Here is a 56831-nt window from a genome sequence, read left to right as displayed (position 1 = left end):
AACCTGGCTGGACCAGATTGGTCGGACGTTACATACCCAACTGATGGCACCACTGTTGATCCGGACCCTGTCGCGCCGCCGGACCCAGGTGAATCCACCCAAGAGGCTGTGAACGCAGGTACAGTCGGAGATGCATCGGATAATTGGTTTATTCTGAAATCTGGCCAGGCTGGCGCACTTAGCGGTGGTGATGGGGACGACATTCTTGGCGGAGGAAACGGCAGCGACACGCTGATGGGCGATACAGGCGATGACACCCTGAGCGGCTACGGTGGGAACGATACCCTTCTGGGCGGTCAGGGGGCCGATCTGCTGAAAGGTTCAACCGGAAATGACTGGCTGCAATCAGGCATGGGTGCCGACCGGTTGCAGGGCGGCACGGGCGATGACATGCTGCGGGGCGGCCGTGGCCAAGATGAATTGATCGGAGGCGAGGGCAACGACACGCTCGTCGGAGCGCGCGGCATCGACACTATGACCGGAGGTTCCGGTGCGGACACGTTTGTTTTCACCATCGGACCAGATACCGTCACGGATTTCACCAGCGAGGATTTCATCGACCTCCGATATACGGCTGAGATTTCCAGTTATGACGACCTGTTGAACAACCACATTTCGCAATCCGGCAGCGATGTGATTATTGATGACGGCTTGGGCAATACGCTGACTCTGGAAGATACGACGTTGTCAGATCTGACACAGAACCATTTCCTCGTCTGACTTTCCCAGCACTCCAAAATGAGAACGCCCCTGAGTTCGGGGGCGTTTTTAGTTGTCAGTAAATCTTGGACACTTGCCGCTCTTCCAACCCACGGGTCATGCAGATGTCAGACAGCGAACGATCCACAACTGTACCTTGGTCAAACCACTTCATTTGGTGATGAATATTTGGTTCGTAGACCAAACAGGTTTAAAGCACAGGGTGATTGCCGAGAGGAAGACCTTCGGGCATCTGCGCGTCGCGATGCGCCGCCATTCCTTGCAGTCGACCGAACATGATTTCGATGCGGTTGCGGCGTTTACATCAACGCTTGTTACTCCATCGCTTCCGGCTGTTATACAAGTTCTTGTGAGGGCTAAGAACTCGCCATGAGGCTTCGGGAAATAGGGTTCAAGACGTGCCATCTGGGCGTCGGATAACCAGAAAATTTCAGACATGTTCACCGCCCGCGTTCGAGCCGTGAAGCACGCAACCGCTCGGAAATCAATGAAGCCTGAGCTTGGGCTGTTGAACTTTTATTTGATCCCAGCCCCCTAATATAGGTTACATAACTCCATGGATATTCAGTTTGTTAGCAAGTACCCTATTAAGCCCCACGGCACGACACAACTGCGGTGTTTACAACCGGCAGAAGCGCTGCGTACTGCAGGATATAGCGTCTCAGTGGATACAATCTACCATACCCGGCCGCTTGCTGAAAAAGCGATCATTCTGCATCGGGTTCCATACGATGATTATACGCGGGCCTTCATTAAAGCTGCGCGCGCGCGTGGGAAAACATTAATTTATGATACAGATGATTTAATATTTAGCGAGGAAGGCAGCGATTATTTAGCGCAGGGGCAAAAAGCCAAACAATATCGCGCTGGTTCTCAACCATTTTCAATGGCAATGAGTGCCTGTGACCATGTTAGCGTGTCCACGCAATTTCTGGCTGATAAAGCTGCTTTGCTTCATCCGCAAACAAAAGTTGTCAAAAATACATTGAGCGAGGCGTATTTGCAGCTTAGCTCAAAGGTCGTGACGAAAAGACAAAAAAGAAAGAGCGCAAGTGTAACCCTTGCGTATTTGCCGGGCTCCAAAAGCCACGACGCTAATTTTGCTGTTATCAAGAACGCACTTTTGCAGGTATTGAAAAAACTTTCACAGACAAAGTTGCTCATTGTCGGGCCACTTGAAATATCAGCAGAATTCGAAGTGTTTGGTGAAAGAGTGATCCGTGAGGAGCTCAAGCCATACGCGCAATACCCACGTATCTTTGAAGGTATAGATATTAATTTAATACCACTTGAGATAGAGCAGGCGTTTTGCCAAGCTAAAAGTGAGTTAAAATTTATTGAAGCAGGAGCGTGTGAGGTGGTCAGTGTCGCTACTCCAACGTCGCCGCACAAGTCTGTTATACGCCATTCCGAAAACGGACTATTGGCGGACGCGGACAAATGGGAAACGTCACTTATTCAACTGATACAGAATAAATCTATGCGTGAGGTCTTAGGAAAAGCCGCGCGCAAGACGGTCTTATCGCATTATACGCCGCAACATTCCTTATCATCTTGGGTCGAATTGATTGAATCCGTGACGCCAAAGGGTTTTTCCGTGCCAGTCACTCGAGTAGATCGTATTTCCAACTCAGTCTCTTTGAATGCTCAGTATTGGAAATTAAGACTAAGACGGGCGCTATCCGAAATTGCGAACAGATGAATTTGGCCGACCGCACGCTTCAGGACCTAAACTATGAGTAATTTGACGTAAGCGGTTTCCCGACACAATCTTTCTGTTGGCTACGCGCTTCACGGTTCTGAAATACATGCTGGTGGAGCGCGGATATGATGCAGGCCAGTATCGTGAAGACCTTAAAGACAGCGGGCAACCTGCACCCCTTCAAGCAGAAGCCGTAAAGCTCTGACCCCGAATGACGAAAAACGTCACTGCAGGCGCCACAAATCAAAACAGCTTCAATCAACTCAGAGAGTGGCTGAGCGTCGCGACCCTTTACGACAGGTGCTCGAAGGCCTTTCTGCGCAGCATACACCTTGGCCGCTGTTGTCATGACCTGGTTATGAATGTTGCCCCCAGATGGACAAAATTTGCTTGAATGTTCTGATGTCGTATCATTGGCTTCTTGCCTCCAACGTAAATATGTCATGCATAAGATAAGAAATTTGTATATAATGTGGAATCGACATGGATAAAAAACTCCAATATCTATTGACAATACTGGCCATACTTTTCTTGTCTGTAACGACATTTGCTTCGGCTGCTTATCTGTATGAAAAAAGAAATAAGATTAAGGGTTTTTTCAAGCCGAAAACTAACAGCAATAACTCTGAAAATGTCAATTATGAATCCTCAGAGGCTGATATTTACTGGGCCAAAGAAATTTTAAATGGAGGTTACATTTTGCATTTTCGTCACGCTGAGCGTGATAAATGGATAGACGTGCAGATGTATGACGCTTTAGAAAGTGATATGCATCAAAACGGTCTGGACGAGAGCCGGTACGCCGAAAATGATTATTTTGGCAAGGCTGTTTGTTTGAACGAGCGTGGTAAAGTGCAAGCAAAAGCTATTGGCGAGCACATTGATTATATTGGTTTACCAATAGGCAATGTTGTTTCATCAGTCTCGTGTCGAGCAAGGCAAACAGCAGAGTTGGCATTCGGGGGATTTGATTCTCAGCATAGAAGACTCCTCCACAAAGGCCCCTATACTGAAAAATCTGATATCAGAACACAGCAACTTACCGATTTTTACCAAAACTTGGATGTAGAAACTGGAACTAATACGATTGTATCAGGTCATAACAATGTAATCGAATGTGAGATGTTTATTAATGATAACTGCCCCAACGCGCCCCGGTTAGAAGAGGGGGGGTTTTACATATTGAGTAAATCCGACGAAGGCCTCAGATTTGAATATGAGTTTCATAACTATCACCACTTTAGTCGGGTGTTTTTTGAACGCTAAGCGCCAGACGTAACGGCAGATCGTTCGGTTTTGCGGCAGTTGAGAAGGGAAGGTAAGTTTCCCGCTCCTTATCTTTCAGGTGCAGGGTTTGTGCCGGTTTTGATCGAGCCGATTACCCCGGTTCGCCCTCCGGGACTGGGCATTTCCTCGTAGGGTTTCGAGCACTGGCGGCGCCTCACCCGGATCAAGTTAATTCGTAACTGCATAGATGATTTTTGATTTCATCGATCGACTGGTTCATCATCAAATCTATTACTGACAGGGCGGGAACAAACTCTTTGGAGTAAGCCTGCTCATAAGGAATGAAATTCGGCTTTATGAATTTCAGATCTACGCCATGTGCCTTGAAGTGCTCTTTATCATACAAAAGAACTCCACCTGCGGGGTTCACATATGAATCACAATTCAATCTTCCAGCGATAGAAATTATTCTTTCGCTACGCTCCATTCCTTTAGTGTCAGAAAAGCTTTTTGATGACTCATGTATATTGCAATCAATCCCCAACATGTCAGCGGCGCAAGTAATCGATAACTTTGCTATCTCACTTATTGTTTCTTTTTCGCCGTTGAGAACTTTATCAACATACTCCATGCCGACATCAAAATACTTTGCCTTAGCATAAGAGTGCTCTAACGTCCTCCGAAATTTTCTTTTAAAGTGCTCTAAATCCGCAACTCTCACTTCTCTTATGATTGAATTTTGGCTGCTTTTTGACAGCGGAATGGAAAAGGTAACAGGGCTGCCGTTACTCAGTATCCTGTTCCGATTCACCCAGCCTCGCATAATGAAGTTAACGTCATCGTACAGGACAAAATGCGAAGAACATTTCATTAAATTGAAATAGCCAATATAAGGAAAAACATATGGCTGCATCACGGCGAGAATATCATTATTCAAATTAGGAGTTCCTCATATCAACTAACGAATCTATCAGCATGCCAGCTGTCCGCCACCCATTGATGGAGATCTATAGCGCGTGACAAATACAGGGCGATCTGAACCTCTGTGTTTCAATCTATGCTGCGTTCTACCGATGCAGCAAGCGGTGTCTCTAGATTGCTTGTGCTCTTATTTCCGTTCTGCGTCTGAGGTTGGATTCTGCCTGACCGATGTAAACGGCGATGGTTCAAGGTTGGCCGGGGTCGTGTGGTAACGGTTGCTGCGAACGTTGACTGACCAAGAACAATGCAATGGTGTATCCACAATTGACTGCTGGAGCTGCAGGAATGCCGGGACGCTTCGATACACTCTGTACTAAAACTTGACGGTCTCAGCTTGCTTGGATACCGGACTCTTCAGATTTTTTTTGCAAGTGTTGGCTCAATGGATACTAATCGATCTACGGTATTTGTAGGCGACGAGAGTGCCTCGAAGGTTTCTACATACAAGTATTTCGGAGTGAGCCAATGACATCCGCGGACCGGCGAGAAAGCATCAGACCCGATGGGTGCTTGAAGAAAGACACGAAACAGATTCATTCCACACCAGTGGCCGAGATTGACACTGTCTCCGCCCAGGAACCGAAGCCGAAAGTATCGTTCATAGAAAGCAAGACGCCGGATCTCGAGCGCATTTCCGTGCTGCTGGCGAGTTGCCAAGAAAGAAACCAGTGGGCCAACGAGGGTCCGTTATTCCATCAGTTGATTGAAGCATACCGACAACACATGAACCTGCCGTCGGATCGCGCGCTCTTCCCATGCAGCAATGGTGGAATTGCGTTAGAAGCGATGGCACGACTTCATGAATTGAAGAATGGGCGTCGACTTCGTTGGTTGGTGTCGTCGTTCAGTTTCAGCAATTTGGCTCGGGGGTATTTTTCTGATGTCGCCTTTCTCGACTGTGATGAAACTGGGCTGCTCGACCTGACGGCTTTGGAGAACGTCGATGTCAACTCCTATGATGGCGTGATCGTTACAAATCCACATGGTATCTGCCGCAACTTTCAGCCGTACATCGATTTTGCAAAGCAATCGGGAAAGGCGCTCTTACTCGATAATGCTGCGGGAATGAATGCGCAGGTTCCTGACTGGCCGTGGCAGTGCTTCAGTCTTCATCACACCAAACCCTACGGGGTCGGAGAGGGCGGCCTGGCTCTTGTCCCGCTGCACGAATATGAGGAGTTACGCTCACTTCTCGTCTATGGCTCAGCGCCATCTCAACCCGCCTGCTGGCTCAATAATGGCAAACTTTCGGACATTTCCTGTGCTTTCCACCTCGACCGCCTCGAGCGCTTTCACGATTGGGCGCCGCTTTACCAGGAACAGGCCCAACGGGTAATCGAGATTGCCGGAAGCGTGGGACTCAGCCCCCTCCTTCCGTTCGATGGCTGGGCGATCGCAACGAGTTGGCCTTTTCTGGCAAAACAAGAGATTGCGCCGGAAAGAACCGACAATTCGCAGTCAATCGTATTAGCGAAGTACTACAAACCGCTCGCCGCGAAACCACGGTCCCGAGATATCTACAACCGATTGGTCAACTTTCCAACTCACGCAGACGTCGCACAAATAACTGACGAGCAAATCCGAAACGAAATGCAAAAGTTACTCTTGCATGGGGGAAACTAAGCAAAGATTCGCGTCGCTCTCTCAAAAACAGACAACCTTGAGTGACACAGTAAATCATTAAGTCTCTAGAATTTACGCGAGACAATCAATGCTTCGCACGCGAGCTTGGTTGCCGATGCTCCACTGGCGAGAGAGAATTAGGATTGAATTCCACATGAATTACGGACCCCTGATCATCGGTATATGGACGGTTTGCGCTCGCGAGAAGAGTGTTTAGTTTTGACTACATGATACAGTTCCCAGCAACCGAAGTCAGAAACAATCTGGATGGTCTTTCAATCGATATTGCCATCATTTCAAGCCGCCCAGCCAACTGTAAGAGACGCACAAGATGAGCAGAATTGAACGCCCGATCGTCGTCTATGCAAACGCCTTCAGCGAAACAAGGGGTGGGCCTATTGTGCTTCATAGGCTTGTGGATCGCCTCAACCACATGGGCGAAGACGCTTACGTCTACCCTAAAGCAATGCAGCATCAGTATCCCCCGTTTCCCAAATTCGAGATCCGCACCAGATGGAAGACATGGCGTCGCAACAAGATGGCACCGGTCAGGGCTCAGGGAAACTTTCGCGTCAATCCCGATTTTGTGACCCCAATAGCCGACAAGAAAATACTTAGAGAGGCAATCGTCGTTTATTCCGAAACTGTTGATGGCAACCCACTGAGAAGCAAGCGTGTCGTGCGCTGGCTCCTCCACAAACCAGGGTTCTTTCGTCCAGAGATTCGCTTCGGTTCTAATGAACTTACGTATTTCTATAATCCTGGGTTCGCAGAAGGTGTAGCTGGAATTGACCAAGAGAACCATCTCAGGGTCACTTGGCTCCGGAGTGACGTGTACTTTGATCGTAAGCTTTCTAACCGTTCCGGTACCTGCCGGCTGATCCGGAAGGGTCGACACACTGGCCTCTCGGAAGTTCCTGAAGACGATGATGCTATTCTCGTTGATGACTTGACTCATGAAGAAAAGGCCGAAGTTTTCAACAAAACAAAGGTTCTCTACAGTCATGATCCATTTACGCAATACCTGACATACGCGGCGATGTGTGGTTGCATTCCGGTTGTGGTTCCGCAGCCGGACAAAGCATTACACAGCGAATTTACCAACAGACCAACCAGCAATCGTTGGGGAATAGCGTACGGCGAAGAGGAAATCGGCTGGGCGCTCGAAACACGGGGCATGCTATTCGAGCAGCTCTCCAAGGAGCAGGAAAGTGAGGATGAAATGCTTGAAGCGTTTGTCGAACGACTCCGGAAACGTTTCTCGGACTGAAAGGTCTTATCAGAATAACTTGGCTGGAGTGGGGCAGGCGCAATTGTGATGATCGGTTCTTAGCGCCCCGCTAGAGGAAACCTAGTTCAGCGGCCTAGAAAAATAGAGCTAGACAGCCTTAAAAAAGTCCTAATACTGTCGGGTCGGCGCCACAAGAGAAGTCCAATTTTCCGAGTGTGACTGTAGCGAGTGAGCCGTACATTTCGGCATAGTAATTTGAGGCTGCATTGAATTCACAACCGGCAGGCAATTGCTCTGATTTCCGGCGTTTTTATAGGGAGTTACAATGCGCTATTTGGTTGCGGGTAATGGAATTCTAGGCCTGTCCACGGCCTTCAGGCTCACCCAACAGATGGGTTCCAACGACAGCATTGTCATCGTTGGTCCGGAAGCCCGGCAATATTCGGCTACTCTGCCCGCAGCTGCGATGCAGAATTCGTTCGCCGAGATAGAGGTCGGTGCGCTGGAGTCCGAAAAGGACCTGTATCGATTTGAACTCAGCCATTGGGCGACACGCATGTGGCCCGAGTTCGAGAGAGAACTGATCGATGCGGCGGGCGATGACATCCCGTATGGCTGCTCGAAGTGTGAAGTTTTCAGAGGTGGCTGTTTCGGCCAAGGCACTTATGTTGTCAACAACACCGCAATGAGCGAGGTTGATGATCTGAATTTTGCCGCCATGATCTCGGCGCTCGATGACTTCAATGAGCAGTATGAATACGTCGATCCGAAGTCGATCCCGAATTATCACCCTGAGGAACGCTTTCGTGCGACCCAGGCGATCCTGATTCATAACGAGGGCTGGTTCAATCCACGCCTGATGCTGGAGAAACTGGAAGCTATCCTGAACAGGCATCCCCGCGTCGAGTTCATCAACTCAACGGTGGAGCAGCTTGTCGGCGACAGGACATCTGTAGTCGACGCAAAGCTCGGCAACGGCGATACGTTACCCGCAGACTACTTTGTCCTCGCGGTAGGAGCTACCACTTCGGATATTCTGGGAGCCAGCACCAACGTCCCGATAAACGTTCAGCCGGTGTTCCACAATGTTGGCTCGTCGGTGGAGATCAAGAGCAGCGATTACCCTCACTCCAAGTGCATTCGAACGGTGAATAGAGGGTTCGCATGCGGTATTTATACGGTCCCCTACTTCCTCGGGCCGAATGAGCCCAAGGACCACATCATTATCGGCGCGACCAGTATTATGATGCCAAAACCGCACAACACGGTCCGTTTGTACGCATTGGAAGGCTTGATGCGCAGTGCGATGGAACAGATCAATCGTCACTTCTACCGGGCGGAGGTGGTCCGGACGAACGTGGGCTCTCGCCCCATCGCACAGGACACGTACCCGCTTCTTGGCAAGACGCAGATTCCCAACCTGTCCATCATCAGCGGCACCAACCGCGATGGCTTCCACATGGCCCCGGTCATCTCGCAACTCGTTGTCGACCAGATGCTTGAAAATGAAGTCGACGAGCGGTTCGAGTGGTTCGCCCCTGATCGCGACGTAATTAAGGAAATGGACCGTGAGGCCGCCATTTCAAGGAACGTTATGAACCAACTGGGCGCCATGTACCAACACGATTTCGTTCCGCCCAAAGGCAGATTCCCTGAAAGAATTGAAGACATCCTCCGGGCTGATGTAGAAGAGATCCACGATAAGGTTGGCGCGCACGATTGGGGGATCCCACCGATCATGATCGATATGTACAAATATGGCCATACGATCTGACATTTGGCAGGTGCCAATCAATAAGGTGAGGTATCGTGCTGTGCTCTCTACAAGTTTATCATGAAACCATTTTCAGACAGTCAGCTGAATGCACTTCAACTGGAGCAGAGCATTTATGATTTCCTGGGGAAGCCGCTAATAAGTTCCCGGAAACATCGATCGCGTGCCCCTATATTTTGGAAAAGTAGATGGAGCTTTTAACAAAACGATCCGATTGTGAGGCCGCGTTATCTGGTTTGAGTAACTCCATCCTTGATAACTATCTCTATAAAGCGATTTTAAACAAGCATTATCAGCCAGAGGAATACCTGTTCTTCCGTGACAACAATGATCTCATCCCATTGGTATTGAAGGATAATTTGGTGACCTTCTACGGGGGCACTCGACACAATTGGAGCAACACCTTACCCGACAATCCAGCATTGATAAATGAAGTACTGAGTTATCTCAATAAAAGGGACTACGCATTTCGATTATTACCAATAAATCGGGATTACTTCACAGATTTGAATGTTGAACATAGAGTTTTCGATGTTCCTTTTGAGCCGGAGTGGCATTTAAGTAATGTGCAAAACTACGATCAGGAAACGTTCTTAGCTTCCCTCTCCGGAAAGAAGCGTTGGTCTCACAGGCGAGTTCTCAGACACATGGAGAGCTACGAGTTCGAAACCGTTTCACATGAAGATTTCAAGCCAAAGTTTTTTGATGTAATGGAGGCACACTGCCGCTACTTCTCACAGCGTGGCAAGCTCTCGGCGTGGTACAACGCGGAGCACTTGTTAGGTGAGATTTTGGAGTACTTCTCTGAGCATGAGAACTTGCTTATTCGCCAAGTAACGCATGACGGAGCCATCGTGGCTGTCTATACGATTGTCTACAATTCCCAGGAGATGATCCACTACTTTGGCGGCTCTGTTAAAAAGGATGATAACTACATATCGAAGGCCGTTTATTTCGATATGCTCAGTATTGGAAAAGAACTGTCGTTGCAGCTAAATCTCTCGGAGCTGAACGGACTTAGAGGTGCTTTTACAAACAAGAAGTCTTTTGGCTACCAGCCGGTCCCCCTATATGCACTGGTGAGAGACGATGCCTGGATCGTGCGAAGAGACGCGGACATTAGCGAAGAGCAATATGATGAAATCTACGGAAGGCAATTTGGAATAGAGAGCCATAACGGAGGCGCTTGCGAATGAACCGGCTTAGGTTCTGGACTTCGGTAACGGGACCATCCCAGTCAAGCTGTTTTGCGCAGAATAATTGATCCGCCAAGGCGATGTGGCTTTTCTTTATTCGTGGCCGGCCTGCTTTCTGTCATGGCCTATGGGTGAGATCCTTCTGGTACATGCTTCGGTTCGTGGTCAGCGCGGTGGCTGACCAAGATGATGCTGGTCGATGTAATTCCGATGTACCCATCTCATAGGCGTGCTTGATCGACGGTAAGCGGTGTTCCAACCCCACCTTCCTGACGGCTTTCTGATCTGCGATTGCGCAGCGGAGTGTAGATTTGTCAGGAGGTTATTGTGGGAGTCCATCGGGAGCTACGTTTGGAGTCCGTTGCGGGCCATGAGGTTTTGATCGGACGGGATGGCAAGCGGCGCTGGCCGGAAGAGTACAAAGGGCAGCTTGTTGCAGAGACACTGGTTCCGGGGGTGACCGTAAACGAGGTCCCGCGGCGTGCTGGGATGCGGCCGAACCAGCTGTCTGAATGGGTCCTGACTCTAGAAGTCGTTTGCTTGCTCTAGCCTGATAAGTGGACTTAACCACGCCTCTTCGTCCACCTGCCTAGCGAAAAACCTAGCCCCTTCGACAGTGTGATGCCCGTAGTCATAAAAGAACTTGTTCAAGTTACTATCTATCGCAAAACACGATGAGTCGTCCAAGTCACAAACATAGTCCATTCTATCTAAGACTACTATCTCGCCTTTACCGCTCGCAATTTCCGAAAATAAGCCGAGTGTCTCAGAGTACATACTCTCTGCAGCGCCGCTCTGATAGTCTGTGAAAAAGTAACGATTTATTCTACGAACAAGTTGATCGGTTTCGCAGTTTATTCTCCTTAAACACTGCATAATCAATATGTCCGCAGCTGTGAATCTTTTGTTGTCTTTAAAACTGTATATCTGGGGAACAAGAACTAACTTTTTGCCATCTTTGACTATCTGCTGTGCAATTTTGGAAACTGCATTTAAATCAGCATCGCTATAAAGTGAAGCGATGACAACGATGTCCGCTTCAGTATAATTTGGTAGGTTGAAGAAATCGTCATCAATATCTCGAATCTGAACTCCAAAACGAGCCAACTCAAAGTGTTGATGCGCGAAGGATGAAAAGCTCAGCAAGTTGAATACGTCTTTTGAATGTGAGTTACCAACGACGAGAAGATTGTGTCTCTTATCATTCTCAGAAAACCACAACTCTCTTTCTACTTTATTGCCTTCTGTGCCAAGCCTCGGATCTTCTGTTAAGGCCCGCAATACTCCCCAGCTCTGCTTACGCAAAACGTTTCTATCCTCTTGATAATCTGCAAATTGATATCTTGGCGCTTTCTCTACAGAAGTGCCCAAAAGGCTCAGGGCAATGACCACCAAACTGCCAGAAAGAGAAGCGAAGAATACATAGCTCGGCTTCTTAAACGCGCGATATCTGAAAGGCTTCTCCACCAAGAAATATGAAACGAGCGCAGCGCCAATCGTTACCACGATCGCGGTAAGGATTTCGAAAGCTGTGAGTTCCAAAACACTGTATCGGGCGAATGCAAAGATTGGCTGATGCCAGAGATATAGGCTGTAAGAAATCAAGCCAATGCCGACGAACAACTTGCTCGAAAGAAGAGAGTTAACAAGTGTGCCAGGCAAAGCAAACACAATAATCAACACGGCGCCAATAGTTGGCGCAAGAGCAAAAAGACTGGGAAACGGCGTATATTCGTCAAACGTGAAGACAGCATATAAGATCGCAATCAATCCTAATGCGGACAATGCGTTATTCAGCCATTGCGGCGTGCGGACCTCGTTCTTATGCAGGAAGAAGGCTACAAATGAGCCTAAAAGTAGTTCCCATGCGCGTGTCGGCAGTAAAAAAAAAGTAGCTTCGGGGCTGTTGTAAGCTCCCCATTGCGCAGTCGCTAAACTGACAATAAATCCTAGTGCTAACAACGAAAGGGTTGCACGCTTCCCAAAACGCCAAGAAACCATCAAGAACAAAGGGAAGAGGATATAGAATTGTTCCTCTACTGCCAAACTCCAAGTGTGCAATAACGGCTGTAGTTCTGCGGCAGGAGCAAAATAACCACTCTGCTGCCAAAAGAAAAAATTGGACCAAAAGGTCGCAACCGCCAGCGCGCTAGCCGAAAAGTCAAAGAAGTCACTTGATAGAAACAAAAACCAAGCCGGTGGAAAACAAGCGACTACAACGAAAATCAACGCTGGCAAAATGCGCCGCGCCCTACGCTCATAGAACTTAGCAAGACTAAATTTACCGAGTTCTATCTCACCAATGATTATCGAAGTAATTAGATAGCCACTGATGACAAAAAAAACATCTACACCGACGTATCCGCCACCAAAAGCGGTTAGACCTGCGTGAAACAAAATTACTGGTATTACAGCTACTGCACGCAAACCATCAATTTCAGCACGATATTTCATAGAACTCCTACACGTATCTAATATCAGCTCTAATATCAGCCCTTTCTGTGTGCGGCGGATTGCTAAGTTGGTCAACCGCCGTATTCGCTTCAGCCGAAGGGATACCGCCAAAGCTGAACTTCAGCCATCCTTTTGAGCGTCTGAGAGACAATCCAACCAGAGTAGAGATAATCGCTTGGTCTTTATTGCATCGACTTTGCCTTCATCGGGATGGGCCATTGTGTGTCTGCCATCAACACCCATGGAACAGAATAGGTTGCTGCCGACCTCGCAGGATTGCAGGATCAAAAAATAGGCCCCGCTCTCAGGCAATGCCTGCTTTCACAAGGTTTTCAAAATACGCAATCGTCGGGACGAGGCCCTCGCGCAGGGAAACCTTTGGCTCCCAGTTCAGATGCTCTTTGGCCAGTGTAATGTCTGGCTGGCGCTGCTTGGGATCATCCTGCGGCAACGGTTTGTGCACGATCTTGGACTTGGTACCTGTAAGCTCAATCACTGTTTTTGCCAACTCCAGCATGGAGAACTCGCCCGGGTTCCCAGTGTTGATGGGCCCCGTTACATCGTCCGATGTTCCCATCAGGCGAATGAAGGCCTCTACCAATTCATCGCAATAGCAAAACGAGCGGGTCTGTTGACCGTCACCGAAGATGGTGATGTCCTCTTCCTTAAGTGCTTGCATGATAAAATTAGAGACCACGCGCCCGTCATGGGGATGCATGCGCGGCCCATAGGTATTGAAAATCCGGGCCACCTTGATCCGCAGCTTGTGCTGACGATGGTAGTCAAAGAACAGGGTCTCGGCGCAGCGCTTACCCTCATCATAGCACGAGCGCAGACCGATGGGATTCACATTGCCCCAGTAGGATTCTGGCTGGGGATGGATGTCAGGGTCGCCATAGATTTCTGATGTAGAGGCCTGCATGATCTTGGCATCCAGACGCTTGGCAAGACCCAGCATGTTGATCGCACCATGTACGGACGTCTTGGTCGTTTGTACCGGGTCGTGCTGGTAGTGGATGGGCGATGCAGGACAGGCCAGATTGTAAATTTCATCCACTTCCACATAGAGGGGAAAGGTAACATCATGGCGCATCAACTCGAAATTGGGCGCGTCAAGCAGGTGGCTAACGTTACCGCGCCGACCGGTAAAGTAGTTGTCGATGCAGAGGACATCATGCCCCGCTGCGACCAGACGATCGCATAGATGACTGCCCAGGAACCCTGCCCCTCCAGTAACCAGAACACGTTTGGATGTCGGGTTGATGATATCTGTGTCACTCATGCACTAGACCTCTGAAATTCATGAAGTTTAACCTAAACACAACTTCTCACCTGGTCACTCCACCGTTTGTGAGATGTGCCAAAAATCTTTGCTTATGATGTGCGTATCAATCTACTTGTATTGACCTGCTCCCCATAGGGTCCGCGTTTATAGGTTAGCTCTGTTCAGGTTTTGGTCTTCCTTTGATCGGTTAGCATATTCTTGTGACGTCAGACCAGCGAAGCTGGAGTGAGGCCGGTTGTAATTATAGTCGGTGCGCCATGCTGCAATCGTGCGGTCGGCATGGCGCAGAGACGGGAACAGGTGTCCATTCAGGCATTCCCCGCGCATTCTTCTGTTGAAGCTTTCCACCAAACCGTTCTGCATCGCCTTATTCATCCAGCGCACAACATCGAATTGGATTTTTTGCCTTCTAAACAGAAGATTTAAAAAAATCTTTTGCTATTTTCCCCCACCGATAGTCTGAAATGTTGTCCGGTACACATTTCGCAAGTTTCAGCGTCTGTGCAATTTTACTTTTCGCTTCAGAAGGGTTCTCGAAATCCACAAGTGTTCCGTGCAAAGAATCTGTTAGTGCCCGAAAGATATCGATGTCATTCGCGACAACCGGTAAGCCGCGTGATCGCGCTTCGATAAATGGAATTCCAAAACCCTCAAGTTTGGACGGGAACACAAAAACGCGCGACGCGTCATAGACTTCGACCAACTCGTCATCTGAGAGCTTCGACAAGAAACTGCACTGAAGGTTATTCTCGGCTGCGTAATCGATACAACTTTCTAAGGTACCCATATCAGACCCAACGAACGCAATCCGCCAATTAGAACCGACACAGGCTTTTAACAGGCCAAGATGGTTCTTATGAGGCGCAAAATTCGAAACATAGAGCAGATCATACTCCGGTTCCTTTTGAGGAAGCTTGCGAAACCATTCTTCGGATAAACCGTTTCTCGATACAACAATCTTCTTTGGATCAAGCTCAAGGACATCTGAGAGCCTCTTCTTTTCAGGCTCTGAAACGGTGATGACGTGGTGACAGATACGACTTGAAATCTTGTGAACAACTAAAGTGAGATTTCTCCCCTTCCGTCCAACATCGGTCGCGAACTTTGCATCGTGAATTACGTGAAGGATTTTGTTGGCATTGATTGGCAAGGGGGCGATGGGGTATTCAGACACAATATAGGCATTTCGAAAGCGCTTTAGCAGATACATAAGTTTGATGTATTTGAGCATTCGTGAAATTGGCCCTCCCTCAGCATTGAAGGATATGTGAGCAGTTGAATTGTCGATGAGCCAGGGCGAAAGCACAACGACACGCGCAAGCCCCTCATTTTGTAGTGCTTTACACAATTCAGTTGTTCGGCGTCGCGCCCCTGACATGGCATTTCCGTGCCGATAAGGACTCACAAACACAAAGCTCGGAAGGTCGTCGTTCATGTCGTAGTTACCTTGGGCCGCATATTGGGAAATGAAATTGTGAATGCCTTACACTGATCCGAATTTTCCCGAAAAGCTAGCCGATCAAGAAAAGTACTATCTGATATAGCCAGTTGAACATGCGATTTTCGACTCAGATGTGCCGGCAGTCAGCGAACGACCGGAACTGGATAGTGGGAAATGTCGTCACACTGCTCAGTTGCGCCTTCAAAATGTCGATGATTTTCGCTTCACTGAAACAGCTTTTTTCATCGTCTATCTCTTTCACTAGGGAACAGGCTGATCTCAAACCTCCACCCGTGGTCTATTGGCTGAGAAAAAGTGAAACCTAAAACGATCAGCAGGTGCAAGGGGGCTTAAGTTAAGCCGGAAACTATCCAAGCTTTGAGGAGTAGATGAAAGTGTTTCGGCAAAACCGGTACCTGTGGTTTCCGTGTGATGCTGATTTTCATTCCTTCCTTTTTGAAAGGCAGGCTATGTCAGCACCTTTGCCAAATGCGTTGTACGGGCGCCTTCTATAAGCTAGTTAAAGAAAAGTTATTTGAATTATCTGTCGAGTGTCTGATACTGATTTTCGCTGTTTAGGAACATGAATTTGAAGTCCATTTTTCAGTGTGTTTCTCGGGATTATCTGGTCAGGCTTCGACTTGTTGGTTGCTGTGTAATGGTTAGGATTATGTTTATGCGTTGCCGGAACGGTGTTCTTGGATCTACACCATGTCAGCACTAAACTTCGAGCCGTACGAAGGGGATGGCAACGTTAAGGCTCCGGTTTTGTAATGACGACCGTTTATACTCAAGAGCCCAAAAGCCTTAAGATTGCGTTTATCCTTCTGGGGGATCGCAATAAGGCCAGTTCGCGTGTGCGAGGTTACTGGATTGGCGAGGAGCTGGAGGCACTGACGCATCATGTTTCCTACCACAATACGCAACTAAGGCAGGACTACCTGCGGATATTGCCGGTTGTGATGCGCCATGACATTCTGATTTTTCAAAAACAGTACTCTCGCTATGATATTGCCCTTTTACGTATGGCCAAACTCATGGGAAAGCGGGTGTTCTTTGATATCGACGATGCCCCTTCTCGGGTAGGAAGCCAAATATCTCAGCGGAATGCAGCCACCATGATGCGTGAGGCACACGGGGTTTTTGCCGGCAGCCACAATCTGGAGGCTTTGGCCCGAGAGGCGGGTGGTACGATACATTTCATCCCCTCAGGTATCCGGTTGGCTCAGTACAAGACGCGCGACCCAAGTGATACCGAACAAATCTGTCTGGGTTGGATTGGCAATGGTGCCCACTATGTCGAGGATCTGATTTCGATCCTTGAAGCACCGCTGCGCAGTCTTGCTGCGCAATACAACATTCGTCTTAAAATTGTCGGGGCTTGTGGTGAACCGAAACTCGCAGAGATCTTCGGATCTATCGACGGGTTGACGCTCGATCTGGTGGATGAGGTGAATTGGTCTGATCCTGAAGCGGTGATGCGTGCCGTAGAGGATTTCGACATTGGGCTCTACCCGCTCATCGAAAATAAGTTCAACATCTATAAGTGCGCATTCAAGGCGCTTGAGTATATGGCCACATCTATTCCTGTGGTGGCAAGCAACGTAGGTGCCAATGGAGATGTGATCACTCATGGATCGGATGGGTACTTAGTTTCGTCGCCTGACGAGTGGATCGCTTGCTTGTCTCGTCTGATTTCAGATGGCGGTGCAAGACGCGAACTTGGCGCGAACGGCCGCGCCAAGGTGGAAGAGCGCTACAGCACCAAGGCTTTGGCGGCCCAGGTTTCCGAGTTGTTGTGATGATTACCATACCCGAGTATCCGCAAAAACCGATCAAGGTCGCCTTTGGATCCGTGCCCAAAGACGGCGGCACCTTCACGTTTTATCGCAATATCAGACCCGCTCTCGCAGCCCGGGGCATCTCGCTCTATTGCGTCACCCTCGGTAAGCCGCAGGCACGTCTTTGGGAAGAGGCCTATGTGGACGATGGCTGTGTCCAATTGGCCGCTACGTCCCTGAGTATGAAAGACCAAGCGCAGGTTTTCACCAAATGGTGCGCAGACAACAATATAGACTGTGTTATGGCGATCAATTCCGAAGGCATATTGTCGGCGATCCCCCATCTGCCTGCCCACATACGGGTTCTGTCGCGCTGCGCCAACGCATTTGATCACGGCTATCGCATCACGATGTCAGGCCGGGAGCGGTTGGCCCGGATCATCGCATTGACCCCACGGCTCCGCGAGGATCTGGTGGCTGAGTACGGGGCGGATCCAGAAAAAGTTGTACTCATCCCCAACGGTATCGATGCAGCCAAGTTCGAAGCCGCCGCACAAAAAGAGCGTGGCACTGGCGCAAGGCTGGAATTGGGATTTTTGGGGCGCCTTGAGCACAATCAGAAAGGCGTGATGTACCTACCCACGATTGTGGACGCACTTCACGCCCGCGGTGTGCCATTTCGGCTGCGGATCGCAGGCAAAGGTGTAGACCGCGCGCGGCTGGAAGAGGCTATGGCCCCCCATCTGGCTGAGGGCCGGGTGGAGTTCATAGGGGCGCTCACTCCGACGGAGGTTCCACAGTTTCTGGGACAGACGGATGTCTATGTCTTCACGTCCCATTTCGAGGGCTGTCCGAATGCTCTTTTGGAAGCAATGATGGCCGGATGCGTGCCCGTTTGCGGCTTGATCCCAGGCATCACTGATTTCCTTGTTGAGACTGGACGCACGGGGTTCATCGAGACACTGGGCGATGCTGAAGGTTTTGCATCTGCCATCGCCGCCTTGCATGAGGATCGCCCGAAACTTGCGGCTCTCAGCCGCGCTGTTGGGGCCGAGGCGCGTACACGATACACCAATGAAGTTGCGGCCGATGCCTATGCCGCTCTGATCCATGATGTGATGGACAACCCCGCGCCGGACTTCCCTCCCCTACCGTGGAGCGCATTCAGACCCGATTCCAACTTTCCTGGCTACTGGCGGCACCGAATTCCTACTGGGCTAAAAACATTGGTACGGAAGCTCAAATGATGACGTGTACCCTGTATTGTCCTGAGGTTTCTTGATGTTCACACAACCGAATTTCTTCTTCATCGGTGGTATGCGGTGCGGATCTACCAGTCTAAATCTGATGCTCGAGCAGCACCCAGACATCTATATGTCTCCGGTTAAGGAAACATACTACTATGTGGCAGAAGCGCTTCGGAGTATGGAAACGCCATCGCCCGAAGACATCAGTTTCCTAAAGAATTATGAGCAAACTGGAAAATATAAGACCAACGAGACCTATCAAAGCCTGTTCCGGGATGTGGATGATGAAAAAATCGTGGGTGAGTCTTCGCACTATATTTATCACCCCCGCGCAGCAGCTGCGATTTTCAAACACTGTCCCGAGGCACGCATTCTGGTCTGCCTGCGCAATCCGGTCGACCGTTTCTTTTCTGAATATCTTTACCATTTGCGACGGGGAACCGAGACAGGTTGCTTTGCGGATTACGTAGCACGCTATGCAAATGGTTATTTGAACGGTGACATTTCCGACAAAATATTGGTGCCAAAGCTGAACAAGGGTCTTCAAGCCGAGTTACTAGAGCCGTGGATTGCCCAGTTCGGACGGGATCGAGTCAAGCTGGTGTTGTTTGACGACTTCAATCGGGCTCCCAGGAAAACGATGGCCGACGTTTTCAATTGGCTACAGATTGATGACCGTTTTGCCGTCCAGAAAATTCATGCGCAAAGAGGCGGTGCTGCAAAAGCCAAGTGGGTGACCAAGGCGATTAACTCAAAAAATGGTCTTTTGAAGTCAGTAAAATCCTTTTTGCCCAAACACACTAGGGTAAAGATGCGGTCCTGGGTATTCTCGAAAACCCTAGAGCGTCCTGAACTGGAGGCGGAGACACATAATCTGCTCGTCCAATTCTATCAAGATGATGTAGAAAAGCTCTCCGGTATCGTTGATCAGGACTTATCGGCGTGGTCGCAAATAAAGTAGTATTTCGAAGAACAGATAGAAAATAATGTGAATGTAGAGTGCAAGTGGTGCGGTTCATAAACAACTTTGGTCATCGCCCGGTCCATTTGAGCAACAGACAACACAAGGAGACACAGCATGCCTAAGGTCGTCATTTTGTTGTCTGACAAACGCTCGGGCTCGACAATGCTGCAGGAAGAGCTTTGTAACCACTCCGGCATTCGACATGTTGATTATTCGTCCCATACTTACTTCGAGACCCATCACTGGCTGAAAGCATCTGTGGTTCTAAACCGGCCCAATGCGCTCTATTCCGGATTTCGGCAATATCCCGGCTACGGTACGCGGGAGAATGCGCGCTCCTATCTCATCGATACGCTCAAGGGAAACATGCCTGATTATGAGCCCCCGGAAAACGATGAGGAGCTGATCTTCGGAGGGTGGGATACTTTATGCAAAACCTTTGCTCAACCGGTATTTTTCGAGAAATCCCCGCAAATTCTCGCGGAATGGTGCGCTCTTAGCCTGCTTCTGGAATGGACGCGCCGTACAGAGATGGAGGTGAAAATCATTGGCCTCATACGCAATCCGTTGGCCGTGCAGTACTCCGCCCATGAACTCTTTTCAACTGAAGCCGAGCAGCGCCAGTTCGGCTGGCTCAACATCCAGCGCAACCTCTTGAGCATCCAGTCCATGTTGCCGCCGGACATGTTCAGGCTGGTACGCTATGAAGACATAATTGCCGATCCGAAACAGGGCTTGGCCGATCTGTGTGAATTCATTGGCGTGGAATACGAAGAGCAAATCGGTGCTTCGGTGCATAGCTCGTCAAAAGAGAAATGGATGGCGAATGAGAACTACACGCTGCAACTTGACCCTTCGGTCAAACAGATTGCCAAAGCCTTTGGATATCAGGACCCGGAACTGATCAACCCGCACAAGCCGACAGCGGAGAAGATTGCCGCGATGCGCCCGGATTTTAAGACACGCGCCAAGAAGCAAGCCATCCGCATACGCGACCGGGTGGTCCGCCCCGTGTATCTCAAGCTAAAAACCGCACGTACGACAAGGAAGTGACCAACATGCCGCGTCCGAGCCTCGGAGTCGTCTCAATCTCCTACAACGAAGAACGGGATATCGAGGGATTTCTTGAAAATCTCGCCTCTTGGGTCGATGAAATTGTGATTGTAGATGACGGATCGACAGACCGCACTGAGGAGATGGCGTTGGCCTATGGCGACAAGGTCAAATTTCTCAAAAGCCCGCGCGCCGACGGTGAGTATTTCAGCCACCAGCGCAACAAGGGGATTGATGCGGCCAGCAGCGATTGGCTACTGCATATGGATATTGATGAGCGCGTCAGCCCGGAACTGGCCGATGAAATCCTTAAAGGCATCACCGACGCCGAAAAGGACGGCTATCGCTACCGGAGACTGAACTACTTCATGCACCGCCCCATGAAAGGGGGCGGTTGGCGGGACTGGAACCTGGTCCATCTGGCCCGGCGGGACAAGTTCCGCTTCGGTGGCATGTTCCACGAAGATTGCCTGATGGACGCGCCGCCTGAGCGGATCGGCCAGTTTCACGGGCTGATGATCCATTTCAACGAAGATAACTTCGAAAAGCGCCTCCGCAAAAGCGCAACATATCTGGAAGAGATTGCCAAGGGCGTCGAAGGCCGGAAGCGTCCCGTGACATGGATCGATATTGTGGGGCGTCCGGTCGCGGAATTCACCCGCAAGTACGTCTTCAAACGCGGGTTCCTGGACGGCATACCTGGTTTTATCTCAGCCGCCCATTCTGCGACAGCTATTTTCCGTGCGAACGCGCTAGTCTGGGACCGGCAGAACCACATTGATCGTTCTCAGCTGGATGTCGATCTCAAGAAAAGCTGGTCTGCTGCGAGCCTGCCCCAAAGGGGTGAGCAATGACGGATATCGCGCCTCCCCTGAGTGTCTCTGTAGTGATCCCCACCTATAATCGGGCGCATTTGATCACTGATGCACTGGATAGCGTTGCGGCGCAGTCTCGCACGGTCGACGAGATTATCCTGGTGGACGACGGCTCAACCGACGATACCGAAGGGGTTGTGAAATCCTGGGGCGAGAAAGCGGGCCAACAAGGCATCCCGATTATTTATGTCCGACAGGAAAATGCGGGCGGGAATGTTGCGCGCAACCGCGGGATTGAGGAAGCAAAGGGCGATGTCATCGCCTTTCTGGACAGTGATGATGTCTGGGCAGTCGAGAAGCTTGAAAAGCAAATTGCAGTGTTAAAATCCGATCCGGCATTTGGTGCTGTTTACTGCGGAGTTCGTGAGGTTGTCATTGGCTCGACCGCCCAACCTGAGGTGCCCGTGCGTTCCTATCCGCACGGTGATCTTTTGGATGCTCTGCTGGTGTCCGATGTAACTGCACCGACATCTTGTTACGTTGTACGCCGAGAAGTGTTCGAAACGGCCGGCCGTTTCGATACCAGCTTGCAGGCCCGCCAAGACTGGGACATGTGGATTCGAATAGCCAAGAACTTTAGAATCGGGACTATTCCAGAAGCTTTGACAGATTTGCGCAGTCACGACGGGCCGCGCACGATCTCGGACCCCACACGAGAGCTCAACGCTTACAAAACAATTTTGACAAAATATGCGCCTCTACGCGCAACCAAGTCATTTCGTATCCGCCAAGCCGCTCTGGCATCCTACTACAGGCGCGCCGGCCGCGTGCATTATCATCATATGGATGCACCGGTTCAGGCCATTGGATATCACATGCGCTCAATTCTGACATGGCCGCTTGAACCTGATAGCTATGCGGCTCTTTTGGGTATTTTCTTGCCAGCAGGTCTTCGAAAGCGTCTTCATATCGGGTGGAACCGTATCTTCGGTCGGACCTTTCTGTCGATCAAAAGCCATTAGGATCAAATTTAGTGCTAAATGTTGCGTATTTTTCCAACCAGTTTGCTAGTGCTGAGGGACACGGGATCGCGCGCTATGCTCATGAAATGTATAAAGGTTTGCGCAAATGTGATGATCTTGCCGTCCGACCCGTAGCAGCATGGTCCTCCCTGCCCCCTGAGAAACTGTCTGCTCTACAGAAGGGTACAGGGCTTGAGTTGGTCAAACTAGGACGAAGGCTGACGCCACTGGCTTGGCATTTCCTCGATATTCCAACATTGGAGCGGCTGATTGGTGGCACTGTAGACGTGGTGCATGCAGTTTCACTTGGATATGCAGTGTCCACCCGAAAGCCTTATGTCGTAACTGTACATGATCTCGGGCCGCTCACACATCCCGAGTATTTCTCCAACAACAAGCCTTGGATCATGGAGAGGAGCTTACGGCAAGCTGAGGCACGAGCCGATGCAATCATCTGCGTTTCGGACTCTACCGCCAACGAGGTCGAGGGATATCTCGGGGCACATGTGGCTGACCGGATTCGTGTGATCAAGGAAGGAGTCTCGCCGGAATTCTTCGAGCCAAGTGATATGGCCTGTCTCGCAGGGCTTGATCTGCCGCCCGACGATGTTCCGATTATCCTTACGGCCGGAAAGATGAGCCCGCGCAAGAATATGCAGGGCGTCATACGCGCCCTGAAAAAGGTAAGGGACAAGATTGACCATCACCTCGTTCTGGTCGGCGCGGCGGGGTGGGAAACTGAAGTCGTGCTCAGGGAGCTGGATGACGGCGCCTTGCTGAACCGCGTCCACCTGCTAGGCTACGTAAGGGACGACCAGCTGCGCGCGCTTTACAGGCGGGCATCACTCTACATTCATCCGTCGCTCTATGAAGGCTTCGGTCTGACGGTATTGGAAGCAATGGCTTCGGGTGTACCAGTGATCACATCGAACATGTCCTCACTGCCGGAAGTGGCCGGAGAGGCGGGCCTGCTGGTGGATCCCGCCAATGACGCCGAGATTGCTGAAGCCATCCAATCCATTTGCACGGATACGCCTCTCAGAGAGACTAAAATTGCACAGGGACTGGCACGAGCGGGTCTGTTTTCTTGGGATGACTACGCCGGAGAATTACGGAACGTGTTTATCGATGTGAGGCGCTGAACTGGCGTTGTGACGCTGATAAATTCACTAGAGCGTTTCCAGTTTAGGTTGATGCATGCCCGGCCTCACAAATGTAGTTCCAGTATTCTTGTGGGGTATTTTCGAAAGCGGCTTGCTCTCACTATAAGATCGGATTTTTTTACATTTTGAATGCCAAATAGTGGCCAACTTGGGTTCATTCTGCTGAAGAAACCAGCCGTAGCAACAGGATGGATTGAGTCTCCTCGGGGCGTAGAGTGCAGATATCATTGTGCAGGGTGATATGAGGACGGTTGATCATGGTTCACCCACCGGGCATCAACGTTCGGCATCATTTTAACCCGAAATTGACAATCTTTTTGTTTTGGTAGACTTTTGCATCAAGCGCTCGTTTAGGTGCCTCTGGTCAATCTATCTCGCATAATTTTTCGGTTTTTGATCGATGCCTTCACCATTACCTGTACGCACGAGAGGAATTTATTTCTTTGCACTTTTTGTGCTGATTCTATTCACAATTCCCAAAGCCAATTTGCGATTAGGCCCTATTCCTATTTATCTGGTAGATATTTTCGTTATGTTCTTGCTGGTTGTTGCGCCTCGCCGGGCACCGCCGTCAGATAGGAAAACTGTACGCTACGCAAATTTATTGAGTATCATACTGCCAATCGCGCTTGTTAGCGAATTGATGGGAATGATCACCTTTGGAAACTTTTTTGAAGCAGTTTATCAATCTTTTAGAACCGTAATTGCGTTTCTTGTATTCCCCCTAACGGTTCGCTTCATACGAACACCTTGGGATCTCCTTTTGGTTCTTCAGGCTCTTGCTTTGGCCGTTCTCTTCACATCGTTACTCATGGTCATGACCTCCCTTCCGCAAACCCGTAGCTTTGCTATTAACGGTGTGATGTCTAACAGTTTCCTTGATCCCAATTGGAGAGGAGTTGCTGACAAGTTTGGAAGTGCGAGAGACGTAGGCGTTCGCGGGCAATCTCTGGTCGGAGTGTCTATTCTTAGTGCGGCGTTCGTAAATGTTTGCTGGCCCCTAACCGCATTGCTTTTGCGGTGGCCCGGAAAAATTGGGGTGATGCGTGGTATTGCAATGCTCAGCTGTCTGATGGCCCCGTTTGCTGTGCTGATGAGTTATTCCCGCGGTGCAATTGCTGGCTCAGTTTTGATTATACTCGTCAGTCTTCTGTGGGGCTTAAACCATGTAAGACGCGGGATTCTTTTCCCTGCTGCCATTTTTGGAATCGTTATTTTTTCAATCGGAGTCGGTTCAAGTCTCTTCTTTTTTGACAGGCTTGTTAACCGTACTGCTGCCACTTTCGATTCTGAGCTGGCTAGCGCCGGAGAGCACGAAAGGTTGCACTCATACACTGAGCCCTTCGAACACGTCATCGAACGTCCAGGGTTTTTCTTCCTAGGCGAAGGCGTTACGATAAGATATGCGAGCAGCCCAGTTGCTTCGCAGCAAAGGGGAAAAGCCACACATTCTGTATTTTCCATAGCCTACTACTCATATGGGATGATTGCAGCGTTACTTTATACGGTGTTGATTTTCCAAATATTGTTCTTCACAGCAACCATGATCAAATCGAAGAGAGGCACACTCTCACGCGCATTTGCACAGGCATTATTTCTGGTCGTTGTCGGCATTATTCCATGGCTGGCCTCTGCTCACGGAGCGGTTTCTAATTCCAGGGGAGCAATGCTCTTATTCTTCATCGTGGCCTTAGTGACGTCACTTGATCGCTTTAGGCTATTGGACAGAGGTATACATAGTAAAAGCTTGGCTGGCGGCACGGGACTCGGGCACCAAAGTTTGGTGGGGAAAAATATCACGGAAAGTAGAGTGCGTTGAAAGCTAGTTACGCCGAAACCTGTCCAAACATTGGGGAGCAGCTCATATTGTTGCGTTGATCAGATCGATAGATTACCCATTATAGGGTCTTCGGCAGTTATAAATTACTTAGAATATTTCGTTTTGTTACAGGAGTTTCCGGAGGTATGCACAGTGAGTTCAAAAGAAAACTAAAGAAACTGCAACGCGGAACCACCCGTCAACTGAGAAGTCAGTTGAGAAGGCTGTCGTCCGGACGCCCCCCAGGGTTTATTATTATCGGCGCGCAGAAAGCCGGTACCACAACCTTGTTTCGAACTCTAAACAGACATCCAGCTCTTGAAGGCTCACAAATAAAAGAAATCAATCATTTTAATCACCATATGCATTTTGGCGCGCAGCGGATTGACTATGAGAAAAATTTTTCTCCATTGCCTTTTTCCAGTCCAATTTTTTTTGAAGCCACCCCCGAATATTTGGCCTATCCAGGCGTAGCCTCCAGAATTGCTTCGTACTACCCGTCAATTAAGCTAATCTGCATATTGAGAGAACCGGTCAGTAGAGCTTACTCAGCCTATAACATGTATAAGAAACAATTCGAGGCTGGCTACCTTCAGCGGCTGCGAAAGGAGAGCGAAAGGCTGCCAGGAGACCGGCTAATGGAGCTTCAAGAGAAGGAGGGAAAGATACTTCCTTTCAGAGCTTGCATAGAATTTGAGCTAGACCTTATGCACAGCATGGAGGGTACAATTGAACCTGCCCTTGTCCGACGTGGTCTTTATCTTCAGCAGATCAAGAACTACTGGGAGGTGTTTGGTCGAGACTCGCTCCTTATTTTGGGATTTTCGGATCTGAAGCAAAAGCCACAATTTGTCTTTGATCAGGTATGCGACTTCATCGGAGTCCCACGGCATGATTTGAAAGATACTGTAATAGCCTCTAATGTGGGGAGGTACCCATCCAACATACCGACCTCCGACAAAGAACTTCTTTCCGAGTTTTATCAGAAGCCGAATGATGCGCTATTCGATGCAATAGGGGCGATAAATTGGTGATTTCTCTAGTCAGGAGAAGTTCAGCCAAGAACCACTGAACGGCTCTGCTGCAAACTTTTAATCACCTGTCAGGCCAAACGTAGTTCTGATATGCCCATGCTCAAGAGAGACATGGGTAGGCAGCGACAATACGGCATGACAGTTCCGTGAGACGTGACGCTAACTTCAATGTCATTTATTTTGAGGGGATAATCTCATCGATTAGAGTCTCATCGGCGGGCCGTGCCCAGACAAGGAGGCCCGGGATTGTTCGAAGGTGCCTATAGCCCATCTCCTCAAGAAAAGCATTGCAGGTACGACGATTGTCTTCGATCAGAATGATCGGTGCATTGCGCTCGATGGTGGTGCGGGCGCCCTGAAGCGCCGATAGTTCATGGCCTTCTATATCAAGCTGGATGACAACAACGTCTTGGAGATCAAGGCTGTCAATTGTCACTAGTCCCACAAGCTGCCCCTCGTCGCTCAGCCTCGACGCGCCGCCGCGATGCTCACCTGCTTCACTTCCAGTATCAATATGAGCAATTTCAGTGCGATCGCTCAAACCTGCATTCTGAATATACACATTTTCTAATTCGTTTGCTTCGACGCACAGCTTTGCCAAAACATAATTCTCAAGGACGGGCTCGAAGGCGTACACTGTTGAGGGGCATGAGCGGGCGAATGTTGGTAGCATATCTCCAAAAAACGTGCCTGCATGGACCATGCTACCTCCCCTTCGCTGCATGATCTTGTCGATCAGATTGTGTGTGTCAGGTTCATAGACTTCGCCAACCAGAATAGCTCGGCTTGCAGGACGGTGCTCGGCATATTTTGGCACGAAGTATATCCCCCGGTCCTGGATCACTTTACTGAACGGAACCTTAAATTGTTCCCCCGCAACGATGTTTGTAAGGCTTCTCTTGGAACCCGTGCTACGGGACTGCATCTTCAGGCGCGAAAGCGCTGACCAGATGATCGGCGGCACAAAAGGTCTTACTGCATTCTTCAAGATCATGGTCCGGTCACACCTCTGCCAACTCACATTGTTTCACTGATAAAATTTTTTTCTTCGCAAAGATCAATTACCGCACTTTGAGCGGTATACGAAGAGGTTTGACACGGTTTCTGGGGTGAATGATCTCAATGGCTTGGCAGTCTTAAAACCCTGTCGCAAAAAATCTGCCTCATCAGGCACTCAATATGCACCCATCTGTTCCCGAAACTCTAATTCGGAGCTGCACATACAAATGGAGTCGAACATTTTGTAATGTTTTCAGAATGCCATATTGTCGGCTCTAAGGTGCTCGCCAAGTCGCGGGAACGCGGTCCCCAAAGCGTTTGCGTACTGCTTCATAAACCGGAGAAAGTGCTTTTGTAGCCTCTGCAAGCAAAGCATCCGTGGCAGCCACATCAACACCCTCATTCACACGTTTTGATAAATTTATCTCCACCGGAAACCCAAACGCATGTTCGAGCTGCGTAAGTTCTGTGTCAGTCGTCAGCGTTTCGTAGAATGCGCATATCAACTGACTTGTCACCCCGGCAGCATCGCAACGTTCGAGTATTGCCGCGTAATTTGATTTGCGATAGCCGTTGCTGCTCGTGTCAATGAAACTATCCCGAAACGCTTCCAACACTTGATTACGCGTAACAGTGCCTTCCTTCAGTTTCCTTCGAAAGCGATGCCGCACATCCGACCAAAGCCGGTCTACGGGATCACGCATCATGAATATAAGCTTTGTATCTGAATGCACTGCTGCCATGCGCGCCAAGATATCCGGCGCACATGCTTCGTAGTCCGGCGTTGATTCAAAGATCACCTTTTGCCCAGCATGGCCTGCCGAAAGATAAGTAGCATAAAGATCCACGCGACTTTCATCTTGTTGTCGTAAATTCCAGAGCCGTAGCGACTGGCGCAGGTCAAATGCCGTTACACTGGTGCGGCGTACAGGCCGCAGGAGCAGGGCGGCAGATTGTTTCATAGCCTTTTTTCGTGCCCGACCGACCCATATTGATCGCACACCTGAGCCCCGCACAAGATCCCAATAGTGCACCTCTTTTGTATGGGATACATGCACCCGTTCGTCTGTCTCCAGCAATCGATAAAGTAGCGTGGTAGCGGCTTTCGTAGTACCGATGCATATTACTACGCGCTCTACTGTCTCTGGCCAGGGTAACATGGAAAATATCGGTGTCTCAAAGTTAGGTTTTGTTGAGCCAAAAGCAGGACTAATCATACAACTCAGTCGTTTATATCACTACCGTCCAAATTCGATACAACATATATCAATAAAGCCGTAAAACTTCTTTGACTGGAATTGCGTGATCAAAAGTCATTGTGCGCATATGAATGTCTCACTTGTATAAATGCCAGCAGCTTTGATGATGTGACCGCCTCCGAGTGGTAAGCGGGGTCGTCAGCCGAGTGCCAGTGGCGCCGCCAACGGACGCTGAGTGTGAACAGCCCCTATCGCGGCAATGCCTCTTTGAACCTGCCGGGCATCAAGGTCAAAGGCGAAGGCGAGTGGAACGCGCGCAAACATGGCGGCCCCAAACGCCGCATATGGCGCAAGATTCATCTCGGGGTCGATGAAAAAACGCTGTAGACCCGGGCCGTCGAAATTATCGGGGCAATATCGGCGATGCCCCGGTTCTACCTGACCTGCCCGATCAGATTCCGGTGGACGATAACCCAGAGCCATATGGGTGGCGGATAGCCTTTTCGTTGTGTTTGGGACGCTTATTTCGGTTTCTCAAACACAATAGCGAAACTCTCACAGTAGTCTTCATCAAGCATATACTGAAGTATGGTGAATAGTCGCCACATGAAGTAGATCGGAAAAAAGAAGCTGAAATAAGACGACCAATACCGTCGAGATTCAGCCCTAACAACCATGCCATGAGCATTCAGCAACCCGCGCATCTCTGCGGGAGTGCATCGATCGTAGTAGGCAGGAAATCCATCGCCGCTCTTGCCCGGGAAAACCCAATGCATCAGGCGTCTTTTGAACTCGTTCGGCAGTTTTGTATTTAGCTTCGCAAAAGCTGCCTTGCGGCAAGGTAACTTGATGAAACAGCGCCCTCCTGGACGCAGCAGCGCAACAAGAGAGCCAACCGCAATCTCGTTGTTCGTGACATGTTCAAGCGTGTTTCTGCAGATCACGAGATCGAATTGCCCGTCCAGATCCTGAGGAGGATCGAGAAGGTCCACTACGCGTGTTTCGGTATAGGTTCCTGCTGGCGCGGCCTTTAGCTCATCAGGGTCGATGTCTATCCCTACGTAACGCCTTTCGTCGACCCCTTTACCGTATGCTTGGACGAATGGTTTCTTTCCGCCGCCAACATCGGCTACCTCATGCGCTACTTCGAAAAGCTGCTCTGGCCGCATATCACCCAAATCACCCTCTTTTTTCAAGAAGGGTAACATTCTCTCGAATCCCTGGGAGAGTGCGATATTCCATCGTGCAAAATGACGAACCAATGACACTTTTTGCCCCTTATTCTAATTCTCCAATACATGATCCAGAACCGGAAGCCCATTTTGGACCAATCCACCCGATCTATGCGTTCGCATCAAACTCTAATAGCGTTTAGAGTTTTCAAGAAAGACTGCACAATGTCATAAGTATGATGGTTGCCAGGTCAAAATGGTGGATGGAATTCACCCCGTTTCTGGTCCGGGCTTCATGCGACCTTTCGGGTTTCGTTGTAATCGGCTCTCAAAGAAATTTGCGGCAGGGCTTTACCACCTTCGTTATGTTGTGGCGACGAGTCTTGACCATAAGATGAGCGCCCGGCAGCATCACGAGATGTAATAGTCTTTGTATTTGCCTTTATAGTAATTGTATCCGTCATAGGAATATTTCGTGGCGCGCGCCTCGTTAATCATAGTCATTACTAGACCTGCAATGGGGGCACCTACGGACCGCAGCTCCTTCAGACCTTCCAACACCGCGCCGCGCGGGGTTTTGTCCCAGCGCACCGCATAAACGACCGCATCCGCCAATTGTGAAAGGATTCGCGCATCGGTTACCACCAGCGCTGGTGGCGTGTCGAGGATCACCAGATCATAAGCTTCACTCAGGGCCTTGATCAGATAAACAAAGCGTCGCGAAGATAGCACGTCGGCGGCATTGATTGACGTCTTCCGCTCTCTGGCGCGGGTCATGAGCACATGCACGCCTGAAGTGGGTTCCTCGTAGATCGCGTCATTAACCGAGGCCGTTCCGTCAATGACAGACAGCAATCCAGGCTGTTTACCAATGTCTTCAAGCATCTCCGCGAGAGACGGCATACGCAGGTCACAATCGACGATAATCGCGGATTTGCCCATCTGGCGACTGGTCATTGCCATCAACATCGCACTTGTGGTTTTGCCCTCTCGCGGAACGCTCGAGGTGAACATGACTACTTTGGGCGGATTGTCCACGTTCGAGAGGAGAATACTGGTTCTGAGGTTTCGGACGGATTCCGCTAGCGAGGAGTTTGGTTTGTTTCGCAGGCTTTCCAAAATTGCCTGACGTTTCATCCGCGAACCGATCGAGGGCAGAGTGCCTAAAACTGTCACCCCAGACATTTCTTCCAACTGTGCGGGCGAGCGGAACGTGTTGTTCAGGAAGTCTAACAAAAAGACTATTCCCACACCGATGACTCCACCCATAATCATTGTCAGCAGCATTGTACGCCGCTGTTGCTGTAATTCTGCACGGAGAGGAATTTCTGCGGGTGACAAGATACGGGCGTCTGCTGTTTGCAGATCTTCCTGTACGTCAGCTTCCTGCAAGCGGCTAAGGAAATTCTGGTAAAGGCCCCGACTGGCCTGGGCTTCGCGCTCAAGCTGGCGCAGCGCGACTTCGTCTGCCGCTTGAGCGAAAGCTTTCCGCTCAAGTTCGCGCACTTGTGCGATTAGGGCTGCTTCCCGCTCCCGTGCGGCGATCTGGTCGTTTTGGACAGCGGCAACGATCTTTCTAGCCTCTTCGAGAACCTGTCCGCGGATCTGTTCGCGGACCTCTTCGAGTTGTCGCTTGGCAATCACTAAAGATGGATTGTCTTGTGACACCGATGCGCTCAGCGTTGCGACACGGGCAGCGATTTCGGTTTCCTGCTGCCTGATTTGTGAGATTGCAAGCGATGCCCGGAATTCCGAAACCGTATCCAAACTATCCGGGTCATTCAAAGCGCTGCTCAACCTGCTATGGTCTGCCAGGAGGCGCGCGCTGTCACCTCGCGCCTGCTGCAGAGCTGCGTTGAGGTTCGCCAGTTGTTGTTGGGTAATTTCGAGGCTCTGGCCCTGTTCTTCTGCGAGTTCGGCACGAGCGGCTTCGACCCTGTCTTCCGCTGTTTTCACATCATCTCGCAATTCATCCACCCGAACGCTGAGCCAGCTTGTCGCGGCTTGTGTCGCCTCCAGTTTGGCTTCAAGCTGGTCGACGATGTACTGGTTTGCAATGGCATTGGCGGCATTGGCGGCTGTGTTTCGGTTGGTCGAGACGAAGGAAATACCCAGCACATTGGAATTACCCACGGGGTTCAGTTCCAGACCATACAACACGTTGCGGACGATCACCTGGCGCAGCCGTTCTTCCCGCGCGAGTCGGCGGGCTTCGGTATCGGCAACTGGAGGTGGAGGCGGGGCAATGACACCGAGGCCTTCCATGATGTCGACGATTCCGGACGGCAGCGAGATATAGCTCCCGGCGCGCTCCATAAGGCTTGGTACTTCTTCGCGCAAAGCCGGGTTGAATTCCGGATCCTGGTCCAGATTGAGTTGATCCACCACCCGTGTGATCAGGTTGGTCGACGACAGGATGAGCATCTGATCCTCTAGTCCGGCCCTATCAAACCCTTCTTCGTTCAGGATACTTTCGATAACGTTGCTTCTTTCAATGTCGAACATCACCATGGCTGTCGCCCTGTATGTCGGGACGACTTGGGAGTTTGACAAATAAGCGAGCATATAGGCAATCATCAGGCAGATTGCGATGATCCACTTGCCACGCCAGAGCTTCGAGACAAGCCCGCGGATATCAACTGTGCCGCTGATCTCGTCCATAGGGTCATGCTGAGATTCGGCCATGTTCACCGGGTTTGGCAGGACGAAAGGCTCAACTGAATTGTTCACTTTATACCCATCCGATTAAAACCAACCTTTGACCAACAAAAAGAGCTTGTGCCTATTTTAACTGGCGTTCCAATGCGTTGGCAAACGTTAGATTTTGAGAAGCCGTATTTTCGTACACTATATATTTACTCGTGCGCCCGCTTCGGGCCAGCACATTTTTGCTTACCAGGGTCAGTACTCATCTGCATATTGCAATCATACTGAGACGGTGTGTTAAAAATATGTCCAGGCTTTCTTGTTTGAGTCTGGTACATAAGAGGGTGCCGGTCGTGAGGATTGAAGTTATTGAGCGGGCTGTACGTGTCACAGCTATTGTGATGTTTCTGGTTCTGGCATTGATGTGTCTGGGTGGAGAAGCACTGCTCGTGGCTCCTACGCCAGCGTCAAGTTTCCTTGCGCATCTGGTAATATTCTTCTTTCTGAGCTCTGTCAGTTATGTAGGCTGGGTGGAGGCGGCTTCCCGCGTGGCTATTTTGATGGTCGCACTGGCAACGGTATTCGAGGTAGCGCAAGTGGCCCTTCCGGGGCGGGCGTTTTCCACTCTGGATTTTGCCGGAAATCTAATTGGCGTGGGATTGGCCTGGGTCTTCTTCAGAGTCTTACTGAACTTCAAACGAACTATTCGGGCGTAAGTTCAACTGTGCATGGCTCCTTCCCCACGTGAGACGCGGGCCGGAGGGCGTCCTAAGCTTTGCCAGCCCACAGCTTCCAAGAGAAAATTCTGAGGGCATTGCCCCACAGAGGTAACCTCCGCCCTTGAGAAGGCACCAAGGCACTTTAAAGCAGAGCGATGTCCCTTTGGGAGTATACGGAATTTGCTTAGCTGCCAAATTGTTGGCTTAATTTGAGTGCAGCATAGGTCCAACAGAGATTTGCTTCAGAAAAACACAACAAATCCACGCGGGGGGGGGACATATGAGCAGCTGCGGTGAATTCAACTATGGGCAGGCGAGAACCCGCCGCTCACGACCATTGAACTAGCTTGAGAGTCGAAAACTTGGCAAGTAATAACCATACTAATCCGACACAGGTAATGTTCGTCAAAAAGGGCAACCTATAATATGGCAGTGTTTTTATTCGGGGTTGCAGTAAGCTGGGTGTTTACCTTTGTTTTGTGGTTTGGTTGGTCATTCGGCCTAATGTCGGGTCTACTGTTGGGGGCCTTGATAGGTACCGCCACAATATTTGCGTTCTTCACGGTGCAATGGACGCTATCGGCTCTGCTTAATACTCATAACCGCAGACATATCACCGCTAACAAGAATGCGCGCTCCATTCTTAAGAAAGCAATTCTGCGCCCCTAAACTTGCGGTTCGATATTTACCTTTGTTCTCATTCAGACGGCGCCTCAATCTCTAGGTAGATTCGTTTGAAGCGGCAGTTTGGACTTGGAAGAGCCACCATTTAAGGTTGTTTTCTTTCTTCGGATTCCCCTCATGCTGGTGGTTCAATTCAACAATGGGGTGAAATTCGACCAGATCGTCGTGTTTGCAGTTGGCTAAGTGGTCTTTTGGGGAAATTGTGTTAAAATTATGTTGATTGTGATTTTAACGTTACGTTAATTTTATATGGTTGGCGAGTAGTGCGAGCAGAAGGTTCTCAAGAGAAGGCTTCTTTCAAACCGCAGGGTAGATGAGGTGTTGCTTCGGGTAATTCTGAAAATGATATGAGTTGAGTGCGTTTTGCCGCAAGGCCAGGACTGGAGAGGCAGATTTTTAGCTGCCTTTGTGCGGAAATAGGTGTATTCAAAGAATTTTTAGTTAGAAGGCGTGTGTGTGTATGAGTGATATGATTGACCATTCAGTGACCAGCGAAAGCTGGGCTTTCGAAACAACTTCTGGAAAGATCACAGGCAAGGGCAAGCCTGTTTACTTGGTGTCCAAACGTATCTTTGATATTGCTGTGAGCTGTGCGGCATTGCCCGTTTTCTTGGTGCTTTGTGCAGCTATCTACCTCTTAAACATCTTCTGGAACCCGGGGCCTTTGTTCTTTCGCCAAGAGCGCATGGGAAAAGATCAGCGCAAGTTCTCGATGATTAAATTTCGCACGATGCTGCCCGAAGAAAAAAGCACCAAGCGTGGTCCCTTCGACAAGCTGGAGGAGTGGCGAATAACACCATTTGGGCAATGGATGCGAAGGACGCGCCTGGACGAGGTGCCGCAGTTTTTAAACGTTATCATGGGTCAGATGAGTCTGATTGGCCCGCGACCCGAAGTATTCGAATTTGCCCAAGCCTATCACAAGGAGATGCCAGGCTATCACCTGCGAGAAACCGTGCGGCCGGGTATCACAGGGTATGCGCAAGTAAAGCAGGGGTATACAGACTCGGAAGAGGCTGTACGCATCAAAACAAAACTGGACACGTTCTATGTGCAGAACATGAACTGGTGGCTAGATCTCAAAGTGCTTTTTGATACGGTTCGTGTAACCCTTACCTTCTATGGGGCGCGGTAACTGAGCCTCCCCAACTGAAACCATCATCCCGATGGATCAGAGGCCGATGATGCACTAACAATCAACTTTGACCAGTCAGATGAGGCTGCTCACTGTACTTACAGCAAGTTCGAGACTTGCGCGCATCAGGCCCTATAGATCAAAGAGCCCGGATCATTTCGAGGTACTTCTCGATCACAATTGCCTCGTCAAATTCCCGTTCCATCTTTGCGCGGCCGGCGCAGCCCATGTCGCTTCGTTCCTTTGGAGACAGTGCTGTGATCTTTTCCATTTTCTCCAGAAGATCAGACGAATCCCGCAGTGCACAGAGGTACCCGTTGATCCCATCATCGACGGTGCTGCGGCACCCCGGAGCATCTGTTGTGATGATTGGACGCCCTATGGCTGAAGCCTCAAGAAGCGTGCGTGGTGTACCCTCCGGATAAGCAGAGGGCAGAACAATGCAATCAGCTTTCCGTATCTCGGCTGGAACATCATCGGAGTAACCAAGATAACTAACATGACCATCAGCGACCCAAGCGGCAATTTGCTCTCGCGAGATGGCGGTTGGGTTATCGTTGTCTATACCTCCGAGCAAGTAGAATTGGACATTCGTCCGTGACTTACGAATTTGTTGCGCCGCTTCCACAAATTCGCCAACCCCCTTGTCCCAGAGCATCCGCCCAATGAGCAAAAATCGCAACGTGTCCTGCTCGGGCGGAACGGGCAAGGGAGAGAAAGAGAATTTCAACAGATCAACCCCAGAGCCGGGCAGAAGATCGTGGCGTTCATGTTTGACGATGCCACTTGTCGTGAACAATCTACGGTCATCGGGGTTCTGGAAAAACACCATGGCGGCACGACCGAGAGCGATCCGATAGAGCGTCTTGGCAATCTGTGCCACGACATTCTCGGAGACAAAAACAGTACCGAGGCCTGCAATATTGTTTACCGTAGGCACACCCATTTTATGGGCTGCCATTGACCCATAGACGTTTGGCTTGATCGTATAGCCCAGATAAACATCAGGCCGCACAGAACGAAAAGCCTTCAGGAACCGGCGATACAGAAAATAATCCGAAATCGGGTTCTTGTTCATTTTCATTGGAATATCAAAATGCGTGACACCCATTCCTACGAGTTGTTCGGTATAGGCATCTTTCGGGGCCATAATGACCACATCGTGACCGTCTTGCATCAAAGCCTGAAGAAGATTTCTACGAAAAAGCCATACGTAGTGGCAGGTGTTGTAGCCCATTGCGATTGTCTTAGACATCTCTCGACTTCCTCTTGGAAGGCTATTCTGTAAAGAACACTTCGCGGTTGGGATCGGGTGATATGAATTCTGCTTCCAGGGTGCGATCGAGCCCTTCTTCAATACTAAAGCTGGCATTGAAATCATGGAACTTGGACTTTGCCGATTTAAAGCTTGTGTTGGCACAAAACTTACGGACACGAACCGAGCTGACCGGAAGGCTGCGGCCGCTCATTTTTGCCACCCCATCCGCCGCATATCCGGCGAGCAGACCCAGCCCATAGGGCATTCGAAAGCCGACACCGGACTTGCCGGAGAGCTTCTTTCTGATCTGGGAAACTAACGTGTTCATATCCAAGTCCGGGTCATCAACGTAATTTACGACAGTATACGGCGATGGGTTCCTCGCCGCATGGAGGAGAAAGGCAGCGACATTCTCAACATACGCCATTGATTTGCGATTTTTGCCGCTGCCGATCATTATGAACCGGCCTGAAGCGACCTGGTTCAAGAGGTTGAACACGTTTCCGCGGTTGCCCTCACCGAACACGACAGTTGGTCGGACAATCGTCAGGTTGCGCTTATCCGTTGCCTCGTCACGCCATTGGCGCAACATGTCTTCACCCTGTGCCTTGGATTTCCCGTAATCATTGAATGGATCAATTTTTCCATCCTCACCAGTGCCGACAGGGGCAAAGCCGTAAACAGCGACGCTACTGGTGAAAACTATATGATCTATGCCTTTGTCGGCAGCAACATCGCATACGGTCTTCGTACCATGCACATTGGTCTCGTAGTATGCAGCCCTGTCACTCACATCGTCTCGATGGACCGCTGCAAGGTTAACGATGACATCACCTGTTATAGCATTGTTAAGGGCATCTTTGTCCCGAATATCGGCGATTGTACTTCGGTCAGGGAATGTGCGGCTGCGTTTCAGATCAATAATTTCAAACGGGATTTCCTGTTGCTTTAGCTGCTTGCAAAGAGTGGTCCCAATAAATCCGGCGCCTCCAAGAACTGAAACCTTATGCATTAAATGCTCCGTAGATTTGTCGTCGCTGAGTTGTTAAGTCGAAAACGAATATAAAGAATTAGCTGCGTGGCAACAGGCCCCGAAACGCATCGCAATATCTCCGCTAGTTTATCTAATTCCCATCATATAATTGCGCAGCCATTCTCTTGTTAGCATGTGCCTGAAGTGTCCGTCATCAGGGGTTTTGGGGCAGGGAAGGATTTAGTCCATGATGGTATCTGCTTTATGTGATTATGCGACGGATTTGCGGTGAAGCAAGCGTCGCGCTTCGATGGCCTTTCGTTTGATCCCTTCGCGTTGTTTAACCTCGCCCGAAGCAGGATCCACGTGCGTTAAGTTTTACAGCAAGATACGGTTCTTCAAGATTTGGCGCTAGTGTCCGATCTTACCTTTGATCCTGATTTCCAAGCATGCAGGCAGACACATTCGTATTTCAGGTCCCGGTAAACAAAGTCATGTTTCAGTTATGAATCCTGACCCGCGGGTGCTCTTCTCTCCTAAAATTGAACCCACTCATCAGCAGCGCAAGCTTGAGCTGTCCACCAAACGATCTGCTATCAGCTTGCAGCACCGCATCGTGGCTGCTTAAACTCAATTCAGAACTGAACCAAAGCCTCTGTTAGAAAACAGCCCACCAAGTCCGAAAAACTCTGATGAAATACATATCATCCTAAAGGAAATTTTAGCTTATGTGCGTGGTCCCATGAATGTAGTTCGAAAATCTCTCAAATTGATGAACCGCAGAGAGAAACGAACAGGAGTTCTGCTGCTAGGATTAACCGTCTTGAAGGGGATTTCCGAAACTGCTGGAGTGGCCTCGATACTCCCATTTTTGTCTATAGTGGGTCAGCCCGAATTAATCGAGTCCAATGCTTATGTCTCAAGAATATATCAAGCGTTTGGTTTTACATCAGTTAACAAATTTCTTTTCGCGCTTGGAATAGTTGTAGTCTTTGTTCTGGCAGTAAGCACAATTTTAAAAGTGACTACTGTTTACGCTACAAATAGATGGATTCAAATGCGAGGTTTTAGCTTGGCTCGCAAAATAATGGAATCGTATCTCAAGCAGTCATATTCTTATTTTCTTACCCGCAACACGTCTAGAATGGCCAGCTTGATCCTCGCAGAGGCACAGACGATAGCCACCGGAATATATCGACCAATTTTTGAGACATTCAATGCAGCAATTACCTTTGCCTTAATTTCTTCACTTCTGCTTTGGGCCAATCCACTGATTACTATTACATCCATCCTCGCTATTGGAACAAGTTACCTTCTACTTTATATCTTTTTAAGAGGGTTTATTAAACACAAAGGCGAGGTGATAATTGCTTCAAATCAGTCTAGATATCGGAGAGTTAATGAAACTTTTATAGGAATAAAGCAGGTTAAGCTGTCCGGCCTTGAGAGTTTCTCTTTGGCGCTATTCTCAAAGCCTGCGAAAGATGCTGCACAAGCAAAGGCCATTAGTGCCACGTTAAGTCTAGTCCCTAAATTTGGCTTAGAAGTAGTCGCATTTGGCGGTATTGTCGTATTGACTTTGGTGTTATTTAAACAAAGTGACGGTTCAATTGAAGAGAGCCTCCCATTGCTTGTACTCTATGCTCTTGCAGGGTATCGGCTTCTTCCTGTCTTCCAGACCACGTACCGATCAGTCTTAACGCTTAGAGTTAGTATCCCATCATTGGATAGAGTACTCGAAGACTTAAATGATGCGGCTGGTTTGGCCGATCTGCCACGGTCAAAGATTGATCCAATACCTTTGAAAAACTCGATTAGATTAAATTCGGTCTGTTATGCTTACCCAGAAACAGCAGCGACTGGTCTCCAAAAGATCGACTTAGAGATACGCAAGGGCGAAAGCGTAGGTATTGCTGGAACAACTGGAGCAGGCAAAACAACTTTAGTGGATGTTTTGCTTGGGTTACTAGAAATCAAAGATGGTAGCATTTTCATCGACGAGACCAGATTGGATTCTAGTAATGTTCGTAATTGGCAGGCCAGTATTGGATATGTACCACAAGAAATATTTTTGTCAGATGCCAGTGTCGCCGAAAATATAGCAATGGGCATTCAAGAATCTCAGATATCAGCCGAGAAGCTCGAGCGCGCCGCTAGAGCTGCAAGACTTTACGATTTTGTCACCAATGACCTTCCGAACGGCTTCCAGACCAACGTTGGCCAACAAGGCGTTCGACTGTCAGGTGGGCAAAGGCAGCGTTTGGGAATAGCGAGAGCACTTTATAATGATCCGCAAGTCATTGTCTTTGACGAAGCAACAAGTGCCTTGGACAATACTACTGAACGTGAACTCATTTCTGAAATTTCTCAAATGAGCCGTGAACGCACAATAATTATGATCGCACACCGACTTAGTACAATAAAGGACTGCGATCATATTGTTATATTAGATAGAGGAACAATTATTGGTAAAGGAACATACGAAGAGTTAGTTGAGAGAAACTCCAAATTTAGAGAAATGGTCTCACATCAGAATTGAAAAAGTGGAGTCACTTTCTCTGGGCTTTTCAGGGTTTTGTCCTCTTCTGACGTTGATGACAGTCACGCGGCGTGAGTTCAGGGGGGCTGGGTCATTACCTTTGATTTCTTATTTTAGCCCAGTGGTCCTTGCACACGTCACGCCACCATGATCGCTTAAGCAGGTGAGAGAATACATACCAGCGATACTCAGGTGATCTCGAAAGAGCTTTCACCTTAGCAACAAGAAAGCGTCGAACATACTGTACTTTGCGACTGCGCGTATCGCCGAATCTGCTGATTGCAGAAACGGTGGAGGATTTTTCCAGACTTGATAGTGTTCCAATATCCGGTGATTTCAAAAATTCAGACATATCCTCAAACACGTTTAGCGTTTCGGACAAACCATTTTTTTCTAGACGTGTTTGAATTGTTGTTCGATCACATCTACGGCGCAATTCTGTCCAATCCACCCATGACCGCAAATCAAGCTCACCAGAATGGTGATTGGCATGTGCGATCAAATGGCAGGCGCGATCTTGTGGTGACATAATCATAAGACGGCCGCATGCTGTCGCATTGGCTCGGGACAGCACTTTTTCTGCCGGTAGAATTTGACCCATCAGGTTTCGGCCAACTGCAAAATGAAGTTCCACCGGCAGTTCCCAGTCGGAATGAAGGATCTTAGGTAAGTGATGCTGGAGGCGTGCAAAACCACGCTGGTTGATGCTATCACTTGATCGAGACGGCACGAAAGGCACCATAGTCGCACCAATTTCGGAAAGAGCCGCTTTTGCAGCACCCGTAAGTTCACGGGGAACAAGTAAATCCAGGTCTCCTATGAAGCGAATGCCCGGATCTCGATGTAAAGGGTCCAGCAAATCTCCACCGCCTTTCATTACGACACACGGAATCTTTGCCCGTGCGAATGCGGTGTCGATCTGTTCAAGCTGCCATCGTGCCTGTGTCGATCTTAGCTGATTAGCCTCGTACATCGTTTTAAAATATAAGTATAAATCTCTTGGAATCGCCTCACGCAATTTAGCCACTTTGATGAGCACTTTTCCGACCAATGCATGTACATGATTGCTCTGAGCAATTCTCGCGAGACTTTCGGGTTGTACTGAGCGCAGAAGAGTTGGCAGTTCAGTAGGCACTGAATCCGAAACATAGGCTTTTGCAAAAAGCAGAGTTGCTTTGTGCGCGTTCGACAGATGTGTTTCAGCGCTGGTCATTTCATCACGAGGTCCATGCAAGCTGGAATAGATTGCTCGGATGAAGAATAACGCAATTTATAGAACGGAACCAAATTGCAAAGCGATGCAAGGGGCCAAATCTGAGCGTCGCGGCGGCAGGGGCGCGCACCTGATACTATACAAGCTGAAAAAGCTTCTTCCGATGACATCGATTGAAGTTCAAACGCCCCGTTCTCAGAATATTCCGGCACTATGACCGCGCCGATGTCTGCTTTGGACCCCAAAGATGCTCCAGCTGGCAGCGACAAATAAGTAACGTTTTCTCGTGCACTCCCGGCTTCCCCATGCAGCGCTACTAATTGTTCAATCTCTGGTAAACACATTGCTCCTGATTTGGCCGCAGCTGCCGTTGGAAAAGAAAATACTGATTTTCCGTCAACTGAAAGAGGAATGTGATCATCGGCCAGGAACCCAAACCCCTGGGCGACGAGCCCTTGACTGAGTGTCGATTTTCCCGATCCGCTTTCCGCGATGAAAAGCATAGCACGCTCATTCGGACCTAAGACGGCAGCACCATGCAATACCGCGCCCACCTCGGAAGGGCTGCAGAGAACCTGTGCCGCCTCTTTCAACAACAGGAACCGCGCTTCATCTCGGTCGGTTCTGCTCCAGATTGGAGTACCATTGAGGCTCAGGGCGAAACCGTCCTGTGCGTCAGCGACGCATCGAAACACTTCAGATGTAGGAGCATTGGACTGCTTTGGGTGACAACAGGCTAAAATCTGTTTCAATTCACCCGATAAGATTTCGCTGTCCATCTCGACAACGAAGCGCCCCCCAGGAGCGCTGAAGCTGATGCGCTTCGTGACAACATCCGGTTTCTCTTTTGCGGGGCGAGGAAATGGCGCCGGTTTGGTTTCAAAGAGGCCGGCAATTCGCCAAGCGTCGATAATATCCAAAACGACTTTGCTATACGCCCGTTTGTTCGCAGAGCTAATTTCGTCTACGTCCGTCAATTGATCCACAATATCGGATGCACTGACCCCCGACTTGACCTGCTCCAACACTCCAATGCCTAGTGCGTTGGTTATAACAATACAGCCGCTCGCGGCGGAGTGGAGCACGAATGATTGCCCAACCGGAACAGCTTCTAGTTTTCTTGACGCAAACTGAATAGCGTCGAATTCATCCAAAGACCTGCCCCATTCGAGTTCTTCTGCATAAGCCTTAAAAATAACCTTTAACAGGTTCGCGAAAAATCCAAAATCATGCGGGTTGTTATTGGAGTGCGATCAAGCTCGGTGGCTCCAATAGGTTTTTTTCTTCCTCAACTTTCTTAGTTTCCTGCGGAGTTTCCTTCTATCTTTATTCTTTACGCGTGGGTGATGCTCGGATCCGCTCGCAGCCGACTTAGCAACTGCTTCGGATGCAGAGAGGACAACTGTCGATGCACCTCCGACAACCGCAGAATACTTCACGAGCGCGGCAAGGACTTCTCTGCGCTCTGTGTTTTCAATTTCATTTTCTTCAAACTTTTCCATACTCTTACCCCACTCTGAACTCACAACTAATGATTTCTACTAACCGGATCGGCCTAAGTCACGCCTTTCCAATGGATTTGACCACCAAAAGGCCACCCACCCAACTGCAAGCGCCACGATTTGGTCAAAAGTCACCCATTGTTGAATAATATCACCATTTTCAGCAGAATCCAAAATCAAAAAACAATTCCAAATTGTTTTCTGCCAAACACCTAATCCCATTCCTTCAAACGAATCCACCTAGGATCTGGCCCATTGGCTTCCGGGTTGCAGCGTGAATCATCACTCGCAAAATGAGCGGCGACATATCTGATCTTTTCTGACACGCCGTAGAGACTTGAGGTGCCAGAAAACCCGAACTCAGGGTCGCGACAAAAAAACGTTGAGTTCGACAACTGTGCCCATCAGGTCCTTTTGAAGCTCGAAAGCATGGAACTGATATTCCTGCAATATTCTCTGAGGGACTTGCATCACCACGCACCCAGTGTATTGAAATATTAGGTGGGTTTGGAGGTAAACGGTGCGGGTAGAACAGACGAAGCTGGACGGCGTTCTGCTGATCACCCCAATGCGGTTCGAAGATACGCGCGGCTTTTTCAGCGAGAGCTGGAACAAACAAGTGATGGCGGATGCCGGACTCGATATTGACTGGGTGCAGGACAACCATTCGATGTCGGCACAGGCCGGGACAATTCGCGGGCTACATTTCCAGGCACCGCCCCATGCACAGGTCAAGCTGGTACGCTGCGGCCGCGGTGCGCTCTTCGATGTCGCCGTGGATGTGCGCCGCGGCTCACCTACCTACGGGCAATGGGTGGGCTGTGAGTTGAGCTTCGAGAACGGTCGGCAGTTGCTAATACCGGCCGGGTTTTTGCATGGATTCGCTACCTTACGGCCCAACACAGAGATCACCTACAAATGCTCTGATTATTATGCTCCTGAATGTGAAGGCGCAGTCCGCTTTGATAGTCTGGATATAAACTGGAAACTGGACGAATTAGAGCCTCTTTTGTCCGAGAAGGATTCAGGCGCTCAGGCGTTTTCAGAGTTTGATAGCCCCTTTGTCTGGGAGAGCTCGTTATGAAGCTTCTAGTGACGGGCGGTGCGGGTTTCATTGGCTCGGCGGTGATACGACTCGCGGTAGCGCGGGGCTATGAGGTCATTAACCTCGACGCACTCACCTACGCGGCCTGCCTTGAGAATGTAGCGAGCATCGCCGACAGCCCGCTTTATGTCTTTGAGCAGGCCGATATCCGCGACCGCGCAGCCCTTGATAGGATTTTCGCTGCCCATCAGCCTGACGCGGTGATGCATCTGGCCGCCGAGAGTCATGTGGACCGCTCCATCGACGGGCCCGGCACCTTCATCGAAACCAATGTCACCGGCACCTATCAGATTTTGGAGGCGGCGCGCAGCTACTGGACAGCGAAAGGCAAGCCCGGGGCGTTCCGCTTTCACCATATCTCCACGGATGAGGTCTTCGGCTCTTTGGGCGAAACGGGCCAATTCATTGAAACGACCCCGTACGATCCACGTTCACCCTACTCCGCCTCCAAAGCTGCCTCGGATCACTTGGTGCGCGCCTGGGGCGAAACCTACGGCCTGCCGGTTATCCTGTCGAATTGTTCCAACAACTACGGCCCCTTTCATTTCCCGGAAAAGCTCATTCCCGTCGTGATCCTGAATGCGCTGGCCGGCAAACCGATCCCGGTCTACGGCGCGGGCGAGAACGTGCGCGACTGGCTTTATGTCGAAGACCACGCCGACGCTCTGCTGACGGTCCTGACCCGGGGACAGGTCGGGCGCAGCTATAACATTGGCGGTGAAAATGAAGTGAAGAATATCGATCTTGTAAGGATGATTTGTACCATCCTCGACAGGAGCCGCCCCAAAAACAGATCCTATGCAAGCCAAATCGCCTTTGTCACCGATCGTCCCGGCCATGACCTGCGCTACGCGATCGACCCTACGCGGATACGTGAAGAGTTGGGCTGGCGGCCCTCCGTCACACTCGAGGAGGGGCTTGAGCGGACCGTGCAATGGTATCTCGACAATGAGGATTGGTGGCGCGCGCTGCAAAATCGCGATGGCGTCGGCGCTCGGCTTGGCGTGAAGGCATGAGGGTTCTGGTTTTCGGAAAAACGGGACAGGTCGCCACCGAACTTGGCCGTTTTGACGGTGTAACATGCCTTGATCGTGGGCAGGCGGACCTGACCGATCCGGAGGCTTGCAAGGCATTGATCACCGCAAGCAATGCCGAAGCGGTGATCAATGCTGCGGCCTATACCGCCGTCGACCGCGCCGAAGACGAGCGCGACACCGCCATGATCATCAATGCGATGGCCCCAACAGCGATGGCCGCTGCCGCTGCGGCCAAGGGCATCCCCTTTGTCCATATCTCGACTGATTACGTCTTTGACGGCTTTGGAGATATGCCATGGCAGCCTGATGACATCACCGGGCCGCTGGGGGTCTACGGCGCCAGTAAGCTGGCAGGAGAGCGCGGAGTGACCACAGCTGGAGGCATATATGCCATCCTGCGCACCTCCTGGGTGTTTTCGGCCCATGGAAATAACTTCCTGAAAACAATGCTTCGGCTTTCGGAAACGCACGATCGCCTGACCATCGTGGCGGATCAGATCGGCGGACCGACTCCGGCCGCCGCCATTGCTGAAGCCTGTATGACAATCGCCAAAACGCTTGTATCACAGCCTGAAAAAGGCGGAATTTACCATTTTGCAGGCACAGCCGACACCTCATGGGCCGGTTTTGCACGCGAAATCTTCGCCACGGCGAAACGGGCTGTTACTGTCGAAGACATACTCACCAGCGCCTATCCGACGCCCGCCCCGCGTCCGCTGAATTCTCGGCTGGACTGCTCCTCACTCTCGTCGCAATTCGGCATTACACGTCCTGACTGGCGGGTTGCGACCCGGGAGATTGTAAAGGCACTCATATGACAAACACGGGTATGACACGCAAAGGCATCATTCTGGCAGGTGGTTCGGGTACGCGGCTTTACCCGATCACGCTTGGCGTCTCCAAGCAGCTGATGCCGGTCTATGACAAACCGATGATCTACTATCCGCTATCGGTGCTCATGCTCGCACAAATTCGAGAGATCGCGATCATCACCACGCCAGAAGATCAGGTGCAATTCCAGCGCATGCTGGGCGATGGGGCACAATTCGGCCTCTCGATCACCTGGATCACGCAACCCAGCCCAGACGGGCTGGCACAGGCTTTCATTCTGGCCGAGTCCTTTCTAGAGGGGCACCCCTCAGCCCTGATCCTAGGAGATAACATTTTCTTCGGCCACGGTCTGCCCGAGCTCATGGCGGCCGCCGATGCAGAGACTGAAGGCGCGACCGTTTTCGGGTACCAAGTGACAGACCCGGAACGCTACGGGGTCGTCGATTTCGATGAAAGCGGCACAGTCCGTGGCATCATCGAAAAGCCACCGGTCCCGCCGTCCAATTTTGCCGTCACGGGGCTCTACTTTGTCGATGGCACCGCACCTTCCAAGGCCCGCAATGTCCAACCCTCTGCGCGTGGGGAGCTGGAGATCACCTCCCTGCTCGAGATGTATCTCGCTGAAGACTGCCTAAACGTACAGCGTATGGGCCGCGGCTATGCCTGGCTGGACACCGGGACGCATGGCAGCCTGTTGGATGCCGGAAATTTCGTCCGCACCATTGAGGTGCGTCAGGGGCAACAAATTGGATGCCCCGAAGAAATCGCTTTCGATCAAGGCTGGATCAGCCGGGATGATCTCGTGGCGCAGGCCGAACGCTACCAAAAGAACGATTACGGTCAATATCTGTTAAAACTGATATAGTTACCTGCGGCCTCACAGCCTCATAACGCAAGCGATGCGGGATCAACGCAATAAGCTGAAGGATCTTTGGAGCCCGACAAAAATCGTAGTGCGGTCGCGATCATCGCTGTCCTCTTCGTCCAGCGCGGTATAGGAAATTCCGCTGACCACGCCCCAGTCCTCGGTCAGATCATGACGATAGTTCAGCCCGATTTCGATCCGCTGCGCGTCGTCCTCATCGTTATCCAGCGCGTTGCGGTCGAAAAAGTTGAGACTGACGCCAAAACTGGAAACAAGGTTGATTTCCTGATCATAAGCGGCGCGCAGAGAGGTATTGATATCTTCATTATCCTCATCATCGACGACCACCCGCTGACGGAGCCCGAAGGTCAGCTGAGCAGCGGGCAGATCATACCGGTAATTAGCCTCAATCAGCGGGTCCGAACCCACCGCGTCGGCACCCGTTACACCAACCGATACATCCAACGCCCCAAGGGGCAAATCCATATTCCGGCTGACAGCCAGAAAGGACCGCCGACCGTCTGTATTGGCAAAAACCTCCGACGCATAGCGCAACCCGAGGGTCCCGTTGGGCATTTCACGCGTAACACCAATCTCGCCGCTGATGCCGTCATCGTCCTGGTTGGTTCCGCCTCTGCGCTCGATGTCCGTGTAACTCAACCTTGCATCCAAGGTTAAAATCGGCGTCACCGCAAACTCGCTAGCAAGGCCTATGTCTTTTTCTTTACGGTCCGTGCCATCCGGATCCTCAGTATCAAAATCAAGGTACCGTCCTGTCAGGCTCAGCGTGACACGGGGGTCGATGCGAAAATCCACTTGCCCGGAAAACTGATCCAACGTGTTGTCAAAATCATCGGTATCTTCAAAATTGATCTCGTTGTAATCCCAATCGAAACTGGCCCCCAGCGGCGCTTCCTCTCCGACAGCACCGCGCAGAGCATATCCAAAGACTTTCCGCGTACCATCCGTTTGGGTGATGATATTGCTATCCTGATCAAAATCTTGGTCGGTAAAAGTAAAATCCCCATCAACATCCGATTGACGATAGCGCAGGTTTGCGCCTGCAGAAGCATTGCGGGTCGCGCGGCTGTAATCGAGCCTCGCGAAAGAGTTGTCGAAATCAAAATTCTGGTCATTGGTGTCACGGAACTCTTCGATGTCGGTTCCGAGGTTCAGCGCGAAATTCTGGATGCTGGTCGCGCTTTCCAACCCAAACCCCAGAATCGTGCGCCCATAGAAATCCGAATCTCCGTCGACATCCAGATCCGGATTGTCACTCCACTCCAGCCGCTGCGTGACATCTAAGGTCGCTAGTATGCCCGGAGTGGCATCCTGAGCGTGCACACCCGGAGTGACGCAGACCAAAACTGCACAGGCCAGAGGCCCCCGCCGCACTAAAATGGATTTTTGCCTGTACGCCGCTTCGCTATTCGAACAAGCGCCTTGTTGGGACCAGAATAACATCTCCGTCCTTTAGCTCGATATCTGTTGTCACGGCTCCATTCGCGAGAGCCTTATAGTTCAGAAATGTTACACGTTGCACACCGTCAGCGCCAGTGCGTCGTAGCTGAATACGTTTTATTGCGGCAAAACGGGAAACACCGCCGCCGACCGCAACTGCCTGCAGCAGCGTTGTACCTGGGCTGACCTGGACCATTCCAGGGCTATTCACCTCTCCGACAAAGTAGACGTCAATAGTTGGCCCAAGCTGCGGTTGCCCCAAAGCAGTTAGATCCTGAAACGGCTGGACACCCACAAAAATCGTGGGCGGGGCCGCGAAATTTGAACTCAGCGCATTGCGTAGAGACGCCTGCAACTGGCCAATGGTCCGGCCGCCTGCAAGAAGCGTTCCAGCAAAAGGAAAGCTGATCTGCCCATTCGGCAGGACCGACACTGCGCGATTGAGGCTAGGGTCTTCCAAAACTTCGATTTGAAGCAAATCGCCTGGTCTGATGCGGTAATCGCTTTGCGCATGCGTGGCACCTGCGCTGACCAGCAGAACCATTAAAAAAGAGAATATTTGTACGAACTTCATATTAGATGCCCCTACTGCAACAGGACCAATCCTCACTAAACTGCCAGTTAAAACAATACTTAGAGGAAGAGCCCTTTAAAATCGGTTACCTATTGTAGTGATTACGTCACATTTTTGAACTTAAAAATTTTGCAACTGAGCAGCCTCATCTGACTGGTCCAAATTGATTGTTAGTGCATCATCGGCCTGTGATCCATCGGGATGATGGTTTCAGGCGCTGGCACATGGAGCGTGAGGCCTTTTATCAAAAGAGCGGTCGTTTGCTGCGACGGCGATCCCACATTCCACACATGCGACAAAAATGTATCCGCTCCTTCTTCACAATCAGGAGCCCGATGCCGACATCCGTCTCTTATAGCGGTTCCAGATAGGCCACGCCTTTTCGCGCAACAACCTTTGCGCAAATATGGAAATAGCCACTGTACGCTGAAGCAAGGAGTACTCTGGCCCGGCCCCCAGAAGACTGTCCATGCGCCTAATCAGAAGTGCTTCAAGAGCCGCCTGTTCACGAGGCGTTAGTGTCTTACGGTAGGCATGAAGCCGCGTTGGATCGGGCTTTCGCAATGTCAGAGCATGAAGATGCATATCCCCATCTGGTACCAGGCTTGTCTCGCGAGCATTAGCGTCATAATCAAAGATTTCCGCATCAAAGGGCACTTCGAGGAAATCGAGGGTTTTTCGTACCGTTTCCTCAAAATTTTGGATCAGGTCGCTGTAGCTAAGTGACAAATAACGCGGGTCGTCAACGTGTGCGGCGTGCGCCTCGTGCATTTTCTTGAAACGTGTCCGAACTGTCCAGATTGCAGAGGCTGACATTTCCTCTCCTGGTTCAGTTTTGCGATTTTTTTCCGACGATAGAATGCCCCTTGGGTCGCGAACAATATTGATCACACGGGCCTCAGGGAAAAGTCTCCAGATGTAGTCTACATGATAAATTCCATGTGGATTCTTGAACCCGAAGCGATGCGCCTGCGGCTTGTGTATCGCGAGGTTTTCTTGTGCGAGACGACCGATGACCCACAAGAACGGAATTGGGTCCTCCTCGCAGTCAGCCAAAATTTTCCGTACGTTCTCGCGAGGAATACGCCAGTAATCAAACCGTTTGACTGCGAAAATATCGTTTACGAACTCATCCTGCCTGTCTCGCGGGATTCCGTCTAGGTACTTCTCTCCAAGAACCCTGTAAAAGGCGCACTCGTAGCTTATCCAGATTTCCGGGTGAGCGCAGATTACGGTGCGGAGCAATGTTGTTCCTGATCGCTGCACACCAGTTATGAAGATTGGTCTGCCAAGCTCAATCTTTTTTGCCATCCACTAAACCTGTCGCCTTGAACTCTTAAAATTGTATGCCGTCCACAATGCTAGTACCGTGAAAGCCGACCGTCCAGAAAGTCTTTGCTACCACTACTCAAGCTGATGCGTCGCTCAGCATCCATTGGCAAGCGCACAGAGAATATGGTGATTTCTTTGAACCTGCTCTCGCTCAAGACTCAATTAATTAGGAAACAACTCTTGGGTGCCTCATTTTGCAAACCCACAGTTTTCTCAAATCGTCCTCAGAGCTATTTTGCTCATGGAGGCAATTCCCACTCCGGGAAAAGGGGCCCGCCCATTTTCCGCCGCTTCTGCAGTGATCAGATAGGGTTCTGATGGAATGGATATCCCCTGATCCCCCTCTGGTAGGTTCTGGACATGGAAGCCATCAGAACCCAGATCGGCGCACTCAAAACTTTACAGCAAGGCCGTATTTTTTGTGCTGTGGAGGGCTTCTATCCACATTACGCGCAATACTTAGAGATTTTGCTCGTCACTTTAGCGCTGGCTTCAAATTCCTATTATGCTCGATAAGTACCGCTTATCAGCAATGATTGATCCTGCGGGGAAAAGCACCCAGAATAGCGCCCATGACGCCCCCCACCCCGTATCTGCCCGCGCCCTCCCCTGCCCTCTCCGCGGCAGACCAGGACGCCCTCACCGATCTCTATGTCCGCGGCACGCCCGCCAATACGCTGCGGGCTTATGAGCGTGATCTGCTTTATATCACCGCCTGGAAGCGGACGCGCTTCGCGGCGGCGCTGGCGTGGCCGGAAAGTGAGGCCACCGCGCTGGCCTTCCTGTTGGACCACGCGCGGGACCTGAATGATGCGCCCGAGGAGGATATCGCACGCGAAACCGCCGAAGCGCTGATCGCGCAAGGCCTGCGCAAGTCTCTTACCTGCCCGGCCCCGTCGACGCTGGACCGGCGCATCGCGTCCTGGCTGGCGTTTCACCGGATGAAGAACCTCACCGCACCGTTTGACGCGCCGCAGGTGAAACAGGCCCGCGCCAAGGCCCGCCGCGCAACCGCCCGGCCCCCTGCCCCGAAATCACAGCACCCGATCACCCGCGATATTCTCGAACAGCTGCTGGCCACTTGCCGCGGCTCCCGCCGGGACTGCCGCGACCGGGCAATCCTGATGCTGGGCTGGGCCTCGGGCGGACGGCGGCGGTCTGAGATCACCGGGTTGCGGCGCGAAGATGTCAGCCTGAAGGAGTTCGACAAGAGCGGTGTCATTTGGCTGTCCCTTGTGGAGACCAAAACCACGCAGAGGGGCGACACCCCGCGCCTGGTGATCAAGGGGCGCGCGGCGCAGGCATTGGTGCATTGGATCGAGGTTGGACAGATCACGGATGGTCCCCTGTTCCGGCCCATCTCAAAAGCTGACCGCGTTCTGAACCGCCCCCTGTCGCCGGGTGCGATCTACCAGATCGTCAAACATCGGCTGAAGCTGGCCAGATTGCCGGCAGACTTCGCCTCGCCTCACGGGCTACGTTCGGGATTTCTGACCCAGGCCGCACTCGACGGCGCCCCGATCCAGGCCGCCATGCGCCTGTCCCTGCATCGATCCATGGCCCAGGCTCAAAAGTACTATGACGACGTCGATATTGCCGAAAATCCGGCGACAGATCTGCTGGGGTGAACGAACGAATGGTCACAAACCCGAGTCGTCTGGCAAACACTGGTGCGGTCATTGATTACCGAATTTGGAATTCTGGTTACCACAGGTCTCAACAATCTGGTTACGCGTCCTATGATTTTGTTTTCTTTTGGGTGTAGTAATGGGGGGATCACAGCGGAATTGGTTTTAGCATCCCCTCTCAAATTGACGGCAAGCGACATCGCCTGCGTTTCAGAAGTCGGAACAGGCGTGTGAGCTAATGCAAGGCTCATCGGGGTTCCTGACAGCCTGATGACCTACACCGCACAGGTACCCGCAGGTAAACACACAGAACTATCAGTCATTAGCGATCGCTACCCCAGACGGTACCGGCAACATAGCAATCCATTTCACCGACCCCGCTCGTTCCAGAGCGCGGATGGGTTGTCGCACCCGCCGCGATCTGGGCCATGTATCCCAACGTCTGAACATGGCAGAACTATCTGACGAGTCTCAACAGTGGTTGAGAGGGTTCCGACGCACCGCGAAAAAACTCCGCCCATTCAAGGTTTTGGCCATCCTATTTTCGCATGCGAAAAATCTGCAATGCAGCCTGAGAATACAACTAACTCCGCAATGTGCGCGACAAAATGATGCAAAAACAACTTGTTACACAAAATTATTTCGCATGCGAAAACTCAGCGGGATGCCAGCCAGTCTCGTAACGCCTCTTGCAGAACTGCATCTACACCCACTCCGCTGAGCGTCACCCGGCCCTTGGCCGCTTTCAGCTTGATACCCGGCGCCACCTCTTCACCTGTGTCCTTGGGGGTTGAGGGAGCCTTCAACGCGCGCTCCAGCACACGCCGTTCGGCGGGAGCATCAGCAGGTGAAGTCTTGCGCAAGCTGTCCTTTATGCGGGTGGCTACCTTAGGGTCTGCCTCGATTGCACCTGCCAACGCCAGCCCGAGTTTTTCGGGAATCGCTGTGGGAAACGACAGGCTTTGCCCCAGGGCCTGTCGCAGAATCACAAAGCGCAGAATCTTGGAACGTTTGGCTGAAGAGACAGAAACGAACAGCGCTTTGACCGCTGCCTTCGGATCGCGGTAAACGCCCGCACTCACAGCCTGCACCGCTATATTTGCGCGTTCGTAAAAGGACAGCGCGGCACGGATTTCATTTTCTTCTACCATTGCCACGTAAGAGGCTGACGCACTTTCAGGTTGGCGCACGAAGGCTAGAACATGTGTTTGATCAAGGCTGCGCAGAGCTTCCAGTCGTCGCAGACCTGAAATTAGGCCAAAACGCCCCGACGAAAGTTGCAGCACTTCTACAGGGGCCTGCTGGCCACGCGCCGCGAGTGAGGTTTTCAATACGTCCATCTCTTCGGCGTCCAGCACCATGCGGTCGCGGTCGAGATGGCCTGTGTCGATACTATCGATTAGCAGCTTGCGCACCATGCGCCCCTCGGCTTCAGCAGAGGACATGGCGGCACTGACCTCCTCGAGAGCCGCCCGAGCTGCCGTGTCTCCGGCCACTTCGGCAATGGGCATGCGGTTTATGCCAGAAAAGGCTGATTTCGTCTCTAACAGACCGGGACCGGTCTCTGTGGGCAGCTCAAGCCGTTTCCGTTTCGCCATGGGCTTTCTCCTGCTCTTGTTTCGCTGCGATTTCATCGCGTCTCCAAGCGCCAACCAGCAGCCGTTTGATGCCTGCGTAGGTTTCGTCAAAAGCCTGTCGACCGCGCGCGTAGGTCTCGCGGTTGAAATTGCGGTAATCAGCTTCGTAAATGCCTGCCACCTGTTCACTCGCCTGGCCAATCAAAGCTGTAAAATCTTGACGGTAAGGTGAAAGCGTTGTTCCAAGGTAGGCCTGCATCAGGGCAGCAAATTCAGCCTGCTGGGCGCCGTCGTAGCGCGTGACCACTGCGCGTACTGCATCCCATTCAAACGATAGCCCTGCGCGCCCCAAGGCCCGCGCTGCTGTGTTCTCGGCTTCCTCGATAGAAGCGAAGGTTGCGTGCAGCATATCAAAGAACCGCCCTGTGCTTTCGAACTCGAGAAAAGACGCTCCCGTGGGTACCAGCAGGATGTCGGCGGCCGCCAGCGCGTTAATCGTCAGATAGCCAAGGGCAGGGGGGGTATCGAGCACCACGAGGTCATAGCGTTCGAGTATCCCATCAGTCTCCAGACGCTCCGAGAGCGCGTCCCAGAGTTTCCATGAGCGTGAGGCCATGCGCCAGACGGGCACCTGAAACTCAGCCCAGTAGAGATCCAGCTGAGCGCCCAAGATGTCAATGTTGGGCCAGTGGGTAGGCTGCACCACATCGCCCGCATGCATCTCCATGGCCTGCGCCACGGTATCATCAAGGGGCAGAGGATTTTCACCACGATCAATGCGGCAGAGGTTCTCATGCCGTAAATGCTCTCCGTAGTGGCGGGCCAGGATTGGAAAAACGGTTTTCCATTCGTCTTCGACCTTGCCGCCGAAGATGGAGGTCATCGAACCCTGACTATCCAGATCTACCACCAGCACTTTGTAGCCGTCCAAAGCGGCGGACATAGCCAGATGCGCGCCCGTGGAGGTCTTGCCTACACCACCCTTGAAATTGGCAACAGCCACGACTTTTGCCGGCAGCCCATTGGGCCGGTAGGGCAGGTAGTCGCGAGTCTTTGCCCCTTCGGTGGCGAAATGAGCGCGCAGACGCAAGACCTCGTCAAAGGTGAACCATTTAGCCCCACCGTCGGTTTCTGTTAGCCCTTGCGGCAGATCAGGATTCTGGCGCAGCACCCGGCGGAAATGGGCAGGAGCTACAGGAATCAAGTATTTGGTGATTTCCCAAGTGGAAAAGCGACGCAGGGTTTTCCGGCCGGCCTCGTCAAGGCCGCGACCGGCAAGATCATCCCGCCCGCGTCTGCAGGCGCTTGCAATGTCCGCGATACCATCGGTGGTCAAAGGGCTCCCAAGTGCGTCTAACGCCTGATCGGGAGAAATTGCGTGATAAGGAATGGTGTTGTCGCTGCTCATCGACACCTCCATGTTACGTGTTTTTCGCAATGTATCACAAAAGATGTGACATGGAAGAAATACTTTTCTGCCTCTTAGTTTTCTCTATGAAATATGGGCTTTTTTGTTGGAAATGATGTGTGCCTGATGCGCTAGGGCGCTGAAATTGTTGTTATTATTTTGTTATTAGTAGTTAAAGGAAAACCCCCTTTTTTTAAGTCATTGAAAGTAAAAACATTTCAGGCTGATTTTCGAGGATGAGTGACTCTGAAAACCCGAAATAGTGATTCCGATCCCCCGAAAGAGTGACTCTGAACCTCCGATGCTGTTGTACAAAAACCTAGGAGAATGGTTGTTCTGTGGATAAGTTGAGTGTTACTGAAACCACGAATCCTCAAAAAGAGGGAAAAACGATCCTGAAAACGGGACGAGAGGCAGATGAACACAACTGGGCAGGCCTTGGCAGTGGGCGACTTTTTTGTATGCGACTTTTTTGGGGCCAGTCCGAAACATGATCTGGCTTCATTGGAACATCCACTCTTCTCACTTGCAACGCGTCCAGACCGGCGCATTCTTAATTACACTCACAATGATGTGGCCGTGACTGTGACGCCCTCTGTACGAGGGCGGGCGACGATTTTTGACGCCGATATCCTGATTTTTTGCATCAGCCAGCTGATGGCTGCGCTCAATGCAGGCAAGCGGGTTTCGCGTAAGCTAACGCTGACGGCGCGTGATCTTATGTTGGCCACAGGGCGGGAGACCAGTGGTGATGCCTATAGGCGTCTCAAGGAGGCTTTCGAGCGATTGGCGGGTACGCGTATCACCACCAATATCCTTACCGGTGACAAGGAGGTCACCACCGGCTTTGGTCTCATCGAAAGCTGGGAGATCGTGCGAAAGACACGGGCAGGGCGGATGGTCTCGGTCAGCGTAACCCTCTCGGAATGGATTTACCGCGCGGTGATGGCGCGTTCGGTTCTGACCCTGAACCGGGACTATTTTGGACTACGCAAGCCGCTGGAGCGGCGGCTTTATGCGCTGGCGCGCAAACACTGCGGGCAACAGACAAGCTGGCGTGTGTCTGTGGAGGTGCTATTAAAGAAATCAGGCTCCGCCTCGCCCCGCCGCGTCTTCCGCGCCATGCTGCGCGACATCATAGCCCGTGACAGCCTGCCTGAGTATCAGTTTATGGAAGAGCCGGGCGACATTATTGCCGTCACGCGCCGCGACATTGTGGTCGACGAAGTTGCGGGGCTCGCGCTTGCGCCGGAGACGCTCGACGAAGCCCGAAGGCTAGCGCCAGGCGCTGATGTCTATGCGTTGGAGGCGGAATGGCGGCGTTTTGCTGCACGTCGCCCGCCAAAAAATGCTGATGCAGCCTTCTTAGGCTGGTTGCGCAAAAAGGCTCTTTAGTTGATGCTTCGCTACTTCTGGCGCTCTCTTCAATTGTGGCCAGTCTAATAACACTATGGAACAGGACCACAGGTTCATTAAGCAACGCGTGAGGCACATACTGGGATTTAAGTCGTTCGATTCAGTTGCATCTGCCCTGGCCGGGATTGAACTGGTCGACATGATTCGCAAAGGTCAACTCACGCCCGGAGGATCTCCATTTCAGCAGTTTGCCCAACTTGCGGGGTAAACTGCTGACTGGCTCCGTCTATTCTGCTCTTAAAGGAATTTGCGACAGGGCCCAAGATACGACACAAACGTATTCGCCATACTCGCAGCTCGTTTTCAGAAGGCTTATTGTGATACCGCTATGTGTGTAAAGCTCCGTGTCAGAAACTAAATTTCTGCATTCAAATGACTGCTTATCTGGCGCGGTTCTCTGAATTAGAAACTCATGGGTTTTCGAAATGCCCGGCAAGTTATCGCCGGTGGCATAACTGCGAATTACAGGGCGCATGCGCGGGTTTTATCCTACCGATAAGCAGGATTTTTCCTGTTTTCACCCCACCAGTGTTGGGTGAGTTGTTCTATCTGAGACTGGTATCTATGCGTATGTCTGGCGGTAAAAAGCCAAAGCTTCGCGCATCAAGGGCTACTAAGAGCCCGCACTGTGTATTTGGGCAGACACTAGAGGGCAGACGTGACAAAAATTGCAGAGCCAACAGCAACGCCCGAACTGCGTGTAAATGTTTGCGCGATCTTGGAACGAGTTCTCCTGTTTAGAAGCCGTATCGGACGGCATCAAGAACCTTCGCCCGACTCCAAGAGGGCGGAATTATCTTGTTCTCACACACATGATCATCAATGGGCCTCACCACGGATTATGCGAGACGCCTTTGCGTCGCATGATCGCTGCCCTCAAATGTAAATAGGCTACCAAAATGGCAATCATCCACTCATCTGATCTTGGCTGGAAGGCCGGTCAGGACATCTCTGACGAATTTGCCGCGCTGGCGAAAACTTTCAAACCCGGCGACACGTTTGTCTTTGATCACATGTATAAAATTT

The 56831-nt window shown here is 50.8% G+C and carries 45 protein-coding genes and 3 pseudogenes; 28 read left to right on the top strand and 20 right to left on the bottom strand.

The window, feature by feature from the left end; all coding sequences use genetic code 11:
* The 3 genes from ACR0DO_RS18085 to ACR0DO_RS18075 all read left to right on the top strand — a co-directional run.
* On the top strand, positions 1-720 hold a 720-nt coding region (locus ACR0DO_RS18085), incomplete at its 5' end, for a calcium-binding protein (protein ID WP_480560903.1).
* A 556-nt stretch (positions 721-1276) separates the two neighbouring features.
* A complete protein-coding gene (locus tag ACR0DO_RS18080; protein WP_480560902.1) occupies positions 1277-2422 on the top strand; it encodes a glycosyltransferase family 4 protein in 1146 nt (381 codons plus the stop codon).
* 483 nt (positions 2423-2905) lie between these two features.
* Positions 2906-3688 carry a histidine phosphatase family protein gene (locus tag ACR0DO_RS18075; RefSeq protein ID WP_480560901.1) on the top strand — a complete coding sequence of 261 codons (783 nt, stop codon included), beginning with the start codon at positions 2906-2908 and terminating at the stop codon, positions 3686-3688.
* A 184-nt stretch (positions 3689-3872) separates the two neighbouring features.
* On the opposite strand, the gene ACR0DO_RS18070 is transcribed toward ACR0DO_RS18075, so the two are convergent.
* Positions 3873-4586 (bottom strand): WbqC family protein, encoded by a 714-nt coding sequence (locus tag ACR0DO_RS18070; protein WP_480560900.1) that lies wholly within the window; start codon positions 4584-4586, stop codon positions 3873-3875.
* 590 nt (positions 4587-5176) lie between these two features.
* Here ACR0DO_RS18070 and ACR0DO_RS18065 point away from each other — a divergent pair.
* The 5 genes from ACR0DO_RS18065 (at position 5177) to ACR0DO_RS18045 (ending at position 11003) form a co-directional block, all read left to right on the top strand.
* Positions 5177-6253 carry a DegT/DnrJ/EryC1/StrS family aminotransferase gene (locus tag ACR0DO_RS18065; RefSeq protein ID WP_480560899.1) on the top strand — a complete coding sequence of 359 codons (1077 nt, stop codon included), beginning with the start codon at positions 5177-5179 and terminating at the stop codon, positions 6251-6253.
* A gap of 331 nt (positions 6254-6584) precedes the next feature.
* Positions 6585-7523 (top strand): hypothetical protein, encoded by a 939-nt coding sequence (locus tag ACR0DO_RS18060; protein ID WP_480560898.1) that lies wholly within the window; start codon positions 6585-6587, stop codon positions 7521-7523.
* Between the two features lie 286 nt (positions 7524-7809).
* A complete protein-coding gene (locus tag ACR0DO_RS18055) occupies positions 7810-9258 on the top strand; it encodes an NAD(P)/FAD-dependent oxidoreductase (RefSeq protein WP_480560896.1) in 1449 nt (482 codons plus the stop codon).
* Positions 9259-9446: 188 nt separating this feature from the next.
* Entirely contained in the window at positions 9447-10454 is a 1008-nt protein-coding gene (locus tag ACR0DO_RS18050) for a hypothetical protein (RefSeq protein ID WP_480560894.1), read from the top strand.
* A 327-nt stretch (positions 10455-10781) separates the two neighbouring features.
* Entirely contained in the window at positions 10782-11003 is a 222-nt protein-coding gene (locus tag ACR0DO_RS18045) for a transposase (protein WP_480560892.1), read from the top strand.
* Here the strand turns inward: ACR0DO_RS18045 and ACR0DO_RS18040 are convergent.
* The 4 genes and pseudogenes from ACR0DO_RS18040 to ACR0DO_RS18025 all read right to left on the bottom strand — a co-directional run bounded on the left by ACR0DO_RS18040 (position 10980) and on the right by ACR0DO_RS18025 (position 15628).
* Positions 10980-12908, bottom strand: coding sequence for an acyltransferase family protein (locus tag ACR0DO_RS18040; protein WP_480560890.1), 1929 nt, complete (start codon positions 12906-12908; stop codon positions 10980-10982). The two genes, ACR0DO_RS18045 and ACR0DO_RS18040, sit on opposite strands and share 24 nt — an antisense overlap.
* A gap of 304 nt (positions 12909-13212) precedes the next feature.
* The gene (locus ACR0DO_RS18035; RefSeq protein WP_170448956.1) at positions 13213-14190 is read right to left on the bottom strand and encodes a UDP-glucuronic acid decarboxylase family protein; all 978 of its coding nucleotides are present in this window, start codon (positions 14188-14190) and stop codon (positions 13213-13215) included.
* Between the two features lie 147 nt (positions 14191-14337).
* A pseudogene (locus ACR0DO_RS18030) lies at positions 14338-14562 on the bottom strand (integrase core domain-containing protein); the annotation flags it as partial.
* Positions 14563-14602: 40 nt separating this feature from the next.
* On the bottom strand, positions 14603-15628 hold the full coding sequence (locus tag ACR0DO_RS18025; protein WP_480560888.1) for a glycosyltransferase: 1026 nt from the start codon (positions 15626-15628) through the stop codon (positions 14603-14605).
* A gap of 779 nt (positions 15629-16407) precedes the next feature.
* Between ACR0DO_RS18025 and ACR0DO_RS18020 the strand changes: the two genes are divergently transcribed.
* The 9 genes from ACR0DO_RS18020 to ACR0DO_RS17980 all read left to right on the top strand — a co-directional run bounded on the left by ACR0DO_RS18020 (position 16408) and on the right by ACR0DO_RS17980 (position 26532).
* Positions 16408-17436, top strand: coding sequence for a glycosyltransferase family 4 protein (locus ACR0DO_RS18020; protein WP_480560886.1), 1029 nt, complete (start codon positions 16408-16410; stop codon positions 17434-17436).
* On the top strand, positions 17436-18662 hold the full coding sequence (locus ACR0DO_RS18015; RefSeq protein WP_480560884.1) for a glycosyltransferase family 4 protein: 1227 nt from the start codon (positions 17436-17438) through the stop codon (positions 18660-18662). Before ACR0DO_RS18020 ends, ACR0DO_RS18015 begins: the two co-directional genes overlap by 1 nt.
* 34 nt (positions 18663-18696) lie before the next feature.
* Entirely contained in the window at positions 18697-19623 is a 927-nt protein-coding gene (locus tag ACR0DO_RS18010; protein WP_480560882.1) for a sulfotransferase family protein, read from the top strand.
* 117 nt (positions 19624-19740) lie between these two features.
* Positions 19741-20679: a sulfotransferase gene (locus ACR0DO_RS18005; RefSeq protein ID WP_480560880.1), complete on the top strand. Its 939-nt coding sequence runs from the start codon at positions 19741-19743 to the stop codon at positions 20677-20679.
* A 5-nt stretch (positions 20680-20684) separates the two neighbouring features.
* Entirely contained in the window at positions 20685-21533 is an 849-nt protein-coding gene (locus ACR0DO_RS18000) for a glycosyltransferase family 2 protein (RefSeq protein ID WP_480560878.1), read from the top strand.
* Entirely contained in the window at positions 21530-22516 is a 987-nt protein-coding gene (locus ACR0DO_RS17995) for a glycosyltransferase family 2 protein (RefSeq protein ID WP_480560876.1), read from the top strand. Before ACR0DO_RS18000 ends, ACR0DO_RS17995 begins: the two co-directional genes overlap by 4 nt.
* Complete coding sequence (locus tag ACR0DO_RS17990) at positions 22468-23658, top strand: glycosyltransferase family 4 protein (RefSeq protein WP_480560874.1); 1191 nt, start codon at positions 22468-22470, stop codon at positions 23656-23658. Before ACR0DO_RS17995 ends, ACR0DO_RS17990 begins: the two co-directional genes overlap by 49 nt.
* 475 nt (positions 23659-24133) lie before the next feature.
* Complete coding sequence (locus tag ACR0DO_RS17985; RefSeq protein ID WP_480560872.1) at positions 24134-25498, top strand: O-antigen ligase family protein; 1365 nt, start codon at positions 24134-24136, stop codon at positions 25496-25498.
* A 146-nt stretch (positions 25499-25644) separates the two neighbouring features.
* Positions 25645-26532, top strand: a complete 888-nt coding sequence (locus tag ACR0DO_RS17980) for a sulfotransferase family protein (protein WP_480560870.1) — start codon at positions 25645-25647, stop codon at positions 26530-26532.
* Positions 26533-26707: 175 nt separating this feature from the next.
* On the opposite strand, the gene ACR0DO_RS17975 is transcribed toward ACR0DO_RS17980, so the two are convergent.
* Positions 26708-27526 (bottom strand): FkbM family methyltransferase, encoded by an 819-nt coding sequence (locus ACR0DO_RS17975; RefSeq protein WP_480560868.1) that lies wholly within the window; start codon positions 27524-27526, stop codon positions 26708-26710.
* A gap of 280 nt (positions 27527-27806) precedes the next feature.
* Positions 27807-28691: a sulfotransferase gene (locus ACR0DO_RS17970; RefSeq protein ID WP_480560904.1), complete on the bottom strand. Its 885-nt coding sequence runs from the start codon at positions 28689-28691 to the stop codon at positions 27807-27809.
* Positions 28692-28946: 255 nt separating this feature from the next.
* On the opposite strand from ACR0DO_RS17970, the pseudogene ACR0DO_RS17965 reads away from it, so the two are divergent.
* A pseudogene (locus tag ACR0DO_RS17965) lies at positions 28947-29197 on the top strand (transposase); the annotation flags it as partial.
* 54 nt (positions 29198-29251) lie between these two features.
* Here ACR0DO_RS17965 and ACR0DO_RS17960 read toward each other — a convergent pair.
* Complete coding sequence (locus tag ACR0DO_RS17960) at positions 29252-29998, bottom strand: class I SAM-dependent methyltransferase (protein WP_480560866.1); 747 nt, start codon at positions 29996-29998, stop codon at positions 29252-29254.
* Between the two features lie 315 nt (positions 29999-30313).
* Entirely contained in the window at positions 30314-32632 is a 2319-nt protein-coding gene (locus tag ACR0DO_RS17955) for a GumC family protein (protein ID WP_480560864.1), read from the bottom strand.
* Positions 32633-32901: 269 nt separating this feature from the next.
* Between ACR0DO_RS17955 and ACR0DO_RS17950 the strand changes: the two genes are divergently transcribed.
* Both ACR0DO_RS17950 and ACR0DO_RS17945 read left to right on the top strand, forming a co-directional pair.
* Positions 32902-33264 carry a hypothetical protein gene (locus ACR0DO_RS17950; protein ID WP_170448987.1) on the top strand — a complete coding sequence of 121 codons (363 nt, stop codon included), beginning with the start codon at positions 32902-32904 and terminating at the stop codon, positions 33262-33264.
* Positions 33265-34411: 1147 nt separating this feature from the next.
* Positions 34412-35086: a sugar transferase gene (locus tag ACR0DO_RS17945; RefSeq protein WP_170448989.1), complete on the top strand. Its 675-nt coding sequence runs from the start codon at positions 34412-34414 to the stop codon at positions 35084-35086.
* Positions 35087-35225: 139 nt separating this feature from the next.
* On the opposite strand, the gene ACR0DO_RS17940 is transcribed toward ACR0DO_RS17945, so the two are convergent.
* Both ACR0DO_RS17940 and ACR0DO_RS17935 read right to left on the bottom strand, forming a co-directional pair.
* Positions 35226-36341: a glycosyltransferase family 4 protein gene (locus ACR0DO_RS17940; protein WP_480560862.1), complete on the bottom strand. Its 1116-nt coding sequence runs from the start codon at positions 36339-36341 to the stop codon at positions 35226-35228.
* Between the two features lie 22 nt (positions 36342-36363).
* Positions 36364-37356, bottom strand: coding sequence for an NAD-dependent epimerase/dehydratase family protein (locus ACR0DO_RS17935; RefSeq protein ID WP_480560860.1), 993 nt, complete (start codon positions 37354-37356; stop codon positions 36364-36366).
* A gap of 733 nt (positions 37357-38089) precedes the next feature.
* Between ACR0DO_RS17935 and ACR0DO_RS17930 the strand changes: the two genes are divergently transcribed.
* Positions 38090-39856, top strand: coding sequence for an ABC transporter ATP-binding protein (locus ACR0DO_RS17930; protein ID WP_480560858.1), 1767 nt, complete (start codon positions 38090-38092; stop codon positions 39854-39856).
* Positions 39857-39950: 94 nt separating this feature from the next.
* Here ACR0DO_RS17930 and ACR0DO_RS17925 read toward each other — a convergent pair whose 3' ends face one another.
* The 4 genes from ACR0DO_RS17925 to ACR0DO_RS17910 all read right to left on the bottom strand — a co-directional run bounded on the left by ACR0DO_RS17925 (position 39951) and on the right by ACR0DO_RS17910 (position 42811).
* Positions 39951-41069: a nucleotidyltransferase family protein gene (locus ACR0DO_RS17925; RefSeq protein WP_480560856.1), complete on the bottom strand. Its 1119-nt coding sequence runs from the start codon at positions 41067-41069 to the stop codon at positions 39951-39953.
* Positions 41066-42223: a hypothetical protein gene (locus ACR0DO_RS17920; protein ID WP_480560854.1), complete on the bottom strand. Its 1158-nt coding sequence runs from the start codon at positions 42221-42223 to the stop codon at positions 41066-41068. Before ACR0DO_RS17920 ends, ACR0DO_RS17925 begins: the two co-directional genes overlap by 4 nt.
* A gap of 99 nt (positions 42224-42322) precedes the next feature.
* Positions 42323-42571, bottom strand: coding sequence for a hypothetical protein (locus ACR0DO_RS17915; RefSeq protein ID WP_480560852.1), 249 nt, complete (start codon positions 42569-42571; stop codon positions 42323-42325).
* A 39-nt stretch (positions 42572-42610) separates the two neighbouring features.
* On the bottom strand, positions 42611-42811 hold the full coding sequence (locus ACR0DO_RS17910; protein WP_170449004.1) for a hypothetical protein: 201 nt from the start codon (positions 42809-42811) through the stop codon (positions 42611-42613).
* Positions 42812-43091: 280 nt separating this feature from the next.
* Between ACR0DO_RS17910 and rfbC the strand changes: the two genes are divergently transcribed.
* From rfbC to rfbA, 4 genes are read left to right on the top strand one after another with little or no spacing between them, the layout of a single operon-like run.
* On the top strand, positions 43092-43655 hold the full coding sequence (gene rfbC, locus ACR0DO_RS17905; protein ID WP_480560850.1) for a dTDP-4-dehydrorhamnose 3,5-epimerase: 564 nt from the start codon (positions 43092-43094) through the stop codon (positions 43653-43655).
* Complete coding sequence (gene rfbB, locus ACR0DO_RS17900; RefSeq protein WP_480560848.1) at positions 43652-44692, top strand: dTDP-glucose 4,6-dehydratase; 1041 nt, start codon at positions 43652-43654, stop codon at positions 44690-44692. The genes rfbC and rfbB overlap by 4 nt, the downstream gene beginning before the upstream one ends.
* Positions 44689-45531 (top strand): dTDP-4-dehydrorhamnose reductase, encoded by an 843-nt coding sequence (rfbD, locus tag ACR0DO_RS17895; RefSeq protein ID WP_480560846.1) that lies wholly within the window; start codon positions 44689-44691, stop codon positions 45529-45531. Before rfbB ends, rfbD begins: the two co-directional genes overlap by 4 nt.
* An 11-nt stretch (positions 45532-45542) precedes the next feature.
* Entirely contained in the window at positions 45543-46409 is an 867-nt protein-coding gene (gene rfbA, locus ACR0DO_RS17890) for a glucose-1-phosphate thymidylyltransferase RfbA (RefSeq protein ID WP_170449026.1), read from the top strand.
* A gap of 42 nt (positions 46410-46451) precedes the next feature.
* On the opposite strand, the gene ACR0DO_RS17885 is transcribed toward rfbA, so the two are convergent.
* From ACR0DO_RS17885 to ACR0DO_RS17875, 3 genes are all read right to left on the bottom strand, one after another.
* A complete protein-coding gene (locus ACR0DO_RS17885) occupies positions 46452-47753 on the bottom strand; it encodes a hypothetical protein (RefSeq protein ID WP_480560844.1) in 1302 nt (433 codons plus the stop codon).
* 82 nt (positions 47754-47835) lie between these two features.
* Entirely contained in the window at positions 47836-48444 is a 609-nt protein-coding gene (locus ACR0DO_RS17880) for a polysaccharide biosynthesis/export family protein (protein WP_170449014.1), read from the bottom strand.
* 324 nt (positions 48445-48768) lie between these two features.
* Positions 48769-49755 (bottom strand): sulfotransferase family protein, encoded by a 987-nt coding sequence (locus tag ACR0DO_RS17875; RefSeq protein WP_480560842.1) that lies wholly within the window; start codon positions 49753-49755, stop codon positions 48769-48771.
* A gap of 593 nt (positions 49756-50348) precedes the next feature.
* Between ACR0DO_RS17875 and ACR0DO_RS17870 the strand changes: the two genes are divergently transcribed.
* The gene (locus ACR0DO_RS17870; protein WP_480560840.1) at positions 50349-51404 is read left to right on the top strand and encodes a tyrosine-type recombinase/integrase; all 1056 of its coding nucleotides are present in this window, start codon (positions 50349-50351) and stop codon (positions 51402-51404) included.
* Positions 51405-52060: 656 nt separating this feature from the next.
* On the opposite strand, the gene ACR0DO_RS17865 is transcribed toward ACR0DO_RS17870, so the two are convergent.
* Both ACR0DO_RS17865 and ACR0DO_RS17860 read right to left on the bottom strand, forming a co-directional pair.
* Complete coding sequence (locus tag ACR0DO_RS17865) at positions 52061-53002, bottom strand: ParB/RepB/Spo0J family partition protein (protein WP_480560838.1); 942 nt, start codon at positions 53000-53002, stop codon at positions 52061-52063.
* Positions 52980-54389 carry an AAA family ATPase gene (locus tag ACR0DO_RS17860; protein WP_480560836.1) on the bottom strand — a complete coding sequence of 470 codons (1410 nt, stop codon included), beginning with the start codon at positions 54387-54389 and terminating at the stop codon, positions 52980-52982. Before ACR0DO_RS17860 ends, ACR0DO_RS17865 begins: the two co-directional genes overlap by 23 nt.
* A gap of 417 nt (positions 54390-54806) precedes the next feature.
* Here ACR0DO_RS17860 and ACR0DO_RS17855 point away from each other — a divergent pair, with 417 nt between their 5' ends.
* Positions 54807-55784, top strand: coding sequence for a replication initiator protein A (locus tag ACR0DO_RS17855; RefSeq protein ID WP_480560834.1), 978 nt, complete (start codon positions 54807-54809; stop codon positions 55782-55784).
* Positions 55785-55830: 46 nt separating this feature from the next.
* A pseudogene (locus ACR0DO_RS17850) lies at positions 55831-56013 on the top strand (DDE-type integrase/transposase/recombinase); the annotation flags it as partial.
* Between the last annotated feature and the right edge of the window lie 818 nt (positions 56014-56831).

Source organism: Ruegeria sp. AM9 (assembly GCF_056540565.1).
Note: the sequence above shows the minus strand (reverse complement) of the source record. Positions and strands in the feature narration are given on the sequence as shown.

Bases quoted from the DNA above. Each gene is read 5' to 3' on its own strand.
- ACR0DO_RS18050 (WP_480560894.1), top strand. From the start codon at position 9,447: ATGGAGCTTTTAACAAAACGATCCGATTGTGAGGCCGCGTTATCTGGT.
- ACR0DO_RS18075 (WP_480560901.1), top strand. From the start codon at position 2,906: ATGGATAAAAAACTCCAATATCTATTGACAATACTGGCCATACTTTTC.
- ACR0DO_RS17915 (WP_480560852.1), bottom strand. From the start codon at position 42,571: ATGGAAAAGTTTGAAGAAAATGAAATTGAAAACACAGAGCGCAGAGAA.
- ACR0DO_RS17970 (WP_480560904.1), bottom strand. From the start codon at position 28,691: ATGTTACCCTGGCCAGAGACAGTAGAGCGCGTAGTAATATGCATCGGT.
- ACR0DO_RS17995 (WP_480560876.1), top strand. From the start codon at position 21,530: ATGACGGATATCGCGCCTCCCCTGAGTGTCTCTGTAGTGATCCCCACC.
- ACR0DO_RS18015 (WP_480560884.1), top strand. From the start codon at position 17,436: ATGATTACCATACCCGAGTATCCGCAAAAACCGATCAAGGTCGCCTTT.
- ACR0DO_RS17945 (WP_170448989.1), top strand. From the start codon at position 34,412: ATGAGTGATATGATTGACCATTCAGTGACCAGCGAAAGCTGGGCTTTC.
- ACR0DO_RS17875 (WP_480560842.1), bottom strand. From the start codon at position 49,755: ATGGCAAAAAAGATTGAGCTTGGCAGACCAATCTTCATAACTGGTGTG.
- rfbD (WP_480560846.1), top strand. From the start codon at position 44,689: ATGAGGGTTCTGGTTTTCGGAAAAACGGGACAGGTCGCCACCGAACTT.
- ACR0DO_RS17930 (WP_480560858.1), top strand. From the start codon at position 38,090: ATGAACCGCAGAGAGAAACGAACAGGAGTTCTGCTGCTAGGATTAACC.
- ACR0DO_RS18020 (WP_480560886.1), top strand. From the start codon at position 16,408: ATGACGACCGTTTATACTCAAGAGCCCAAAAGCCTTAAGATTGCGTTT.
- ACR0DO_RS18060 (WP_480560898.1), top strand. From the start codon at position 6,585: ATGAGCAGAATTGAACGCCCGATCGTCGTCTATGCAAACGCCTTCAGC.
- ACR0DO_RS17880 (WP_170449014.1), bottom strand. From the start codon at position 48,444: ATGAAGTTCGTACAAATATTCTCTTTTTTAATGGTTCTGCTGGTCAGC.
- ACR0DO_RS18000 (WP_480560878.1), top strand. From the start codon at position 20,685: ATGCCGCGTCCGAGCCTCGGAGTCGTCTCAATCTCCTACAACGAAGAA.
- ACR0DO_RS18080 (WP_480560902.1), top strand. From the start codon at position 1,277: ATGGATATTCAGTTTGTTAGCAAGTACCCTATTAAGCCCCACGGCACG.
- ACR0DO_RS17855 (WP_480560834.1), top strand. From the start codon at position 54,807: ATGAACACAACTGGGCAGGCCTTGGCAGTGGGCGACTTTTTTGTATGC.
- ACR0DO_RS17860 (WP_480560836.1), bottom strand. From the start codon at position 54,389: ATGAGCAGCGACAACACCATTCCTTATCACGCAATTTCTCCCGATCAG.
- ACR0DO_RS17935 (WP_480560860.1), bottom strand. From the start codon at position 37,356: ATGCATAAGGTTTCAGTTCTTGGAGGCGCCGGATTTATTGGGACCACT.
- ACR0DO_RS17980 (WP_480560870.1), top strand. From the start codon at position 25,645: ATGCACAGTGAGTTCAAAAGAAAACTAAAGAAACTGCAACGCGGAACC.
- ACR0DO_RS17925 (WP_480560856.1), bottom strand. From the start codon at position 41,069: ATGACCAGCGCTGAAACACATCTGTCGAACGCGCACAAAGCAACTCTG.
- ACR0DO_RS18010 (WP_480560882.1), top strand. From the start codon at position 18,697: ATGTTCACACAACCGAATTTCTTCTTCATCGGTGGTATGCGGTGCGGA.
- ACR0DO_RS18005 (WP_480560880.1), top strand. From the start codon at position 19,741: ATGCCTAAGGTCGTCATTTTGTTGTCTGACAAACGCTCGGGCTCGACA.
- ACR0DO_RS18040 (WP_480560890.1), bottom strand. From the start codon at position 12,908: ATGAAATATCGTGCTGAAATTGATGGTTTGCGTGCAGTAGCTGTAATA.
- ACR0DO_RS18055 (WP_480560896.1), top strand. From the start codon at position 7,810: ATGCGCTATTTGGTTGCGGGTAATGGAATTCTAGGCCTGTCCACGGCC.
- ACR0DO_RS17870 (WP_480560840.1), top strand. From the start codon at position 50,349: ATGACGCCCCCCACCCCGTATCTGCCCGCGCCCTCCCCTGCCCTCTCC.
- rfbB (WP_480560848.1), top strand. From the start codon at position 43,652: ATGAAGCTTCTAGTGACGGGCGGTGCGGGTTTCATTGGCTCGGCGGTG.
- ACR0DO_RS18035 (WP_170448956.1), bottom strand. From the start codon at position 14,190: ATGAGTGACACAGATATCATCAACCCGACATCCAAACGTGTTCTGGTT.
- ACR0DO_RS18025 (WP_480560888.1), bottom strand. From the start codon at position 15,628: ATGAACGACGACCTTCCGAGCTTTGTGTTTGTGAGTCCTTATCGGCAC.
- ACR0DO_RS17975 (WP_480560868.1), bottom strand. From the start codon at position 27,526: ATGATCTTGAAGAATGCAGTAAGACCTTTTGTGCCGCCGATCATCTGG.
- ACR0DO_RS17940 (WP_480560862.1), bottom strand. From the start codon at position 36,341: ATGTCTAAGACAATCGCAATGGGCTACAACACCTGCCACTACGTATGG.
- ACR0DO_RS17865 (WP_480560838.1), bottom strand. From the start codon at position 53,002: ATGGCGAAACGGAAACGGCTTGAGCTGCCCACAGAGACCGGTCCCGGT.
- rfbA (WP_170449026.1), top strand. From the start codon at position 45,543: ATGACACGCAAAGGCATCATTCTGGCAGGTGGTTCGGGTACGCGGCTT.